We start from the raw sequence: 49,727 nt of genomic DNA, 5'->3' as shown, positions 1-49,727 counted from the left end.
GGCCGCCGTCGTTCCCGACGACGGCGGCCGTCACCGCAACTGCACTGCGCGCCTGACCGGGAACACAAACTGCGCGCCTGACCGGGAACACAAAAAGACCCCGCCCAAAGGACGGGGTCTTTTTGTGTTCTACAGCCGGAGCTGCAAAAGGAAAACTACTTGACGGTGACGGTGGCGCCGGCAGCTTCGAGAGCTTCCTTGGCCTTGTCAGCGGCTTCCTTGTTGGCGCCTTCGAGGACGGCCTTCGGAGCGCTGTCAACCAGGTCCTTGGCTTCCTTCAGACCCAGGGAAGTCAGGGCACGGACTTCCTTGATCACTGCGATCTTCTTGTCGCCGGCAGCTTCGAGGATGACGTCGAATTCGGTCTTCTCTTCAGCAGCGTCAGCAGCGCCGCCGGCGGCGGGGCCTGCAACTGCAACAGCAGCAGCGGTGACGTCGAAGGTCTCTTCGAAGAGCTTCACGAAGTCGGAGAGCTCGATGATGGACAGTTCCTTGAAAGCTTCAATGAGCTCTTCGTTGGTGAGCTTCGCCATGGTGTGGCGTCCTTCCTATAGTTGGTGCACGCAGGCACCGGAGATTGGATGAGAAGAGGTTCTACTCTTCGGTGGCTGCTTCTGCGGCCGGAGCTTCTTCTGCGGCGGCCGGAGCCTCTTCCGCAGCGGGGGCAGCGGGAGCGCCGCTTTCCTCTTCGAGCTTCATGCGCAGTGCATCTGCCGTGCGGGCCAGCATGGACATCGGTGCCTTGAGGACACCGGCGACGCGTGCAAGCTGGAACTCACGGGATTCAAGAGCAGCCAGGGCTGCAACACCGGATGCATCCAGGGCGTTGCCCTCGAAAACACCGGTCTTGATGACGAGCTGCGGGTTGGTCTTGGCAAAATCCGTCAGGCTCTTTGCAGCTGCAACTGCGTCACCCTTGATGAAGGCAATTGCAGTAGGTCCGGAAAGCTGGCCATCGAACGCGTCGATGCCGGCTTCCTTGGCTGCAATGCCAGTCAGGGTGTTCTTGACGACCGAGTACTTGGTGTCCTGGCCGAGCGAACGACGCAGCTCCTTGAGCTGTGCAACGGTGAGCCCGCGGTATTCGGTTAGGACAGCAGCGGTCGACTCCTTGAAATCAGTGGTGATTTCCTCGACTGCTGACACCTTTGTTGGCGTTGCCATAACCCTCCTTCCGGGGAAATAGTGCCGGTGGATCGGGTCCCGAACATAAAAAACGCCCCGGGCAGATGCACGGGGCTTCACTCAACGGACGCTAGTCCGGAGTGCAGTTCGTTCACCTGCGCAGGCCGCCCTTTAGGCAAGGGACTTTCGGATGTTTCTCCAACCGGGTTCCACGCGTGGAGGGCTGAAGGTTCAGCCTTACGGTGGGATTGAATGCACATCGACCGACGGTCTTTGGTAGTTCCAGAGTACGGGAGAAACAGGTGAAGGCCAAATCGCCCGCACAGGCCGCCGCCTATCCGGCGGAAAGATCCGCCTGCCACTCCCCCGAGTACCCCACAGCGGCAAAGCCCAGCTGCTCATTGATGGCGAGCATGTAGCGGTTTTCCTCGGCGTTCCAGGTGTAGACCCGGCGGGCTTCGGGAATGATGCTCCGCAGCTTCGCCAGATTGGCTGCCTTGAGCAGCATGCCCAGCCGGTTGCCCCGGTGGGCATCCAGTACCAGGGTGTCATCCTGGAAAACCACGGCCGGGTTGTTGCGGAAGACCTCAAGGACCGTATGGCCAACAAGTTCGCCGGTGGCCCGGTGCCGTACTGCCGTGACCAGCACCTCCGCATCCATCCCCCGGGCCTTAGCCTCCGCCTCCCGGACACGCGCCGCATCCCAGGCCTCCTCCGCAAGCTCCAAGCCGCCCAGCGGAGCGTCCGTGCTCATCTTCTGCCGTAGAAGCGCATAGGCATCCACCAGGTCATCCGGGCAGGCGCCGCGCCAGAACACCAGTTCGTAGCCGGGCCCCGACGCCGCCGCCTCTTCCAGCAGCGCCGTCCCGCCGTCGTCGTTCCCTGTCAGGTCCAGGACGCTGACGCGGTCCACCAGTTCGAGCCGGAAGCCGAGCCCCTCAGCGAAGGCCGCTGCGGCGTCATGCGGGATGAAGGACGCCGTGTTTTCAGAACCGGCGGGTCCGCTGCCCAGATGGTCGGTTTCGGCCATCAGCTTGCTCCGGCCGGCATCGGCAGCCAGATTCGCCGCTGCACGGAACAACTCGGTTCCCACGCCCTGCCGGCGGGCTCCGGGGGCCACCACAACATTGACGGTTCCCGTATGAAGATTATCTGTCAGTGGAAGGTTCAACTGGGCAAGGCCCACAATAGCCGCGTCCGGGCCCGCGCCCATCCGGGCTGCCAGCAGCTCACGCCGCCGGGTCGCCGTGCTGCCCCTGCCGGCCAACTGCGCCTGGGCGGGGGCATGGAAGTCATCATTTCCCCAAAACTCCTGCTGCTGGGCATTGAGCAGTTCCGCTACGGCCAGGAAGTCCGCGGCATCGGGTCCGGCAAGTGCAGCCGGAACCCGGACGGGCGTGATGGAAACATGCGTCATGGATCACATCCTGCCGGACACCGCCCCGGACGCCAAACGGTGCAGCGTCCGAGCCCTGCCCAGCCGGCTACGGCGGGACGGCGGCGCCCGGCATCCGTCCCACCGGGAATGCAAAAAAGCGGCCACAGCGTAAGCTGCGGCCGCTTCCTGCCCAGGGAATCCCCGGAAGTGCTCAGAGACTATGCGTCTGCGAGAACCTTGGTGACGTTGGGGTCAACGCTGATGCTCGGTCCGAAGGTGGTGGACACGGTGGCCTTGGAGATGTAGCGGCCCTTGGCTGCCGACGGCTTCAGGCGAAGAACCTCTTCCAGGGCGGCTGCGTAGTTCTCAGCCAGCTTCTGGGCGTCGAAGGACACCTTGCCAATGATGAAGTGCAGGTTGGAGTGCTTGTCGACGCGGAAGTCGATCTTGCCGCCCTTGATGTCCGAAACAGCCTTGGCGACGTTCGGGGTAACCGTACCGGTCTTCGGGTTCGGCATCAGGTTACGCGGGCCAAGCACGCGGCCCAGGCGGCCGACCTTGCCCATCATGTCCGGGGTAGCCACTGCGGCGTCGAAGTCGGTCCAGCCTGCTGCAACCTTTTCGATCATGTCGTCGGAACCAACGAAGTCGGCGCCGGCAGCGATTGCTGCTTCTGCCTTCTCGCCGGTTGCGAAAACGAGGACGCGGGCCGTCTTGCCGGTGCCGTTGGGCAGGTTGACCGTGCCGCGGACCATCTGGTCAGCCTTGCGGGGGTCAACGCCCAGGCGGAAAGCCACCTCAACGGTTGCGTCGAACTTGGAAGGATTGGTTTCCTTCGCCAGCTCTACAGCCTCGACCGGTGCGTACAGCTTGTCCGCATCGATCTTGGCTGCAGCTGCTTCATATGCTTTGCTGCGCTTTGCCATCTGCTTTTTCTCCTTGTGCAGTTGTGGTCTGTCGGACCGCGCCCGGCCCTGCCACGCGCCGTTCCCCCTCAGGGGTTCCGGCATTTATGTGAAATTGAAGTGCAGGGGGCTTTAGCCCTCTACGGTGATACCCATCGAACGGGCGGTGCCGGCGATGATCTTGGCAGCTGCCTGGACATCGTTGGCGTTGAGGTCTTCCATCTTCATGGTGGCGATCTCTTCGACCTGTGCCTGGGTCAGGTTGGCAACCTTGGCGGTGTGCGGGGTTGCGGAACCCTTGGCAACACCGGCAGCCTTCTTGATCAGCTGTGCGGCCGGAGGAGTCTTCGTGATGAAGGTGAAGGAACGGTCTTCGTAAACGGTGATTTCAACCGGGATAACGTTGCCGCGCTGGGATTCCGTTGCAGCGTTGTACGCCTTGCAGAATTCCATGATGTTGACACCGTGCTGGCCAAGTGCCGGACCGATCGGAGGAGCCGGGTTGGCGGCACCTGCGTTGATCTGCAGCTTGATGAGGCCGGTGACCTTTTTCTTGGGGGCCATGAAAGGGTCCTTCTCTAAATTATGTTCCCGAAGAACAGGAGCGTCCATCCGGGTTGGTGGCCGCCATGGCTTGGTGGCCGGACGCTGCCTGCAGGTTAAAGCGGACCTGCGGACAGCGAAGTCTAAAAGCTACTGGAGCTTGGTGACCTGGCCGAAGCCGAGGGTCACCGGAGTCTCGCGCTCGAAGATGGTCACGAGGACCACCAGCTGCTGGGACTCGGGCTTGATCTCGGAGATCGTGGCCTGCAGGGTCTCGAAGGGGCCTTCGTTGACCGTGACGGGCTCGCCGATTTCGAAATCCACCGCGATGTTCGAGGACTGCTGCGCTGCAGGCTTACCGGCCTCGGCCTTCGGGGAGACGACGGTGTGCTCGAGCATCGAGAACACTTCGTTCAGGCTCAGCGGCGTCGGGTTGTGGGCGTTGCCCACGAAGCCGGTGACACCGGGGGTGTGGCGAACGACGCCCCACGATTCGTCGGTCAGGTTCATCCGGACCAGGACGTAACCGGGGATGCGTACCCGGTTGACGATCTTCCGGGTGGTGTTCTTGATCTCGACGACTTCTTCCATCGGGACCTGGATCTCGAAGATGTCCTCTTCCATATCCAGCGTCTGGATACGGGTCTCAAGGTTGGACTTCACCCGGTTTTCGTAGCCGGCGTAGGAGTGGATGACGTACCAGTCACCCTCCTGGCGGCGCAGCTTGGCCTTGAAGGCAACAACCGGGTCTTCCTCGGGTTCTTCTTCGGCCTCGGGAGTACCGGAAACGTCGGAATCAGCGTCGGCAGCCTCAACGGCGGCGTCTGCTTCGTCTGCCGATGCATCAACAGCAGCGGGCGCCTCGTCGACGTCGGCTGCGGTCATTTCATCCTCGGTATCCAGATCAGCGGCATTGTCATTGACCTGTGATTCGAGTTCTTGCTCGGACACGTAGATTCCTGCTTTCTTCTTCAGAGCACTATCGGTTGTGGCACTAGCTCATGGTCTCCGGTCCCGGGACCCGGGGCGGAACAGCGGCCCTGGGCTAGCTTTCGCCGCCGCCCTCACCGAAGATCCACAGTGCGCCGGCGCCGAAGACGAAATCGAGGGTAATCACGATCAGCATCATCACGACCACAAAGGCGAGGACCACGAGCGTGTACCTGAGCAGTTCCTTGCGGGTGGGGGTAACCACCTTTTTCAGTTCGGCAATCACCTGGCGCAGGAAGAGCGCGATCGCCGCGAAGAAGCCGCGCTTCTTGGGCCCGCTGGAGGGGTGTCCCTTGGAGCTGCTGGCAGCTGTCTCGGTCACCTTCGCCTCACTCATCTGTGTCGGTTCACAGTCGCAGCACACGCTGGGACTGCTGCTTCCATGAAAAGACTGCTGAGCTGCCGGATGACAGTTCTGCGCAGGGCAGACAGGACTCGAACCTGCAACCTGCGGTTTTGGAGACCGCTGCGCTACCAATTGCGCCACTACCCTATGGAGGAAATACACCCTACCGCGACTATTGTATCCGCACCTAACCGGAGAATTATTCCGGTCAAAGGGCACAAGTCAGCGTGGTGACTTCAACACGAAGAACCAGTCTACGCAAACTTTCCGCTTCCGTCGAACCGGGGCCGGTTCCCGCGCCGCAATGGGGATTGCCGGGACGGGATTCCGGGACAAATGACACACGACTGCGCCGGCGGCAGGGAACCGCATAAACTGGGGAACGCCGCCGTCGGCCGCGAGCATGCGGGCACGGGGCAACGTTAGCTGCCGCCACACATCAGACGGGAATCCCATGTCTTCCACCGGCCGTATTTCACAGCGCATCGCATCCATCGCAGAGTCCGCGACTCTCGCCGTTGATGCCAAGGCCAAAGCGCTCAAGGCTGCCGGCCGCCCGGTGATCGGTTTCGGAGCCGGAGAACCCGATTTCCCCACCCCGGACTACATTGTCGACGCCGCCGTGGAGGCTGCCCGCCAGCCGCGCTTCCACCGCTACTCCCCTGCCGGCGGGCTGCCGGAGCTGAAGAAGGCCATAGCGGAGAAAACCCTGCGGGACTCCGGCTACGCCGTGGATCCGGCCCAGGTCCTGGTGACCAATGGCGGCAAGCAGGCGGTGTACGAGGCTTTTGCCACGCTGCTGAACCCCGGCGACGAAGTCCTTGTCCCCACGCCCTACTGGACCACGTACCCGGAAGCCATCCGGCTGGCCGGGGGTGTGCCGGTGGAGGTCTTCGCCGGTCCCGAGCAGGGCTACCTGGTCACCGCGGAGCAGCTCGAAGCGTCCCGGACCGACTCCACCAAGGTCCTGCTGTTTGTCTCCCCCTCCAACCCCACGGGCGCCGTATACCAGCCGGAGCAGGTGGCTGAGATCGGCCGCTGGGCTGCCGCCAACGGCCTGTGGGTCATCACCGACGAAATCTACGAACACCTCACGTACGACGGCGTGCCCTTCACCTCCATCGCCACGGCCGCCCCTGAGCTGGGCGACAAGGTAGTGGTGCTCAACGGCGTCGCCAAGACCTATGCCATGACCGGCTGGCGGGTGGGCTGGATGATCGCGGCTCCGGACGTGATCAAGGCTGCGACCAATCTCCAGTCCCACCTCTCCTCGAACGTCTCCAACGTGTCCCAGATGGCCGCCCTGGCCGCCGTCTCCGGTCCGCTGACCGCCGTGGATGAAATGAAGCAGGCCTTCGACCGCCGCCGCCGGGCGATGGTTGAGGCGCTGAACTCCATTGACGGCGTCGAGTGCCCCATGCCGGAAGGCGCGTTTTACGCCTACGCGGACGTCCGCGGCCTGCTCGGCCGTGAGTTCCCGGGCAAGGAAGGCCCGGTCCGGCCGCAGACCTCCGCCCAGCTGGCAGCCCTGATCCTGGACACCGTTGAGGTGGCAGTGGTCCCGGGTGAAGCCTTCGGCCCGTCAGGCTATCTGCGCCTGTCCTACGCCCTGGGCGACGAGGATCTGGCCACGGGTATGCAGCGCCTGAAGGACTTCCTCGGCCAGGCTGTCCGCTAGGCAGGCCACGCCTGCTCCGGTTCTGCACGCCGTCTGCTCCGGCGGCGGGCAGAACCGGGGTCACATGTCCGGACGCCCGAGACTTAGAGCAGGCCGGCGCTTAGAGCAGGCGGCGGTCCGCAGCCCAGCGCGTGAGTTCGTGCCGTGAGGAAAGCTGCAGTTTGCGCAGCACCGAGGACACGTGGGTTTCCACCGTCTTGACCGAGATAAAGAGCTCCCTGGCCACTTCCTTGTAGCTGTAGCCGCGGGCAATCAGCCGCATGACCTCCAGTTCACGGGCGGAGAGCCGGTCCAGTTCGTCGTCCACCGATGCCACGCTGGCCGTGCCGAAGGCATCGAGCACAAACCCCGCAAGCCGGGGCGAAAAGACCGCATCACCGCCGGCCACCCGGACCACGGCGTCGGAAATCTCGGCACCGGAGATGGTTTTCGTGACATAGCCCCGGGCGCCGGCCCGGATCACCGTCACCACATCTTCGGCTGCGTCGGACACGCTCAGGGCGAGGAACCTGGTTTTCCCCAGCAGTGCTGCGCAGCCGGCCAGTACCTCGGCGCCGCCTCCGCCGTTGCCTCCCGGCAGGTGAACGTCCAGCAGGACGACGGCGGGCTGCTCGCGGGTAATCGCCTCGATGGCGGTTTCCACGCTGTCCGCCTCAGCCACCACGTGGAGCCGGGCATCAAGATCTGCCCGCAGCCCCGAACGGAATATCGCATGGTCGTCCACCACGACGACGCTGATCGGCTGGTGGGAAAGGTCGGTCATGTGTGGCTTGCTCCGTCACTGGATACGCGGATGATCGAAGGGGCTGCCCCGTCCGGCGGGGCGTTGCGGGATGCGGAGGAACCGTTGGCTGCCGGGGCGGTTTTCCTAGCTGCCTGTCCCGCCGAAGCCGGTCTCGCCGCGCTCCGGGCCGCAGGACCGGATGCGGCCGGCGCCTGGTTCTCGGCGCCGCCGTGCAACGGAAGCACCAACCGGACCTCGGTGCCATCTGCGGTACTGCGGATTCCGGCGCTGCCGCCGGCGCGTTCCATCCTGCCGATGATGGACCCGCGGACACCAATCCGGTCTTCGGGGACATCGGCCAGGTCAAAACCGGGACCGCGGTCACGGATAAAGACCTCGAGCTGGTCCGGCCGGCACTCAACATACACCGAAACGGTCCCCCCGGCGTGCTGGGCAGCGTTCAGCATGGCCGCCCTCGCGGCAGAGGACAGCGCCTCACTTCGCTCGTCGAGTTCCGCATCGGAGACCGCTACCAGTTCGATGGGATGGCCGTACGCGTCCTCGATTTCCGCGGCAATCCGGCGCAGGCACTCCACCAGATGGTCTTCCGCCCGTGCCCGGTCCGTGTAGAGCCACTGGCGCAGTTCCCTCTCCTGCGCACGTGCCAGGCGGATGACGTCCTGTTCGGAGCCGGCACGCTTCTGGATCAGGGCGAGGGTCTGCAGGACCGAGTCATGCAGGTGGGCAGCAATTTCGGCCCGCTCCGTTTGCCGGATGCGTCCGGCCCGCTCCGCTTCCAGGTCCCGCCAGTGCTTTACGGCCCACGGTGTGAACACCAGGGCTACACCGGCCAGGACCGCCGCGGAGGCAAGCAGCCCGGCTACCAGCACGTCCCAGCTCACGGAACCGGAAACCACCACCAGCACACCGGCTACCACCAGCAGCAGTCCCGCGGACAGCCGGATGATCCCGGAAGCACGGTCCGCTCCGGCGCTGTTAACCAGGCCGGCCCGGCGGCTCTCATCCAGTTGCGTCCAGGCCAGCACGGCCCCGCCGGCAATGGCTGCCACCGGGACAAAGAGGCCCCAGTTCAGGTCTGCGCCCAGGCGCTGGGCAATAAACACGGCGGCAACCAGCAGGAGCACAATTCCGGCGGCCACCTCGCGCTGGCCCGCCTTGCCCAGTCCGTGGAAAGCGCTGGAGGCCGGCGCGGCAGCCTCACGGGCCTGCCGTTCATAGTTATCCGCAATGCTGAGCGGACCGGCCTGGACCTGCTCCTTCTTTTCCTGCTCTTCCTGGGTGGGAACCATAATCCAGAGCCAGCCGTAAAGCAGGAGCCCGGTCCCGCCGGCAAGGATCATGGCGCCCATGGCTGCACGCGTCAGCTTGACCGGCCAGCCCAGGTGCGCAGCCAACCCGCTGCACACACCGGCCACAATCCGGTCCCGGGGACGCACCAACGGTTCTCTCATGATGCTATCCAAGCACGATCGGAGCGGTGTTCACCGGCTCCTGAGCCAAGATCCGGGTTCCTGACCGGACTCTTCAGGGGTATCTCAGGGTAGTCCCTGATGCGGCGGGGCTCCGACGACGGAAGACTGGATACATGAATCCTTCACCATCATCCGATCCCGGGGCCGAGCGCCCGGACCCTGCCCCGCAGGCACATCCTGCGGCCGGGAGCACCGCTTCCGGCACTCCGGTGTCCCGCGGAGGACACAACGGGTTCTTCGACTGGATCCGTTCACTTGGAATCATCCGCGGCCACGAGCGCTGGTTTGGCGGCGTGGCCTCGGGAATTGCTGCCCGGACCGGACTGGACCCGGTGCTGATCCGCGGATTGTTTATTGTCCTGGGGATCTTCGGTGTCGGGTTCCTCATCTACGGGGTGGGCTGGGCGCTGCTGCCCGAACCGGACGGCCGCATCCATGCCGAGGATGCAATCCGCGGCAACTGGTCCGCCGGCATGACAGGGGCCCTGGTTTTTGCCGTTCTTGGCACAGGCGGTCCCAGCATTTCCTTCCTCGGCATGGACAGCTGGTTCGGAGCCACAGTGTGGACACTGTTCTGGATCGCCGCCGGAATTGGCGCCCTATACTGGGCGTCCACCCCGAAGGGCAAAGCACAGCTGCAGCACTTTATGTCCGGCGCTGCCGGCCGCGGCGGGTCAGGGACCGGGTCCGGGACCGGGTCCGGGTCAGGGACCGGGTCCGCCGATGCACCCGCTGCATCCCCGGCCGGTACTCCCGTGACGCTGGCCAAGACCGGCATGCCTCCCGCCGGGACCAATGCCGGGGCGGCCACGCCGTCCGGTGAAACAGTCCCGCCGTCGGCTGCAGCAACCGGCCCGGCCGCGACGCCGGGGACCTCCGCGGCGCCGTCGGCGTCGGCGACATCCAGGTCATCCGTGCCGTCCAAGCAAAAGGACGGCTCCGGTCCTGCCAAGGTTCCCGGTGCACCCGGCGCCTATCTGGCCGCCCTGTTCGGTGCGGCACTGCTGACCGGCGGGAGCGTGCTGGCGCTGGACTACGTCAATGTCCTGGATCTGGCGGCTCCGCTGTCCGTGGCGTTGGCAGCCACGGCGGCAGTTCTCGGTATCGGCGTCGTGATCCTTGGCTTGGTGGGCCGGCACTCGGGCGGGGTTGGATCTGCCGCCGCGGCTGCCCTCGTTATCGCCTTCCTGGCCCAGCCCGGCATGACCCACTCCAACCTGGCCGTTATGAGCAACGGCGATTGGTCGCCCCGGGATGCAGCCCAGGCATCCGGCGGCTATACCGCCATTGCCGGCAACGGCACGGTGGATCTGCGCGACACGCAGGTGTCGGGAGACTACGAGGTTCCGGTAAGCCTTGCGGCAGGGAACATCAGTGTCCTGGTGCCTGAGGATTCACCGGTCACCGTTCGGTTTTCCACGGTCGCCGGAAACGTGAAAACACATGACGGCACGGACAGCCGGGACTACAGCGGACTGTGGCAGGCCTCCACCGAACACACCCTCAACAACGATGCCGCCGGCGAACGGATCACCATCGATATCCGCAGCGTTGCCGGCAACGTACTTGTCACCACTGAAGAAAGCGATCTGTAGCCATGGAGCAGGACAGTGAAAGGGACTACCTCGGCCGGCAGTACGCCACCGGCGGTTCGGATGCGTCGGCGAACCAGTATCAGTCCCCCAGCCTTCCCGACGACGGCGGTACTGCCGGGGACCCGGCCCCAACCCCTCCGGGCGCGGATACCCGGGCTCCGGCACCCGAAACGGACACCCCAGCGGAAACGGACACAGCAGCGGGGACTGCACCCCGCCAGCTGCAGGTCGGTACCGTGGTCTGGGGCCTGGTACTGGTGACCCTCGCGGTTCTTCTGCTGCTGGCCACCACCGTGAACCTTTCGGTGGATCCGGTGCTGGTTATCCTCGGGGTTGCCCTCGGAGCAGGCTTCGCCCTGTTGGCGGGCGGTTTCCTGGCAGCAATGGCGAAAAACCGCGGCCGCTAGTTACCCCTCCCCACCCCCGCCGCCCCCACCCCGCAGCATGGAACCCGCCCGGTTCCGTTTCCCTATTCCGGCACTGGTTTCCCTATTTCGCCACTATCAGATAAGGCTTGATCCATGGAAAAGTTCTTCTCGGTCCTCCGTTCCTCCCCCGTCAAACGGAGCAAAGGCTGGCTCGGCGGCGTCTGCGCCGGCATCGCAGCGACCTACGGCTGGGATGTCTCGCTGGTCCGGATTGCTGTTCTCCTGAGCTTCCTGCTGCCTTTTGTGGGCATCGGCACCTACGTGGTGGCCTGGCTGCTGCTGCCGAAACAGGACGGAAGCATCCTCCTGCAGCGTCTGGTGAGCCCCTGAACTTAGCGCAGCTCACATCGCTGGCTAGAATCATAGACAGCACCCAACAGCCGCAACCAGATCCAGGGGTATTCACATGAAGATCGGTATTCTCACCAGCGGAGGCGACTGCCCCGGCCTTAATGCGGTGATCCGCGGTGCTGTCCTCAAAGGCATCAAGGAATACGAGGACATTGAGTTTGTCGGATTCCGTGACGGCTGGCGTGGAGTGGTTGATGGCGACATCATGGATCTGCCCCGCTCCAGGGTCCGCGGAATCTCCAAGCAGGGCGGCACCATTCTCGGGACCTCCCGGACCAACCCGTTCGAAGGCCCCAACGGCGGTCCGGAGAATATCAAGGCAACGCTGAAGCGGCTCGGCATCGACGCCGTGATAGCGATCGGCGGCGAGGGCACCCTGGCTGCGGCACAGCGGCTGACCGACGCCGGGCTGCAGATTGTTGGCGTGCCGAAGACGGTGGACAACGATCTCGATGCCACCGACTACACCTTCGGTTTCGATACCGCAGTCGAAATTGCCACCGAGGCCTGCGACCGTCTGCGCACCACCGGCGAATCCCACCACCGCTGCATGGTGGCTGAGGTGATGGGCCGGCACGTGGGCTGGATTGCCCTGCACTCCGGCATGGCTGCCGGGGCCCACGCCATCCTGATTCCCGAACACCCGGTCAGCCTGGACCAGATTGCCCAGTGGGTGAACGAGGCCCATGACCGCGGACGTGCGCCGTTGGTAGTGGTGGCGGAAGGCTTTGTCACCACTGATATGGAATCCCCCCACTCCGAGCGCGGGCTGGACAGTTTCGGCCGGCCCCGTCTGGGCGGTATCGGTGAACTCCTTGCTCCCGAGATTGAGGCGCGGACAGGCATTGAGACCCGGGCCACTGTTCTGGGCCATATCCAGCGCGGCGGTGTTCCCACCGCCTATGACCGGGTTCTTGCCACGCGGCTGGGCATGGCTGCCGTTGACTCGGTGGTGGACGGACTCTGGGGAACCATGGTGTCGCTGCACGGTACGGATATTGTGCATGTCGGTTTTGAGAAGGCGCTGGGCAACCTGAAGACCGTTCCTGAAAGCCGTTACGACGAAGCAGCCATTCTTTTCGGCTAGCCATACGGCCGTTTCGCACCGCAACCAGGCCTTCACAGGCTCTTTCCGGTGCGGACCGGCGTTTGCCTTGGGCTCCCTACCCGGGTGTAGGTTGAAAAAATGAATCTGGACCCGGGAACCATCGCGATCATCCAGCTGGCCTTCTCACGGCATCTGGGCCTTGCCGATGACGCCCTCGCGGCGACCGACGCCGACGAGCGTATCTATAGCGTGCGCGAGCAGTCGGAAACCGTCTGTTTCCTGCGGCTTTTCGGCACGGAGGTTTTCAGCGGCCCCGAATGGGCAGCCGCACGGGCACGGACCAAATCAGCCGTGGAACTGACCCGCCATTCCGGCCTGATGCAGATGTCCATGGAATTCGGCGGCCGGGCACTTGGCGCCGAACAGCTCTTTTTTGCCGACGCCTTCCCTGCACTGGCCCCGCTCGAGGACCTCGCGGTGGCCAATGACCCGGACCTTGCCGTGGCACTGGAGCGGCTGTGCCCGCCGGACGACGTCGCGGAGGCCGGACTCGCCGGCAAGGAAGACGTATTTGTCCTTGTTGACGATTCGGAGGACGATCCCCGGCCCGTCGCCGGGGCCGGCTACAGCATCACCGACGGCATTCTGGCCGACATGAGCGTGCTGACCGCACCCGGCCACCGGCTGCGCGGCCTGGGCAGCTACATCAGCTCCGTAGCCCTTGAGGATGCCATGGCCGGCGGACTCATTCCCCAGTGGCGTGCGCCTCTGGACAATGTCGGCGCGGCCAGGACCGCCATGGGCTCCGGTTTCATCCCGGCCGGCGTCCGTACCTCGGTGTCCCTCTCCGCCTGACGCCGGGCCGGGAACGGGTTCTGCGGCCCGCTTCTTCAGCGGCGGATCAGCCCAGCAGGTCCAGCATTTCCTGGCGTTTGAAGAAGCCCGCAGTTTCGCGGGCCGTGGGGGAACCCGAGTCCGGATCTGCTCCGGCATCGAGCAGGATGCGGAAAATCTCCTGATAGCCCTTGAACACTGCTCCGGCCAGTGGGGTCTGGCCGCGGTCATTGCGGGTATTCACATCTGCACCGCGCTCCACCAACAGTCCGGTAAGTTCCGCATGCCCGTGGTAGGACGCGAGCATAATCAGGGTGTCACCGGAGCCGTTGGTCAGGTTGACCGGCACACCGGCATCCAGATAGCCGCGGATCCCGGCGGTATCTCCGGCCCGCGCGGCATCGAACACCAGCCCGGCGAGCTCAATGATGTCGTTGTCGATCTCTGGACGGGATTCCGGGGTGCTCATTACATCTCCTCTAAAAGGCAGGTTTGTCTATACGTCGTGCCGCTGTGCCGGACACGGCAGCGGCTAGGGGCGGGGCGCCTTCAGGAAACCGGTGGCGCGTCCAACCACGGCTCCGGCGTCGGGGGCCACGATGGGTTCCTGCGCGGCGGCGTACAGTTCGCCGTCGTCGTTCACCACCAGCGTGGCCGCCGGATCAACGGAACGCTTGATCACAGCAAGGCCCACCGGACCCATTTCATAGTGTCCGCCCACCGAGGTGAGTGTTCCCACCGTCCGCTCCCCCAGCATCACGGGGCTGCCGGCCGCCGGCAGCGTGTGCTGGGAGCCGTCCAGCTGCAGGAATACCAGCCTCCGCGGCGGATGGCCGAGGTTATGCACCCGGGCCACGGTTTCCTGGCCCTTGTAGCAGCCCTTGGCCAGGTGCACAGCAGTGCGGATCAGATCCAGCTCGTGCGGAATGGTCTTCTCATCGGTTTCCGCGCCGAGCCGGGGCCGCCAGGCAGCGATGCGCAGCGCCTCGGCCGCCATGGAGCCCGCCAGCGTCCGTCCGGAAGCGGCAATGGCTGCTTCGAATTCACCGCGCGGGATGAGGTATTCGAACCACGGACGCTCAAGGCCCGGGTGGGTTTCCTCCGGCACTGCCGTATAGGCGAATCCGCCGGGGGCGATGTGCGGCCACGGGTCGGTCCAGCACAGGTGCTGCTCCCACTGGGGAACCTCGGTGGTGGTGCCGGCCACTGCCCATTGGTCGGAGACATCGGTGACCTCGACCCGGAGCATGAATTTCATCCGCTGCAGCCACTCCGTCAGGCCCGGCGCTTCGGCGGCCTCCACCAGCAGCCAGGCGGTGGTGCCGTCATCGATGATCCGGGCATCGTAGTCAATCCGGCCCTGCACAGTGAGCAGCAGAAGCTCGGAGCTGACGCCGGGCTGCAGGTTGCCCACCTGCTGGGAGGAGAGGGTGTTCAGCCAGCTGAGCCGGTCCTCGCCGCTGACCGTCACCACGCCGCGGTAGGAAAGATCAACGACGGCGGTGCCGCGGGCCAGGGCGCGCTGTTCGCGCAGCGGGTCGCCGTAGTGGGCCGCTGTTCCGGCGTCGAGTCCGCCGGCTTCAACGGCGCCGTGGCGGGAAAGCAGGGGGCTGGAGTACGTCATAAAGGGTGCAACGTCCTTTCCATGCCGGCCTATTCCGGGAAAGGTCTAGGCCGTCTTCTTCAGGATGGCCGAAGCGTGGGCCTTGAGTGTTTCACCGGAGGAGGCCACGTCCCAGCGCCAGTAGAGATCGCCGTTGACCAGCCCGTAGATCCGGGTGGCAGCGGTGTATTCCTTGGAGTTGACGCCGCGCATCACCAGATCAGTGGCCAGCTGGATCTGCGGGCCCTTGATGGAGCCGTAATAGAGTTCGGAGATACCGCCGGGGTGCACGATGGTGGCGGTGATGTCGAAGCCGCCGGCATCGTTGCGCAGCTCTTCGACCTCGTCAGCACTGCGCAGGGCCGGCACAATGTCCGCGGGAACCAGCCCGGGCCCGCCGTCGGCGTCGTTCAGGGGCCGGTCCAGGGCCCAGAATCCGGTCTCCACGGCGAGCGGGCGCAGCACTGTGCCCTGTTCATCGGTGAGCCAGCTTTCGGCCGTGTACTGCAGGTACGGCAGGCCGTTCTGGGTGAAGGTGACCTTCTGGGTGAAGTGCTCCGAGTCGGCTTCGCCTTCACCCAGCCGGCCGGAACCTTCCCAGGTGCCGATCAGCCAGGACAGGGGAACCAGTTCGGGGGTCAGATCTGTGGGGATCTCCATGGGCATGGCGCAACCTGTCCTTCGGTATTGCGGGCGGGGGCCGGTACTACGCAGTTCCTACGCGTGACAGGGAGTTACTTCTGGCCCTTGTACAGGCGGGAGACAACCAGTGCAGCGAAGGCAGCCATACCAAGGCCGGTGACACCCAGCAGGGCGATGAAGAAGATTTCGAGTGCAAGCATGGCTACATCCTAACGCGCGGGAGGAACAGTTTCCTTCCTGCCATTCGATCACGGCAGGCATCCCCGGGCAAAAACCGGACCCGGGTTGACGGGGTATGTCAGGAGAGCAGGAGGCTGCCCAGAAAATACACTACTGATCCCAGCACGAGCACCGGCGCCAGGCCCAGGGCCAGCTGCCCGGCCGCGTTGGTCTGCCCGTCGCGTGACAGGACCAGGCGGCGGAAGGCCATCACCACGGCGGCGACCACCAGGCCGGAGAACGCAGCTACCGGCCACGCCACGCCGGAAACCACCAGTGCTGCCAGCGCCGCAGTCAGCGCTCCGGCCACCACGCCCAGGGGTGCAGCCATCCGGTCCGGGACGGGTATCAGGGACACGGCCACTGCGGCCAGTGCGGCGCTGCCGGTGACGGTGAGCAGGGCAGGATTACCTGCGGTTCCAGCCAGCCGGTCCGCTGCGACCCAGCCGGAGGCCAGGGCGGTTACCAGGACACCGGACATGATGCCGACGATTGATTCCAGACGGTGCGCCTGTCCGGTGCCGCGGAGGAGCTGGATAAGGAAAACAGCCCCCACCCCCACGGCCACGGCTGCCGGCAGCCAGGTGAGCATGGCGGCGGCGGGCGCGAAGTATGCCCCGGCCACGGCGCCGGCCCCGACCAGGGCCAGCACAGCGCCCTGGGTCTTGCGCGCCGGTACGCCGATCAGATGCGGCCAGCAGATTCCCGTGAGGGCCGCGGCCAGCCCGCAGAAGACCGCCACCACCGGCACGGACAGGTAGGAAGCACCCACGATACCGATAATGGCGAGCGCCGCCGGCACCGCTAAGCTCCATAGTTTCACCCTAGTTATCCTGCCTTATTACGGAGCACAGGTGAAAAGCGACAGGCCCGCGAACACCCGATGGGTATACTTTCGATCACTTCCTGCCACGCGGATCGGCGAAGATTGTGCCCAATGATGTGCGCCCAACATTCGGAGGACCTATGTCGCACATTTTGCTCCTGACCAACAGTTCCGGTTCGTCAGTGAACGTCCTGCCTGCCCTGGAACTCCTGAACCATAAGGTGCACGTTGTTCCCGCCGAGCCCACGGCCCTGCTGGACACCGACCCCTGCGACGTCATCCTGGTGGATGCCCGCCGGGACCTGGTGGGGGCCCGTTCGCTGACCCAGCTGCTCAAGGCTACCGGCCTGGGCACACCGCTCATCCTGATTCTGACCGAGGGCGGGATGGCCGCCGTCGCGCCGAACTGGCTCTCCGACGACGTCATCCTGGACACCGCCGGCCCGGCCGAGCTTGAAGCCCGGCTCCGCCTCGCCTCGGCCCGCACCCGTTCGGAGGCAGAGGAAGCCTCCTCCGAAATCCACGCCTCCGGCGTCGTTATTGACGAGGCAAGCTACACCGCCCGGGTCAGCGGGACCGCCCTGAACCTGACGTACAAGGAATTTGAACTCCTTAAGTACCTGGCACAGCATCCCGGCCGCGTGTTTACCCGCGACCAGCTGCTCCACGAGGTGTGGGGGTACGACTACTACGGGGGTACCCGGACGGTGGATGTCCACGTGCGGAGGCTGCGGGCCAAGCTCGGCCCGGACCACGAAACCCTCATCGGCACGGTCCGCAACGTCGGGTACCGCTTCACCCGCTCCCGTGCGGAAACCGCTGCCTCTGCCAGCCAGGATGCGTGATCCTGCGGGCTCCGGCCCGCGCCCGCAGGCTGCTCCCGCGCTAGGCTTTCGACATGAGTGAAGAACAGCAGACAGCCTGGCCGGTACTTGAAACCCGCGGCACCCCCGAACCCGGGGCGCTGGCAGACATCCTGGAGCTGGCGTCCGCAGCACAGGACTCGGATGGCAATCCGCCCCTGTCCGAGCAGACTCTCGTTGACCTGCGCTCCGCGGATGCCGATCCCGGCGCACTGGCCGTATTCACCACCTACGCCGACGACGGCGGTTCGGACACCGGCAGCGGCCGCTGGCTGGCCGGCGTCGCCGTCCTTGTTTCCGATACACCGGGCGGCCCGGGCGTGCTGGAAATGGTGGTGCACCCGAACTACCGCAACCAGGGGGTGGGCACGGCACTGGCAACAGCCGTGCAGGGCGCGGCCGATGCCCGGCCCGCTGCCTGGTCACACGGAAACCATGAGGCAGCTGTGGAACTCGCTGCCCGGTTCGGATACCGGCCGGTGCGCGATCTGTGGAAGATGCGCCTGAGCCGCTCGGCGCTGCAGGAATCGCTGCCGGAGCCCGTGCTTCCCGAGGGCGTCACACTGCGTGCCTTTGTGCCCGGCCAGGACGAGCAGGCGTGGCTTGCGGTCAACGCCGCCGCCTTCGCGCATCACCCTGAGCAGGGCGGCATGAGCCTGTCGGACCTGCAGGCCCGCATGCAGGAGGACTGGTTCGATCCGGCCGGTTTCCTTCTGGCCGTGGACGGCGACGGCGGAATCCTGGGTTTCCACTGGACGAAGGTGCACCCGGGCACCGCCGGACACCCGGCCATCGGCGAGGTGTACGTGGTGGGGGTGAGTCCCCGCGCCCAGGGCATGGGATTGGGCAAGGCACTGACCATCGCCGGAATCGAGCACCTGCACCGGGCCGGACTTGATGCCGTGATGCTGTATGTGGACGCGGACAACACAGCCGCCGTGGCCCTGTACCAGCGGCTTGGATTTGTGCGTTGGGACCAGGACGTGATGTACGCCCCCGCCTAGCGCGCCCGCAGCTTGTAATGTTGTTGAAGCAGGGCCCGGCAGGGTTATCCGCGCCGTCGGCCCTGCCCCGCCGCCAGTACCTCAGGGAGACACTATGGATTTCGATACCGCCGCCGAGCCCCGTTCGACCTTTGGGTCTGCCGAGGCCATGTCGGCGCCGCGGGCTACCCAGGACCGCATCGACATCCCGGACTTTGGCCCTGCCCTGCTGCCCAGCGGGGACATCTCGCCGGAGCGGTTCCTGGACCGGGAAATCAGCTGGCTGCATTTCAACGCCCGCGTCCTGGAACTGGCGGAGGATCCGGAGCTGTACCTGCTGGAGCGGGTGAACTTCCTGTCCATCTTCGCCTCGAACCTGGACGAGTTCTTTATGGTCCGCGTTGCCGGCCTCAAGCGCCGCATCGCCACCGGACTCGCGGTCCCCTCCGCGGCCGGGATGAGCCCCATCGAACAGCTGGAGGAAATCGTCGCAGCCGGGTACCGGCTGCAGCAGCGCCACGCCGACGTTTTTGCCCGGCAGATCCGCCCCGCCCTGGCCGAGGAACAGATTTACCTGCTCAGCTGGGATGAACTGGATGAGGCCGCCAAGGCGAACCTGCACAAACAGTTCGCCGCCAAGGTCTTCCCCATTCTGACTCCCCTGGCCGTGGACCCGGCCCACCCCTTCCCCTACATTTCCGGCCTCTCCCTGAACCTGGCAGTGGTGGTCCGCAACCCGGTCAGCGGCAAGGAGTTCTTTGCCAGGGTCAAGGTCCCGGACCAGCTGCCGCGGCTCATCTCGGTCGACGGCCCGCGCGCGGGCAACGTGGCAGGGCGCACCGCCCGCTTCATTACGCTCGAAGACATCATCGCCCAGCACCTGGACCAGCTGTTCCCCGGCATGGACGTCATTGAGCACTACACCTTCCGCGTCACCCGCAACGAAGACCTCGAGGTGGAAGAGGACGACGCCGAGAACCTCCTGCAGGCGTTGGAGAAGGAACTGCTGCGCCGCCGGTTCGGTCCGCCCGTGCGCCTCGAAGTCACCCCGGACATCAACCCGAACATCCGCGAACTGCTCGAGCGCGAGCTGGGCGTGGAATCGGACGAGGTGTACGTCCTGCCGGCGCCCCTGGATCTGCGCGGCCTCTCCGGCATCAGCCGGATTGACCGGACGGACCTGCACTACCCCAAGCAGGTCCCGCACACCAACCGGCACCTGAAGGAGTCCGAGACCTCCAAGCCGGCCAACGTGTTCGCCGCGATGCGCCGCCGGGACATCCTGCTGCACCACCCGTACGATTCCTTCTCCACCTCGGTGCAGGCCTTCCTGGAGCAGGCTGCGGCCGATCCGCGTGTGCAGGCCATCAAACAGACCCTGTACCGCACCTCCGGCGACTCCCCCATTGTGGACGCCCTGATTGATGCCGCCGAGGCCGGCAAACAGGTCCTGGCACTGGTGGAAATCAAGGCGCGCTTCGACGAACAGGCGAACATCTCCTGGGCACGCAAGCTGGAGCAGGCCGGGGTGCACGTGGTGTACGGCATCGTGGGCCTCAAAACGCACTGCAAGCTCTCCCTGGTGGTCCGGCAGGAGGTGGACGGCCTGCGGCGCTACTGCCACATCGGTACCGGCAACTACCACCCCCGTACGGCCCGCTACTACGAGGACCTGGGACTGCTCACCGCCAACGAACAGGTGGGCGAGGACCTCACCAAACTGTTCAACCAGCTCTCCGGATACGCTCCGAAGTCCACCTTCAAGCGCCTGCTCGTTGCTCCGCGCTCGGTCCGCTCGGGCCTGATCGACCGGATTGAACGGGAAATCGCGAACAAAAAGGCCGGCCTCAACGCCCGGGTCATCATCAAGGTCAACTCCATGGTGGACGAAGCGATCATCGACTCGCTCTACCGGGCATCGCAGGCCGGAGTGCAGGTGGACGTGATTGTCCGTGGCATCTGCTCGGTACGGCCCGGCGTGCCGGGTCTGAGCGAAAACATCACAGTGCGCTCGATCCTGGGCCGTTTCCTTGAACACTCCCGGGTGTTCGCCTTCGCCAACGGCGGCGACCCGGTGGTGTTCATCGGTTCCGCTGACATGATGCACCGCAACCTTGACCGCAGGGTTGAGGCACTGGTCCAGCTGGCGTCCAAGGAGGATGTTGCGGATCTGGTGGCACTGATGGACCGGTACATGGATCCCGGCACCGCCAGCTGGCATCTGGACCCGGAGGGCATCTGGACCCGCTACCACAAGGACGCGGAAGGCAACCCGCTGCAGGATGTGCAGTCCTGGCTGCTCGCGTCGCGGTCCCGCCAGCGCTCGGTGGCCCGCCGCTGATGGAAGCAACCGAACCCGGGACCGTGTCCGCGGCGCAGGAGGACATCCCACTCAAGGTGGTGGCAGCGGGCGCCCTGTGCTGGCGTGTGCGGGACGGAAAGCTGCAGGTCCTGATGATCCACCGTCCCCGCTATGACGACTGGTCCTGGCCCAAGGGCAAGCTTGACGCCGGTGAAACCACCCCGGAATGCGCCGTGCGGGAAGTCCGCGAAGAGGTAGGCATCAACATCACCCTGGGCATTCCGCTGCCGGCGACCGTGTACCCGGTGGCCTCCGGGATGAAGATCGTGCATTACTGGGCCTCACGGGTTGACTCAGACAAGCCCACCCCGGACGGCAGGGAGGTGGACGGGGTCCGCTGGTGCAGCCCGGAGGAAGCCGGGGAGTCGCTGACCAACCCCACGGACCGGCTGCCGCTGCAGGAACTGGTGCTCGCCTACGACGAGCAGCGCCTGCACAGCTGGCCGCTGATCATCGTCCGGCATGCCAAGGCCAAACCGCGTTCCTCCTGGACCCGTGCTGAGGGAGAACGTCCGCTGGTGGCCAGCGGGCTGCGGCAGGCACTGGCCGTCTCCCGCCTGCTGGTGGCCTGGCGGCCCAAACGCGTGGTGTCCAGCCCGTGGCTCCGCTGTGTGCAGACCGTGCGGCCCTATGTAAAAGCGCAGGGGACCAAGTTCAAGACCGTTGACGCGCTGACCGAACACAACGCACGGCGCAAGCCGGGCAAGGCCCGGAGCGCCATTGAAGCGCTGTTCGACAAGGCCAAGCCGGTGGCGGTGTGCACGCACCGCCCCGTGCTGCCGCTGGTCTTTGACACCCTGGCCGCGCACATGCCCGCGGACATGGCCTCCGGGCTTCCGGACAAGGACCCCTACCTTGCCCCCGGCGAGGCCGTGATCTGCCAGGTCAGCCACGCCGATGAAGGCCGGATTCTTTCCCTGGAAAAGTACCGGGCGTTCGACGACTGAGAGGCCGGGGCCGGGCGCCCGCGGATGCCCCGTTGTTACGCTGTCCCCTGGTGAAGGGGGAAAGCTTATGACGGGTACAACAGAGGACGGCAGGACTGCGTCAACGGTCCGATCAGGCCCTGCCTATACCTGGTATCTGGCCTATACCTGGTATCTGGCATCCGTCGCAGTGACGATTGCCACCGCCGGTATCGGCGCCTGGCTCTACCCGGGGCTGCCTCAGTCCCTGCCGGTGCACTGGAACGGTGCCGGGCAGGCGGACAGTTTCGCAGAGAAGTCCCTGCTGTCCGTTTTTGCGGTGCCGCTGATAGCCCTCGGATTGATCCTGTTCCTGCTGGGCACTGCCGCGCTCGCCCCGCGGCTGGCACAGTGGTCCGGGCAGGTGCGCGATGATGCGGCAGCGCATGCCGCCAATCTGCGGGCAACCCGGTTCTTTTTGGGCGGCACCACCTTCGCGCTCAGCCTGCTGCTCGCCTGGCTGGCGCTGCGGGGCTGGCTCCTTCCGCCGGACGGCTCCACGGCCGAATTCCTCCTTCCCACCGTGGCGTTTTTGCTCGCCATGGCGGGCCTGGGTCTCGCAGCACTGCGCCGGTACCGCCGGGACGTTGCCGCGGCAGGCCGGCCGGTTGACGGAACGGTTGACGGAACGGCGGCCGGGGCAGCCGCCGCCGGAGAACCCGCGGACGGGGATCCCGTGTACGACAGCAGCAATTACCGCGCCGGCATCTACACCAACCGCGCTGATCCCCGGGTCCTGGTCCCGAAGCGGATAGGCGTGGGCGTGACACTGAATGCCGGCCGTCCCGCCGGGCTGGCTTTCTATCTGGCGATCGCCCTGATCAGCGTGGCAGGCCTTGTGGCCGGCATCGCTTTCCCCCTGTTTGCGGGCTGACCTGTTCTAGACTGGCCGAGTGAGCATTCCTACCCCGTATGAAGACCTGCTGCGTGATGTCATGGCCAACGGCACGCAGAAGTCCGACCGCACCGGTACCGGCACGCGCAGCGTGTTCGGCCGCCAAATGCGCTTTGATCTCAGCGAGTCCTTTCCGCTGATCACCACCAAGCGTGTGCACTTCAAGTCAGTGGCCCTGGAGCTGCTCTGGTTCCTGCGCGGTGACTCCAACGTCCGCTGGCTGCAGGAACGCGGCGTCAGTATCTGGGACGAATGGGCGGACGACGACGGCGAACTGGGACCGGTCTATGGTGTCCAGTGGCGCTCCTGGCCGACCCCCGACGGCGGGCACATTGACCAGATCGAGAAGCTGGTGGAGGGGATCCGGAAGAACCCTGATTCCCGCCGGCACATCGTCACTGCCTGGAACCCGGCAGAGGTGGAGAACATGGCCCTGCCGCCGTGCCACGCGATGTTCCAGTTCTACGTTGCTGACGGCCGGCTCTCCTGCCAGCTCTACCAGCGCTCCGCAGACACTTTCCTGGGCGTGCCCTTCAACATCGCTTCCTATGCCCTGCTGACCCTCATGGTCGCCCAGCAGACGGGTCTTGAACCCGGCGAGTTCATTTGGAGCGGCGGCGATGTGCACATCTATGACAACCACGTCGACCAGGTCCGGGAACAGCTGAGCCGGGAACCCTTCCCCTACCCCAAGCTGCACATCCGCCGGACCCCGGAGAGCATCTTCGATTACGCCCTGGAGGACTTCGAGGTCCTCGATTACCGGCACCACCCCGGTATCAAAGCACCCATTGCCGTCTGAAAGGACGTTTATGACTGAGTTCCCCGGCACCGCAACGCCAGAGACCGCTGCAGCCCCGGCCGGTTCCACGCTCTACTACCCCGTCGGCGGCGGCACCGATGCCCGGGGCGCGGACCTGCACCAGGTCCTCCGGGCCCGCGGCAGTGCTCCCGGCAACGGACCGGTTATTGGCCTGGTGTGGGCGCAGACAGCCGACGGTGTGATCGGGCGGGACGGCGGGATGCCCTGGCACCTGCCTGAAGATATGGCGCACTTCAAGAAGACCACTGCCGGCCACCCCGTCATCATGGGCCGGCGCACGTGGGAATCCTTCCCGGCCGCGTACCGTCCGCTGCCCGGGCGGACCAACATCATCGTCTCCTCCCACTCCGGCCTGGCGGATACCGCCGAAAACACCGTCGTGGTCCGCTCGCTGCAGGAGGGGCTCGAGGTTGCCCGGACCAGCCCCGGCAGTGAGGAAATCTGGATCATCGGAGGCGCCCAGCTGTATGAGGCAGCGGTCCCGGTGGCGCATACGGCGGTGGTAACCGTGATTGACACCGCTGCCGAAGGCGACACCTATGCCCCGCATCTCGGCGCAGACTGGACCTTCGCAGGTGTCAGCCCGGCTGCCGGCTGGTACACGGCTGCAAACGGCACCAACTACCGGATTGCGTTGTGGACCCGCGACCCGGCCAGGAGTGACGTAACCGACCACGACGCCGGGGCACCGCTGACCTAAACTGGAACGCATGACTTCTTCCTCCGTTCCCACTGCAGGCTTCGTCGGCTGGCGCGGCATGGTTGGCTCCGTCCTGATGCAGCGCATGCAGGACGAGGGCGACTTTGACCTGATCAACCCGGTGTTCTTCTCCACCTCCAACGCCGGAGGTGCCGCCCCGTCCTTCGCTGCCGGCGCGGGACCGCTGCAGGACGCCTACGACGTCGATGCACTGGCAAAGCTGCCCATCATCGTCACGGCGCAGGGCGGGGATTACACCGCCGAGGTGTTCCCGAAGCTGCGTGCAGCCGGCTGGGACGGGATCTGGATCGATGCCGCCTCGACACTGCGGATGGAAGACGACGCCATCATCGTGCTGGATCCGGTCAACCGCGACGTGATTGACGCAGGGCTGGCCCGGGGCGTGAAGAACTTCGTGGGCGGCAACTGCACGGTTTCCTGCATGCTGATGGGCCTGGGCGGACTGTTCCGCAACGGCCTGGTGGAGTGGGGCACGTCCATGACCTATCAGGCGGCCTCCGGCGGTGGTGCCCGTCACATGCGGGAGCTGCTGAACCAGTTCGGTGCGCTCAACGGTGCCGTGGCCTCGGAACTGGCGGACCCGGCGTCGGCCATCCTGGAGATTGACCGTGCCGTCCTGGCCCAGCAAAAGAACCCGGAGATGGATTCGTCCCGCTTCGGCGTGCCGCTGGCCGGCTCCGTCATTCCCTGGATTGATGCGGACCTGGGCAACGGTATGTCCAAGGAGGAATGGAAGGGCGGGGCTGAGACCAACAAGATCCTCGGCCGCGATTCCTCCGGACGTATTCCGTTCGACGGGCTGTGCGTGCGCATCGGTGCCATGCGGTCCCACTCCCAGGCCCTGACGCTGAAGCTGACGGAGGACCTGTCCGTGGAGGAGATCGAAAAGATCATCGACGCTGACAACGAGTGGGCCACGGTAGTGCCCAACACGAAGGAAGCCACCATGGCCGGGCTGACGCCGGTGGCCGTGACGGGAACGCTGCAGATCCCGGTGGGACGCATCCGCAAGCTGGAAATGGGTCCGGAGTACATCAGCGCCTTCACCATTGGTGATCAGCTGCTGTGGGGCGCTGCCGAACCGCTGCGCCGGATGCTGCGCATCGCCACCGGAAACCTGTAGGCGCCCGACCGCCGCCTGCGCCCTGCCACCGCAGCGCGCAGGCGTGCCGTGCCTAGAGTGAGCAGTTCACCAGAACCGGTTCAGGATGCAGCCGGATACCAAAGGACTTCTCCACGCCGTCGGCCACGGCCCGGGCAACGGCCAGCAGGTCCCCCGCGGAGGCTGTGCCCCGGTTGGTGACGGCCAGTGTGTGCTTGGTGGACAGTGAGGCGCGTCCTCCGGTGCCGTCTTCCGGTGCCAGGCCAAAGCCTTTCCGGAAACCGGCGTGGCTGATCAGCCAGGCCGCGCTGAGCTTCACCCGGCCGGGTTCCTCCACCGGGTACCGCGGCGCGTCCACAGGCAGCCGGTCAGCCGTTTCCGCGTCGACAATCGGGTTGGTGAAGAAGGACCCGGTGCTGTAGGTATCCGGGTCGGAGGCATCCAGCACCATACCCTTGCCCGCCCGCAGCCGCAGCACCTCCCGTCGCACGTCCACGGCGTCGGCGGATTCACCTATTCCGACGCCCAGTGCCCGGGCCAGCTCGGCGTACCGCACCGGAGCGCTGGTGTGGCCTTCGGTCAGGACAAACTCCACACTGAGCACCACATAGCGCGGCGAGCCGTTGACGGTGCTGCGCTTGAGCAGCGAGTCCCGGTACCCGAACTCCAGTGCGGCGTTGCTGAACTCCACCACGGTGCGTTCGGTCCGGTCCCAGGCACGCACCAATCGGATGGACTGGGACACATCGGCGCCGTAGGCACCCACGTTCTGCACCGGCGTCGCGCCGGCGAGCCCGGGAATTCCGGAAAGAGCCTCGAGACCGGAGTAGCCCTCAGCCAGGGTGTACGCCACCAGTTCGTCCCACGGCTGTCCGGCTTCGGCCCGCAGGACGGCCTGGCCGCCGCCGGTGCGGGTGATCTGCAGGCCGCGGGTGGCAATACGGATCACGGCGCCGTCGAAGCCCTCATCAGCGATCAGCAGGTTGGAGCCGCCGCCGATGATCAGCAGGGGCTCGCGGGCCTCGTCCGCAGCGCGGATGGCGATGATCAGTTCGTCTTCGGTCTCCGCTTCGAGGTAGCGGCTGGCGGGTCCGCCCACACGGGCGGTCGTCAGGGACGCCAGCGGCATCCGGGTCAGTGCAGTCACCAGATCCGCACCACTGCCTGGGCCTTGACCAGCACTTTCTGGCCGTTGAAGGTCACCGTCAGGTCTACCCGGGCGGTGGAATTGTCCAGGTCAACGGCACCAATGACGCCGGTGACGTTCACTACGGCACCGGGGGCACCGTCCGTGTCCTCCACCGTAACGGGCCGCGTGAAGCGGGTCTGGTAATCAATCACGGCTCCCGGATCGCCGATCCAGTCACTGACCATCTGCACGGCGGCACCCATGGTGAACATGCCGTGGGCGATCACGCCGGGCAGCTCCACCTGGCGGGCAAACCGCTCATTCCAGTGAATGGGGTTGAAGTCACCGGACGCACCGGCGTAGCGGACAAGATCGGCGCGGGAAATCTCCAGCACTGCCGATCCGATTTCGGTGCCGGTGGAAAGCTCACTCAAGGCAATCGACATGTGGGTTACTTGCCCTCTCCGCGGACGAGGATGGATGAAAGGGTCGTGGCGACGCGTTCCCCGTCAGGTGTGGAAATCTCGGCACGGGTGCTGATCAGGGCGCCGTCGCCCATCGCCCGGACCGAATCGACGTGCAACTCTGCCACCAGTTCGTCTCCGGCCACGATGGGACGGTGGTGGGTGAACCGCTGGTCGGCATGCACCACGCGGGAGAAGTCGATGCCCGCGTCGGGATCGGCCACCAGCCGGGCGTCTGCCCGCTGGGCCACAATGACGGCGAAGGTAGGCGGTGCCACGACGTCGGTGTACCCCAGTTCACGGGCACGGGCGACGTCGAAGTGCGCGGGATTGGTGGCTTTGACGGCAGCGGCGAACTCACGGATCTTCTCGCGGCCCACCTGGTATACCTCCCCTGCCGGGTAGGTGCGGCCCTGCAGGTCCGGGTTGATGCTCATTTGGTTCCCTTGATTCGGCGGCGGGCGTCCCTGGCCCGCACCACCATACCGCTCAGGTGCGTGCTCAGTCCCACAACTATCAACGGCAGGGCGATGTACATCATCACCTGGTTGTCCATGACGGCGCCCAGCAGCACCAGGAGCACCCCGGCACCGCTGATCGCCAGCGCGCTTACTACCAGTTTCCGATACAGGGGCGAGCCGGTTTCCCAGGGGGTATTTAGCATGTCTTCAGAATACAGGGACGGGCGCCGCGGGCCGGAACGGGGCACCGGCTCCTGAGGCAGCCCCGCCCGGCGTCCGGCAGTGCGGCCCTGACGCAGGCCGCCCTGTTTTGCTTCCTGCCGGCTAAAACAGTGCCGTCTGCAACGCGGGCATGCGGGTGCGGTAGGCGCCCGTCTCCAGACGCCGGCCCTTCAGCCGGGACAGGTCCGCTGCGAAGAACCCGCTTTCGCCGTCCACCCGGACCAGCGCCGTGGACCCCAGGACCGCTTCAATGATCATGCCGTGCTCCCCGACGCCGGGATCGGTGGGATAGGGCTCGCAGGGCGTCTCCAGCACGGTGGCGAACTGTGCAGGCGGCACCCACTGCTCCTCCACGGCGGAGAACCCGTCCATTCCGGTGCTGTCGAGCGCCGCGCGCGCTGATTCGGAGGCCTCTGCATTGACGGCTTCCAGCGCGGCGACCGCCAGCGGCCGGGTCAGGGCTGCGGTTTTGGCGCCTGCACGGACGGCTTGGGGAAGCCCGGCCAGCGAGGTGACAGTGTCTTCGAGCACCCGCACGGTCAGTCCGTTAGCGGCGCGGGCCACATAGGACGCACGGACGGCGCCCTGCTCAATGAGGCGCAGCTGCTTGCGCGGGTTCGCGGCTGTACCAACCTTCGTGGCCCCGTCAGCGAAAGTGGCCACATAAAGCCAGTGCGGCTGGTCGAGATAGCGGCGCAGTGGTTCAGGCAAGGTGGGCGAGCGGTGGCTGTTGTGGATGCCGCGGACCTCGTCGCGCGCAAAGCAGGGACCGCACTGGTAACCGCGCCCGGCCGCTGCCTGTGCCGGGCACGGAGTATGGACCTGGACGCCGTCGCCGGTGACCTGCCAGAACCCGAGACAAAAACGCCCTGGGCTGTCCGGTCCGTTCAGGATCCGAAACCGCAGTTCGGTGCCCGGGTCCAGCCGCAGTGCGCGGGCTTCCCCGGCGGGGGTGTGCAGCGTCAGCCTGGCCCCGGAGGTGTCCCAGGCAGTGCCGGAGCAGAGGAACCTCCCTGCCGCGGAATCCTCCGCTGCCGGTTCTGCGTCAGTCACGGGAAGAAGCCTCCGAAACGCCAAGGGGTGGGGTAACGATTTTCACGTTACCCCACCCTTGGCGGCGAACCGGCAGGCCGTTAGGCGTGCTGGCCCTCGTGCTCACCTTCGGCAATTTCCTCAACGAGCTTGTCGTTGAAGGCCGGGAGGTCGTCCGGGTTACGGCTGGTGACCAGACCCTGGTCCACCACCACTTCCTCGTCGCTCCAGTTGGCGCCTGCGTTCTTCAGGTCCGTGGCGAGCGTGTGGTAGGAGGTCATGTCGCGACCCTTGACCACATCCGCCTCGATCAGCAGCCAGGGACCGTGGCAGATGGAGGCCACCGGCTTGTGCGCTTCGAAGAAGGCTCGCGCAAACTTCTGGGCATCCTTGTCAACGCGCAGGAAGTCTGCGTTCACGACGCCGCCGGGAAGCACCAGTGCATCGAATTCCTCGGCCTTGGCATCGGCAACGTTGAGGTCAACCGTAAAGGTTTCGCCCTTGTCCACGCCGTCGAAGCCCTGGACCGTGTCCTGCTTGGGCGAGACGAGGACCGGCTGCCCGCCGGCGTCCTTCACGGCTTCCCACGGGCTGGTCAGCTCAATCTGCTCCACCCCGTCGGTGAGGAGGAAGGCGACCTTCTTGCCGGAAATATCGTGCTGTGCCATGGTGTGTCTCCGTTCATTCAGCCGCGCACCGTAGTGATCCGGTGGCAGCGGCGGTGCTTTACGGTTTCGGAAGCCCTGCGGCTTCCGCTGTCCCCACCCTATGAAAGGTTGCTGATAATCAGCAACCTTATTTAGCTCTGGGAGAACTCTGCTGCTGCCGAATCTGTCCGAAACGGCTGTTTACAACCCCTCGGCAACAGCAGCAGCTGCCGCCAGCCAGGCACGCTGGGCCGCCGGTTTCAGGGAATCGTAGCGGATCTGCCCCTTGCGCAGGGCCGGGTCATACGGGATGGTGACGGCGGCGCGGGCCAGCTCGCCAAACCCGTCAGCCACGCGCCGGGCCTGGCTGTCCGTCCCGTTCCGGTCCGACTGACTGACAATGACGACGGCGTTCCGCGCGAGTTCCGCATAGCGGCCGCCACGGGCTGCCAGGGCTTCAAGCAACAGTGCACCGGCCTCGGCGTGCTCCTCGACGGTGGTGGTTGCGATGACCAGTTGGTGCGTGTGGTCGATCATTCGCAGCCACCGCTCGGCGCTTTCATCATTGCCGGAATCCACAATGTTCAGGCGGAAGTACTTGGAAGCGACTTCGTGCAAGGCATCGAAGTCCTCGGCAGTGATCTTTTGCTCCGAGGCCAGGACGTCCGGCTTGGACCGCAGGACGTCGAACTTGTCCTCCACCTGATGATGGACAAAGCGTGCCAGGAGGGCGGACTGGGCCGACGGCGAGAGCAGATCGGCGGTTTGCGGCAGCAGGTCCATGACCGTTGCTTCATGCGGGCCCTGCTCGGTACGCCAGCCCAGGGTGCCCCTGGTTTCATTGTTGTCCCAGGCCAGCACCGGGCCGCCGCCGTTGCGGGCGAATACGGCAGCGAGCATAACCGTGCTGGGTGTTTTATTGGCCCCGCCCTTGCCGTTGACCACGGAGACGGTCCGGGGGCCGGGCCAGTGCTGGCTGACCGCCCGCATGTCCCGGCGTTCTGCGAGCTCGTCAGCCGAGGGGGCCACCCGCATGCCCAGGCCGGCCAGCAGACCGCGGAAACCCTTGGTCGCCGGGATGGCAGCGGGCTGCAGGTCCAGGAAGGACGCCCGGCGTCCCTCCCGGTGGCTGCGTTCAGTGCGCGCCTCCGCACGGCTGACCGGCTGGTGCGTTGTCTCCGCCGTTTCATCCGTCCAATCACCGGAGGCTGGCGGCTCTGCTTCACCCGCGGGGTAGGCGTCCCGCAGCGGATCGGGGCTACGCCCTGCTTCGGGCAGACGCGCCGGTTCCGGCATGCCCGCCGGCAGGGGAGGCAGCACGGGCACCGATTCGACCGGGCTGACGCCTGCGCCCGCAAATCCCCCGGCATCCTTGCCGCCACCAACGCCGTACGCCCCCACGCCGGCCAGGTTTCCACCCTCGAAATCGTCCACGCCGTCCCCCGCCGCCGCGTCTCGGCCTTCGAATGCTTCGCCGTCCCCGCCCTGGGGCGGTTGGTTCCACCACTCCGCACTGCTGTCCGTGACCGTCCGGGCACGCAGGCCGCGCCGGGTGGGCAGGTCATTCCCGTCGGCGGGATGGGGATAATTCTCAGTCATGGATGGTCTTCGTCTTTCGTTCCGTGGGGGTGGCGATTGATCTGGACGGGCCCGGCCCTGTGATCCATTGTTTCCAATGTTTCGGATGTTTCCAATGTATTGAGATGTGAGCACGGTGGTGGTGCTACAGGGCACGGGCCACCCGCACCGCAGGAAGCAGGCGTAATCCGGGCAAACAAAAAGGGCAGGCATGGAAGTTACAACTTCCATGCCTGCCCTGATGTGTAGCGGTGGGGAGGCTCGATCTCCCGACCTCACGATTATGAGTCGTGCGCTCTAACCAACTGAGCTACACCGCCATAAATGAGTGAAGCCCGCGTCATCTAAAATGGCCTCTGCAAAACAAACAGCCTTAGCAACGCGGGCCCTCCCATTGAGAGCCCCGACCGGGAATCGATCCCGGGACCTCCATCTTACCAAGATGGCGCTCTACCACTGAGCTATCGGGGCAACGACATAAAACTCTACCAGCACTTTTCTGGAAGAAGAAATCGAAAACGACCAACGTGACAAGAGCCACTTCGGAGGCTGCTGCACCACCATTTCAAGCCTCTTGGAGGTAAACTGCAGGTCCGTTTTCTAAGTATGCTTATGCTACGAGAAAGCGAGGGCACGTGAACACAGTGCCGAACCACGGTTCAAAGGGCCTCTTCCTGGGCGGAAGATACCGACTCCTGAACCAGATCGGGGCCGGTGCCATGGGCACCGTCCACCGCGCCCGGGACGAATTCCTTGGCCGCGACGTAGCGGTAAAGATCATCCGCCCCAAGGCAACCAGCGAATTGGATCTGCGGCGCAGCGATGCCGAGGCCAAAATCCTGGCGCGCCTGAACCACCACAGCCTTGTAACCCTGCTGGATGCAGGCTCCGACACCGCGGACCCCCGCCACCCGCTGATCTATCTGGTCATGGAACTCGTCCAGGGCCTGGATCTGCGGGACCGGCTTCGGCAGGGTCCCCTTCCGCGCCGCCAAGCAGCACTGATCGGCTATGACCTGGCACTGGGCCTGGGCTACATCCACGGCAACAACGTGGTGCACCGGGATGTAAAGCCAGCGAACGTCATGCTGTTCGATTACGGCAGCGACGATGCCCGGATCCGTGCCAAGCTCACCGACTTCGGAGTTGCCCTGGTGGCAAACGAGCCGCAGCCCCAACACGGAACCTTCTCCGGCACAGCCGGGTTCATGAGCCCCGAGCAGGCCCGCGGCGAGGAAGCTGTCCCTGCCAGTGACGTGTATTCGCTGGGCCTCGTCCTGCTCCAGTGTCTGACTGGAAAGCAGGCCTTCCCCGGACCGGCCCTGGAAAGTGCCCTGGCACGGCTTCTGCGCGACCCGGAGATCCCCGCCGATCTCGGGGGCGACTGGGAGGGCCTGCTGCGTGCCATGACCGCGCAGGACGCCACACAGCGGCCCAGCGCCCACGACGTCTCCCAGGTCCTGTATGACATGATCATCGCCGCGCGGGGACGGCACCGTGTTGCCCCGGAGCTGCTGCCGGCCAACGAGGCGCAGCGGATGGACGCGGTCCGCCGCTACGAGCTGCTGGATACTCCCCCGGATGGCGCCTTCGACCGGGTCACCGCGTTGGCCGCCAGGATATTCAACGTTCCGGTGGCGATTGTCAGTGTGGTGGACACGGACCGGATCTGGTTCAAGTCCCACCACGGCACGGAGGTCACCGAAATCGGCAGGGACCCGGGGCTGTGTGCCTCCGCGATCCTCCAGGACGGTGTTTATGTGGTCGGCGATGCCCGGCAGGATCCCCGGACCCTGTCCAACCCCCTGGTTGCCGGCGAGTTCGGCCTGCAGTTTTACGCTGGCGTACCGCTGGAAACCAGTGACGGGTACAACCTGGGCACGTTCTGCATCCTGGACACCGAACCCCGCCGGTTCTCCCCCGAGGAGGCCGGTACGCTCGCGGACCTGGCGGCCATTGTCATGAATGATCTGGAACTGCGACTCGAGAGCCGCCGGGCGGTCCACCCCGTGGAGCCCGCAGCCGGCTAGCCGTACAACGGGTAGCCATGCAGCGGGCACCGGCCGTACCCCGCACGGAAGCAGATACGCAGGAAGGGCGCCTCCCGAAGCGGGAGGCGCCCTTCCTTGTTTGTCCGGACTACTGCCCGGACCGGCGCCGGAGTCCCGGCGCCGGGTGTTTCCTAGTCGCGGAAACGGGGCTTGCGGGCACCGGTACCGGCGCTGTCGCGGAATCCGCCTTCACGCTTCTTGTACGGGCGGTCGCTGCCGCGGTCACCGAAGGACCGCTCGCCGTCGCGCTTCTTGAAGTCCTTCTTGAACCCGCGGTCGGCACGGTCGTTGAAGCTTCCACCTTCGCGTTCACGCGAGGGCTTGCGTCCCTTGTCCAGTTCCAAGTGGATCAGCTCGCCGCCGATCCGGGTGCGGGACAGGGCACGCAGCTGGTCCTTGGACAGGTCCGCGGGCAGTTCCACCAGGGTGTGGTCGGCACGGATATCAATGCCGCCGATCTGGGCCGAGGACAGGCCGCCCTCATTGGCGATGGCACCCACGATCGAGCCGGGCAGCACACGCTGGCGGCGTCCGACGGCGATCCGGTAAGTGGCGTTGCCTTCGGTCAGCGGGCGCGTCGGGCCGCGTGAGCCGAAGCCGTCGCCCCGGCCTTCGGACCGTTCGCGCTGGCGGGCCGGAGCCTGCGGGATTTCCTGCAGCAGCAGCGGACGCCCGCCCTGGGCCATAACGGCCAGGGCTGCGGCAACCTTTTCCGCGGGAACATCGTGCTCGGCGATGTACTTGGTGACCAGGTCGCTGAAGATGGAAACGTCCTCGGAGGCGAGGGTTTCGGTGATCTTCTCGGAGAACTTGGCCAGGCGCTTCTCGTTGACCACGTCAACGCTGGGCAGCTGCATGTGCTCTACCGGCTGGCGGGTGGCCTTTTCAATGGCGCGCAGCAGGTACTTCTCGCGCGGGGTCATGAACAGGATCGCGTCGCCGGTGCGGCCGGCGCGGCCGGTACGGCCGATGCGGTGCACGTAGGACTCGGTGTCATGCGGGATGTCGTAGTTGACGACGTGGCTGATGCGCTCCACGTCGAGGCCGCGGGCGGCAACATCCGTGGCAACCAGGATGTCGATCTTGCCGTCACGCAGTGCCTCGACCGTACGTTCGCGCTGCTGCTGCGGGATGTCGCCGTTGATGGCGGCGGCGCTGTAGCCGCGGTCCTTCAGCTTGTCGGCCAGGTCCTCGGTGGCAGCCTTGGTCCGGACGAATGCAATGACACCGTCAAAGTCTTCGGTCTCCAGGATGCGGGTCATGGCATCGAGCTTGTGCGGGCCCATGACCTGCACGTAGCGCTGACGCGTGTTGGCACCGGTGGTGGTCTTGGACTTGACCGTGATTTCCGCAGCGTTGTTCAGGTACTTCTTGGCAATCTTGCGGATGGCCGGGGGCATGGTGGCGGAGAAGAGGGCAACCTGCTTCTCGGCCGGAGTGGAGGACAGGATCTGCTCCACGTCTTCGGCGAAGCCCATGCGCAGCATCTCGTCGGCCTCGTCCAGCACCAGGTACTCGAGGTTGGACAGGTCAAGGGAACCCTTGGCAATGTGGTCGATCACGCGGCCGGGGGTACCCACTACAACCTGGGCGCCGCGGCGCAGGCCGGCGAGCTGGGGGCCGTAGGCGGAACCGCCGTAAACAGGCAGCACGGTGATGCCGTCCATGTGCGTGGCGTAGGAAGTGAAGGCTTCCGCGGACTGCAGGGCAAGCTCACGGGTCGGTGCGAGCACCAGGACCTGGGTGTCCTTGGTCGCCGGCCGGCCGGCCAGCAGGGACAGTGCGGGAACCGCGAAGGCGGCGGTCTTGCCGGTACCGGTCTGTGCCAGGCCCACGACGTCGCGGCCTTCGAGCAGCAGGGGAAGGGTAGCTGCCTGGATGGGGGACGGCTTGACGTAGCCGACATCCTTCAGGGCTGCCAGGACGCGCTCGTCCAGTCCGAAGTCGCTGAACAGAACGGTGTTCTCTTCGGCTTCGGGGGCGACAGCGGTGCTCTCGGCGTTTTGGGTGTTTTCCAGCGTGGCTTCAGACAAGAGGTAATCCTCATTCAATCGGGGACCGGGCAACCATGCGGCTGCGGGACGTAAGTCCGGCGCTGTTGCAATCCCAGGCAGGACTTTCCGTCACAGCTGTGGGCCGATTTCACTGGATTGTGCCTACGACCGGTGTGACGATTTCTTTGCCGGCGCTCCCCAAAAGATGAATCTGCCCGCATAGGATGCAGGCCCCAACACAACGTACCGTACGGTTTCAGCGATTATTCGATGACCCGTAGGAAAATAAGGGAATACCGGAGTGGGGGATGCGTTCCACTGTACGGCATCGGGGCGACAGGTGGCCATTCGGGGGCGGTGAGCTTGGGCACAGCGGCCGGTTCACGGGCCTCAGACGGCTGCCGCCCTCGCGGACAGGGTGCGCAGGACTTTGCGGATTTCCGGGGAAAGGGTGATCTCCCCTGCTTTGGCGGACGCCTGCAGTGCAGCGGCCTGGTCCTGGTCCGGTCCGTGGAAAACGTCCAGGATGCGGACCCCGTGGGCGGGCCGGCTCAGGACCTCCACCGGATCACCGGCGGAGATGCTGCCGCGGCGGCGGACCCGAAGGTAGGCTCCCACCCGGCCTTCCTCTGCGAAACGGCGCGTCCAGTTGGGCACACCCATACGGCGTTGGAAATTGCGGCAGGGGGTGCGCGGGCAGGTCACTTCCACCTCAACGTCAGTCCCGATCCGCCAGCGTTCCCCGATCAGCGCCTCGGTGGCATCAATGCCGGCCAGGCGCAGGTTCTCCCCGAAGAGACCGGGCGGAATGTCCCGGCCCAGTTCCCTCGCCCAGAAGTCGGCATCGGCCTGGGAATAGGCATAAACCGCTTTGGACTCCCCGCCGTGATGCCTGCGGCTGGCTTGCAGATCCCCGGTCAGCCCCAGCGGATGCACCTGCACGGCTCCGGCCACCGGACGCTTGTCGATGGCGGTGACGCCGGTGGCGTCCTTGGTAGGCAGCAGTCCGTGCACAAGGCACACTGCCAGCAGCGAACCGGTTCTCATGCCAGCAGTCTAGGACTGCGGTTCGGTTGTCCGCATCAGCCCCGACGGGGTGTTGCGCCACCAGTTCCGCGGCCGGCTCCGCCAGCAGGCAGCGAGCCACCAGGCCAGCAGCCCCATCCCCCAAAAGACACCAATGCTGGATGCCATCAGCCACGGTTCAGGGATCTGTGAGTCCAGGTTCGGTGAATTGAACAGTTCACCGATGCTCTTGGGCGAATAAATGAAAATGACCAGCGAGGACACCAGCAGGACCTGGCCGGTGATCTTCAGATTCCGCTGTCCGCTGCCCAGATCCAGCAGGTTCCGGGCCAGGACGGGAATGAAGAGTGCCACCCACACCCAGTGGTGGGACCAGGAAACGGGCGAGATCAGCAGCATCAGCAGCGCAGTGACGGCAAGGGCGGTGAAGGTCTGCCCGCGGTTTCCGGCAATGCGGATGACCACGGCGGCGGCCGCCACACACAGCAGCGACAGGATGAGCCAGGGGATATCAACCGGAAAGTCGGGGCCGCCGAAATGAAGAATGGCACCCTTGATGGAGAGGTTGTCCACGTACCCCGCGCCGCCGATGCGGGAGGTATCCGGCAGCAGATCCGTCCAGTAGGTCCGCGACTCGCGGGGAAGGATAAGGAACCCCAGGCCAAAGGTCGCCAGGAAGCCGTAGGCCATGTTGCGCAGCCCGCGCCAGTCCCCCCGTACCAGGAAATACAGTCCGAACACCAGCGGCGTCAGCTTCAGGCCGGCCGCAACCCCGGTCAGCAGTCCGGTTGGCCAGCCTTCCCGCTTGTTCACAAAGTCCGCCATGATCAGGCCAAAGAGCAGGATATTGATCTGCCCGAAAGCCAGCGTCTCGCGCCAGGGGCCCAGCACAATGATGAATCCGGTTCCGGCGATGGCCAGGGCGCGAAGCCAGGGCTGGCGCAGCACGTCCCGGACACTCTCACGGCGGAAGACATACCGAACAGCCCAGACCGATGTGGCAGCGGCAATGGCCAGGGAGATGCCCGTGAAAATGTTGATGCCCAGGCTCTGGCCGAAAGGGGCAAGCACGGCAAAAACCAGCGCGGCAAAGGGCGGATAGGTAAAAAGCAGGCTGCTGTCGGCGTCGTACTGGACCGACTTGGTGTACAGCTCCCCGGTGGCGTCCAGAATGCTCTGCCCGCCGGAAAGGTACACGCGGAAATCCAGCCCGTGGCGCGGCGATAAATCAAAAGCTGTCCATACGAGCAGCCCGGCAACCGCAAGCGCTCCCAGGGTCGCAGCGGTCCGCACGATGGCGGATCGGTGGATCTGGCCCATTGTTCTCCCTGTTAGCACCGCAGGCCGCGCATGTGGCGCCACACAGCGTGTATTTGTGCGATCTTGATGTGGCCTTAGTCTACCGGCCGGCTGTCCCGGACCGCTCCCCGCGTGGGCAGGCGATAGGCTGGCCGAAGACGAACAATGCAGCGAAAGGTACGCCATGTCCCCCGCGCTTTTGGCCCTCACCAATGCCCATGTGGTTCCCGTCACCCATCCGCCCTTCGAGGGCACGCTGCTGATCGAGGACGGGCGCATCAGGGACCTTGGTCCGGACGTGGCGGTGCCGGCAGATGCGGAAGTGATCGACGCCGGCGGGAAGTGGCTGCTGCCGGGCCTCGTGGATGCCCACACCCACCTTGGCGTCCATGAAGAAGGGGAAGGCTGGGCCGGAAACGATTCCAATGAGATGACGGACCCGGTGATGGCAGGTGTGCGAGCGCTGGACGCCGTGAATCCCTTCGACACGGGATTCGACGACGCCCTTGCCGGCGGGGTGACCACAGCCAATATCAATCCCGGCTCCGGCAACCCGATCGGCGGGCAGGCCGTGGCCCTGCATACGCACGGCCGCTATCTGGAGGAAATGATTCTGCGGGCACCCAGCGGACTGAAATCCGCTCTGGGCGAGAACCCCAAACGCATCTACAGCGAAAAGAAGCAGACACCGTCCACCCGGCTGGGTACTGCCCTGGTGATCCGGCAGGCGTTTATGGATGCGCAGAATTATGTTGCCAAGGCGGACCCCGACACCCGGGACCCGCATTTGGAAGCGCTGGCCATGGTGCTCCGACGCGAAATCCCGTGGCGGCAGCACGCCCACCGTGCCGATGACATCGCTACGGCGCTGCGGCTCGCGGACGAGTTCGGTTATGACCTGGTGCTGGACCACGGAACCGAGGCGCATCTGCTCGCTGACATCCTGGCCGCGCGCGGCATTCCGGTGCTGATCGGTCCGCTGTTCACCACCCGCTCCAAGGTGGAGCTGCGCGGCCGCAGCATGGCCAATCCCGGCAGGCTGGCAGCTGCCGGGGTGGAGATTTCCATCATTACCGACCATCCGGTGGTACCGATCAACTTCCTGATCTATCAGGCTGCCCTGGCAGTGAAGGAAGGCCTGGACCGGGATGATGCGTTGCGGGCGGTCACCATTAATCCGGCCCGGGTACTCGGCCTCGCGGACCGACTCGGTTCACTGGAACAGGGCAAGGATGCCGATCTGGTGCTGTGGAGCGGAGATCCCCTCGACGTCATGCAGCGCGCCTTGAAGGTATGGATCGGCGGCCGGGAGGTCTACCGCTATGACGAGGACGCCCGCGAGCAGATGGTGGCGCCCCGCTGATGCGTACAGGCAACACCTCTCCGGCCTCCGGGACCCCCGTGCGCACTCCCCCGCCCCCGATCCTGCGGATCGCTGCCGCTACGTGGCTGGTTGCCGCCGCCCTGCTGGGCACTGCCGGCATCTCGTTTATCGTGTCCGCCCGCACCCAGCACCAGGACAGCACCGCACTGATCCTGCTCGGCGCGCTGGTCCTGGTCCTGTCCGCAGTCAGCGTGTACAGCGTTTTGCGGCTGCGGGCGGGTAAGCGGAGTGCACGGGAAACACTGACGTCCATCGCCCTGATCGCCGGGTTCCCGCTGCTGTTCCGCGGGCCGGCACTGATTGCCGTGGGAGTGATACTCCTGGCTTCCGCGGCACTGCTGTGGATGCCGGCGAGCAACCGCTTCTTTCAGCAGCGTGATCCCAGGAAGCGTCCGGCCGGGACGCGCATTCCCCGCCGGGCCCTTCCCCCCGGCGGGGGCAAGCGCTAGAGCTGCCCCAGCGCGGAGTCCAGGTCCGCGATGAGGTCTTCGATGTCCTCAATGCCCACGGAAAGGCGCAGCAGGTTCTCCGGAACGGCCAGGTCCGTCCCCTTGACCGAGGCATGCGTCATTTCCGAGGGGTAGTTCATCAGCGACTCCACGCCGCCCAGGGATTCAGCCAGCAGGAACAGCCGCGTGGACTCTGCCACCTTGCGCGCCGCGGCTTCGCCACCCTTGAAGGACACGGACACCATGCCGCCGAAATCCTTCATCTGTGCCTTGGCCAGTTCGTGTCCCGGGTGATCCTCCAGCCCCGGATACAGCACGTTCTCCACCGCCGGCTGGTCGCGCAGCCAGCGGGCCACGGCCATGGCGTTGGAAGAGTGCCGGTCCATCCGCACCGCAAGGGTCTTCAGCCCGCGTGTGGTCAGCCAGGCCTCCATCGGGGCGGACACCGCGCCGACGGCGAACTGGATGAAGCCGATCTTTTCCGCCATGGCATCGTCGTTCAGGATCACCGCGCCGCCCACGGCATCTGAGTGCCCGCCGATGTATTTGGTGGTGGAGTGCACCACAATGTCCGCGCCGAGCGACAGCGGCTGCTGCAGGTAGGGGGACGCGAAGGTGTTGTCGACGACGAGCAGCGCGCCGGCATCATGCGCCGCCCGGGCAGTGGCGGCGATGTCGGAGATTTTCATCATCGGGTTCGATGGTGTTTCCAGCCAGACCAGCTTGGTGTTCGATGCCGCGATGGCCGAGGCCACGGCCTGCGCATCCGACATGTCCACGGCGGCATTGGTGATCCCCCACGCGCCCAGCACCTTGTTGATCAGGCGGTAGGTGCCGCCATAGGCGTCATTGCCCAGCACAATGTGGTCCCCCGGTGCCAGCAGGCCCCGGATCAGGGCGTCCTCCGCAGCGAGCCCGGAGCTGAACGAGAAGGCATGCCTGCCGCCCTCCAGGGCAGCGAGCTGCTCCTGCAGGGAGTCACGGGTGGGGTTGGTGCCGCGGCCGTATTCATAGCCGTTGCGCAGTCCGCCGATTCCGTCCTGGGCATAGGTGGTGCTCTGGTAGAGCGGCGGAATCACTGCGCCGGTGGTGGGATCGGGTGCCTGCCCCGCATGGATGGCGCGGGTGCTGAAGCTCGTCATGGTTACTCCTTGGAGCCGGCGGCGCGGCCGGCGGTCGGTGCGTAGGCGCAGCCTTCCGGCACGCCGGAACGTAGCGGCTGTGCCCGGTTAAAGGCTTAGGTACGAAAGTAGGTCGTGCCGGGTGAGCATGCCAACGGCAGCGCCATCGGACGTAACCATCACGGCGTCGTCGTCCTGCAGTTTCGCCCGGGCTGCCTCCACGGAGTCACCGGCGCCTATGAGGGCGGGCCGGGGACCCATATGTTCGGTGATCCGGTCAGTGGGCTTGGCCTCGCCGCGGAAGAGCTTCTCCGTCAGCGAGCGCTCATCCACCGAGCCCAGGACTTCGCCGAGGACGACGGGCGGCTCCTGGGAAAGGACGGGCAGATAGGAGACGCCGTATTCATTAAGGATGGCAATGACATCCCGCACCGTTTCATTGGGGTGGGTGTGCACCAGGTCAGGCAGCGAACCATCCTTGGTGGCCAGGACGTCCCGGACGCAGGCCTGTCCGTCGCCGTCCTGCAGGAACCCGTAGGAGCGCATCCAGTCGTCATTGAAGATCTTGCCCATGTAGCCCCGGCCGCTGTCCGGCAGCAGGACCACCACGACGTCGTCCGGCCCCAGGCCGCGGGCCACCTCCAGCGCGGCCACCACAGCCATGCCGGAGGAACCGCCTACCAGGAGACCTTCCTCCCGTGCCAGGCGCCTGGTCATGGTGAAGGAGTCCGCGTCCTTCACGGCAACCACCTGATCGGGGACGGACGGATCATAGTTGTCCGGCCACATGTCCTCGCCGACGCCCTCCACAAAGTAGGGGCGTCCGGTGCCGCCGGAATAGACGGAGCCGTCCGGATCAGCGGCAATCACGCGCACCGGCCCGGAGGCACGGTCCGCAGAGATTTCCTTAAGGTAGCGCCCGGTGCCCGTGACTGTGCCACCGGTACCTGCACCGGCCACAAAGTGCGTGACCCGGCCTTCCGTATCCGCCCAGATCTCGGGCCCGGTGGATTCGTAGTGGCTTGCGGGCGCGGACGGGTTGGAGAACTGGTCCGGTTTATAGGCACCGTCAATCTCCCGTACCAGCCGGTCCGAAACACCGTAGTAGGAATCCGGGCTGTCCGGAGCAACCGCGGTGGGGGTGACCACTACTTCGGCGCCGTAGGCCCGCAGCACGTCACGCTTTTCCACGCCCACCTTGTCCGGGGTGACGAAGATGCATTTGTAGCCCTTCTGCTGGGCCACCAGGGCCAGGCCGACGCCGGTGTTGCCGCTGGTGGGCTCCACTACCGTGCCGCCGGGCTTCAGCTTGCCTTCGCGTTCCGCCGTATCAATCATCTTTACGGCAATGCGGTCCTTCACGGAGCCGCCCGGGTTCAGGTACTCGAGTTTCACCAGGACCGTGGCGCTGATTCCCTCGGTTACGTTGTGCAGCTTCACCAGGGGCGTGTTGCCGATCAGGTCCAGGACGGTGTTCGCATACTTCATGTGCCCCACGTTACTTCTTATCCCGAATCAGGACAGCCGGGGCGGAACGCAGCGTAGCAAATCCCACACCCGGTCCGGCCCTCCGGGAGGCCCGGACCGGGGGCCGCGCGTGCAACCATAGGTGCATGTCCTTCACCGCAGCTGTTCCCGTGGTGCCGGCTGCACTCCGGCCGCTGCCTTCGGGCCCGTCCGGCGCCGCGGCTGCTTATTGGGAGTCACCGGCACCGTACTGCCTGCAGACCTCGCTGCGCATCCTGGTCCGCGGCAAACAGGATCCCACCATCCGGCTCGGTGACGGCGTTGCGTGGCTGGCCTTCCTTACTCCCGAGGGCCCGGCAACTCTGAATCTGCGGGAAGAGCCCGTGCCCGCTCCCGGTGCCCGGATACAGGCCCGGGCATGGGGTCCCGGCGCACGCTGCGCGCTCGCGTCGGTGCCTGACCTGCTGGGTGAAAAGGATGACTGGTCCGGCTTCGACGACGAGGATTTCCGTGCCGGCCTGCCGCGCATGGTGCGCGAAACCCGCCGGCGGAACCTCTCGCTCCGCCTGCCCAGCACGGGCCGCATCATGGATTCCCTGATTCCCGTGGTCCTGGAGCAGAAGGTCACGGTGCTGGAGGCGTACTACGCGTGGCGCTATCTGGTGACCCGTTACGGAACGGACGCCCCGGGACCGGCGCCCGCCGGCATGAAGGCGGCACCGGCGCCGCAGACGTGGCGGCGGATCCCGAGCTGGGACTGGCACAAGGCCCGCGTTGACCATTCCCGTTCCACCACCATCCTCCGGGCCTGCTCACTGGCATCCGGTCTGGAGCGCCTGGCGGGTGTCCCGCTTGGGGAGAACCTGACCTCGAAACTCTGCTCGGTCCCCGGCATCGGAGCCTGGAGTGCTGCGGAAATCACCCAGCGCACGCACGGCGCACCGGACTCGGTATCCGTGGGCGATTATCATCTCGCCGCCTATGTGGGAGCCGCCCTGACCGGCCGCCGAACCGATGACGCAGGCATGCTGAAACTGCTTGAACCCTGGCGCGGGCACCGTCAGCGGGTAGTACGGATGATCATGCTCAGCGGGTACCGCAAGCCCGTTTACGGGCCGAAGCTGGCGCCGATGGACCACCGCCGCCGCTAAGTCCGGTTCGTGCACCCACCCCGGCCGGGACACTGCCGGGTGCGACAGGAGAGCCCGCTCGCTAGGGCATTGCCGGCCCGGTGCCGGCCAGCCTGCCGACGGCTTCCTCCCGCATGGCGACCTTCCGGATTTTCCCTGACACCGTCATTGGGAAACTGCCCCGGATCTGCACGTATTTGGGAATCTTGTAGTGCGCCAGCGCTCCGCTGCAGAACTCCGCAATAGAGGCGGTGTCCGGTGCCGGTGCGCCCGGAACGGGGATGATGCAGGCCATGAGTTCCTCGCCGTAGCGCTCATCCGGAATGCCGATGACCTGCACGTCCTGGATGTCCGGATGGGTATAGAGGAACTCCTCGATCTCGCGCGGATAGATGTTTTCTCCACCGCGGATCACCATGTCCTTGATCCGGCCCTCGATGCTGACATAGCCTTCCTCATCCATCCGGGCCAGATCGCCCGTGTGCATCCAGCCGTCGGCGTCAATGGCCTCAGCCGTGGCGTCGGGCTGGTTCCAGTACCCGGTCATCACGCTGTAGCCGCGGGTGCACAGTTCACCGATCGCTCCGAACGGAACCTGTTCCCCGGTCCCCGGGTCCACCACCTGGCTTTCCAGATGCGGCATGGTACGCCCCACTGTCCGGGTGCGGCGGGCCAGTGAATCCCCGCCCCGTGTCATCGTCGAAACCGGGGAGGTTTCAGTCATCCCGTAGCAAATGGCCACTTCGTTCATGTTCATTTCCGCAATGACGCGCTTCATGATCTCCTCCGGGCAGGGCGAGCCCGCCATCACGCCGGTGCGCAGCGTGGAGAGGTCATACCGGTCGAAGTCCGGCAGGCCCAGCTCGGCAATGAACATCGTCGGCACCCCGTACAGGGAGGTGCCTCCGTGCGCCTGGACCGCGGCAAGGGCAGCGCCGGCGTCGAACGTGCGGGAGGGAATCACGGTGGCCGCTCCGTGCGAGAGGGCTGCCAGATTCCCGATCACCATGCCGAAACAGTGATAGAAGGGCACCGGCAGGACCACCCGGTCCGCTTCCGTGTAGTCCAATAGTTCGCCGATGAAGTATCCGTTGTTCAGGATGTTTGCGTGCGTCAGGGTGGCACCTTTGGGGAATCCAGTGGTCCCGGAGGTGTACTGGATGTTGATGGGGTCCCCGGGCCGGAGCCCGGCCATCCGTTCGGCCACGGCGGCCTCCCCTGCCGCTCCGGCGGCCCTCCCCGCGCGCGCCAGGGCGTTGAAGCTCCCGGCCCCATCACCGGCCAGGTGCACAAGTGCGGTCAGGGACCCGCCGCTTTCAAGCGCGGTCTGCGCCATGGCCGCATAGTCGCTGCGCTTCTCGCTCGGGGCGGTGAGCAGCATACGCATCCCGCTCTGCCGCACCACAAAGTCCAGCTCGCTTTGCCGGTATGCCGGATTCACGTTCACCAGGATTGCCCCGGCCTTGGCGGTGGCGTATTGCGCCACGGTCCATTCGGCACAGTTCGGTGACCAGATGCCCACCCGGTCCCCCGCCCCGATCCCCCGCGCCAGCAGCCCCGCGGCTACTGCATTGACCTCCGCGTTGAATTCGGCATACGTCCACGTCCGGCCGGTGGGGACGTCGATCACGGCAGTGGCCTGCGGAAAGCGCTGCGCGGTGCGTTCCAGGTTGGCACCGATGGTCTCGTCCAACAGCGGGGTATCGGAAGCGGAAGCGGCATATGAGGGCAAGGCAGACTCCTTCGGCTGCGGAACGTAGTGCCGTCACGCTACCAAGAGTTCCGCTTCCTGCGAAGAGACGGCGTGGGGGCAGCCGCACGGCAGCAGGCGGGGTCCTAAGGTAGGGACATGACTGATGCCACCAACCCCATTGAACTCCGTGCCACCCTGGTCCCGAACCCCGGCGAGCGCACCCGGGTCCGGCTTGCCCTGGACATTGCCGTGGAACAGGTGCTCGCCGAGCCCGGCTGCCTGCGCTACGAAGTTGTCGAGGATTCAGAGCAGGAGATAGTCCTTGCCGAACGGTGGGCCTCCAAAGAGGACCTGGACCGCCATGCCCGCGGTCCTGCCTTCCAGGACCTGCAGGAATCGCTGAGCGCCCTGCTCGCCGAACCGTTGAAGGTGGAGCAGGTCCGCTGACTCAGTACGGCGTGATGGCCACGCGGTAGATCGAGTCGGGTTCTGCGCCGAAGCGCTTGAGCACCGCGACGACGGCCTCCTCGTGGTCGTCATCCACGGCTACCTGCACGCGCAGCCAGTCATCGAAGTCCATCCGCCGCTTTTCGCTGCGGAAGGCTTCGGTGCGGATTTTGCCGGTGTATACGGACGCCTCCGCCAGCTCCAGGGAACGCGCTCCTGCCATCAGCAGTGCGTCACGGAGCCCGTCGAGGCGTTCGGTATTAACCACGGCACTGACCAAATGGTTGGGCCGGGGATGCTTCCGCGCCTCGTCGGAGCTACCTCCGCTTGCTGCCCTGCCCGCCGCGGTGGGCCGTGAGGTGATGCCGTTGAGCGAGTAGGCCGAGGCGCCCTGCTGGACGTGGTCCAGGTCCTCCTGCTCCGGCCCCGGCTCGCGCAGCCCCATAGTGCGGGAGATGATGGCCGCGATGATCCAGCTCAGCACGAACGAGAACAGCACAACGCAGACAATGGCAACCACCTGGTGCCACAGCAGCGATCCGCCGCCGCCGGAGAATACGCCGTCAGCGCTGACCGGGTTCACCGTGCTGTCCGCGAAAAACCCCAGAAGGAACGAGCCGAGGACGCCGCCCACAAAGTGCACGGCAATCACGTCCAGGGCGTCGTCGTAACGGAAAACCTGCTTGAGCCGTACGGCCAGCACGCACACACACCCGGCGATCAGCCCGATCAGCAGGGCCGCCCCGGTGCCGACAAAACCGGCGCAGGGGGTGATTGTTGCCAGCCCGGCCACTGCCCCGGAAACAGCGCCCACGAGGGTGCTGTGACCGCTGGTGAGGCGTTCCACCAGCAGCCAGGTCAGCATGGCCGCGGCGCCGGCTATATGGGTGTTGATCAGTGCCTGGGCGGCAATCCCGTCCGCCTGCAGGCCGTCCCCCGCGTTGAAGCCGAACCAGCCGAACCACAGAATGCCGCCGCCCACCAGCATCAGCGGGAGGTTGTTCGGCGAGGTTTTCAGGTTGGGCCAGCCCCGGCGGCGGCCCACCACCAGCAGCACCGCAACCGTGGCGGCACCGGCTGAGGCGTGGACCACCATGCCGCCTGCCCAGTCCTGGGCACCAAGTTGGCCCAGCCAGCCCTTCGGATGCCACAGCCAGCGGGCCACCTGGGGATAGACCAAGATGGACCAGGCCGCCAGGAACACCACCCAGCCGGCGAATCGCAGCCGTCCCGCCGTGGCGCCGGTGATCAATGCAGGGGTGATGATGGCGAACATCATCTGGTACGCCACGAAGGCGAGCGCCGGAATGGTCACGCCGGTGGCCACGGTATGGAACTGCGGCGTATCGACGCCGATGAGGGCGAACGCGTCAAACTCGCCGAGCACGGAGTTGCCCTCGTTGCTGAAGGCAAGCGTGTACCCCACCAGGACCCAGGTAACCGAGATGACCCCTAGCGGAATGATGTTCTGCATCATCATGGTCAGTACGTTGCGCACAGGCACCATGCCGCCGTAGAAAAGTGCCAGTCCCGGTGTCATAAAAAGAACGAGTCCGGCACAGACCAGCACCCAGGCGGTATCCGCTCCGTTCATGAGGAGCCTCCCGCCATAATCCGGTTCTTTCCGCTGCTACGGCACATGCTGTCCCCGCTTCCGACTCGTTCATCAGCTGTGAGTATTCAGGTGGCCGGGGCCGCGGAATCCGGCTCCGATGGCCAGATGAGCGTACCGCCGGGCAGATGGGCATCAGAAGAGTGCAGGCGCAGACAACGGCCGGAAGGACCGATTTAGTGTGGTCCCGCCGGCCGTTGCAGGTCGGTCAGCGTCCGCCAGCGGCCGCCCCTCAGCGTCCGTCAGCGGCCGTCCGTCAGTGTCCGGAGAGCATGCCGTTCGGATCAATCACATACTTTCGGGCCACTCCCGAGTCGAACTCGCGGTAGGACTCCGGTGCCTGGTCCAGGCTGATGGGGGTTGCGTTCACTGCCTTGGCTATCTGGACGCGGTCATGCAGGATCGCCATCATCAGTTCCCGGTTGTATTTCATCACCGGACACTGCCCGGTGGTGAAGGACAGGGACTTTGCCCAGCCCGTCCCCAGGTCCAGGCTCAGTGATCCCTTGCGGGCCGCCTCGTCGATTCCGCCCGGATCCCCTGTCACATAGAGGCCCGGAATCCCCAGCGCGCCGCCGGCCGCCGTGACGTCCATCAGCGCATTCAGGACCGTGGCCGGCGCCTCGGTGCTGGAACCGGAACCGTGCCCGCGGGCTTCGAAGCCCACGGCGTCCACTGCGCAATCCACTTCCGGAACGCCAAGGATCGATTCGATCTGGTCCTTCGGGTCCCCCAGTGACACATCCACCGTTTCGCAGCCGAAGCTGCGGGCCTGCTCCAGCCGCTCCTGGTTCAGGTCACCAACGATCACGGCTGCGGCGCCCAGCAGCTGGGCCGAAGCCGCGGCCGCGAGCCCCACCGGGCCGGCGCCGGCAATGTAGACGGTGGAACCGACGCCCACTCCTGCCGTGACCGCTCCGTGGTAACCGGTGGGGAAAATGTCCGAGAGCATGGTCAGGTCCAGGATCTTTTCCATGGCCTGGTCCTTGTCCGGAAAACGCAGCAGATTCCAGTCCGCATAGGGAACCAGGGCGTACTCCGCCTGCCCGCCTACCCAGCCGCCCATATCCACGTATCCGTAGGCGCTGCCGGGCCGGTCCGGGTTCACGTTCAGGCAGATGCCGGTTTTGCGTTCCTTGCAGTTGCGGCACCGGCCGCAGGAAATGTTGAACGGGACCGAAACCAGGTCCCCCACGTTGATGAATTCCACATCCGGTCCGGTTTCCACCACTTCACCGGTGATTTCGTGCCCCAGGATCAGGTTCGGCGGCGCCGTCGTCCGGCCGCGCACCATGTGCTGGTCCGATCCGCAGATGTTGGTGGTGACCACCTTCAGGATCGCTGCGTGGGGAAGCTTCCGTCCGATGTTGGCGGGATTCACTCCCGGCCCGTCCCGTAGTTCGAAGGTGGGGTAGTCGATGTCCTGCACTTCCACTACACCGGGTTCGATGTAGGCAACTCCTCGATTGGAACTCATGGCGGCCTCGCTGTCTCTTGTCGTCGTTGACTGCATGCAGGCGTTCCTCCCCCGGGCAGATCGCCCTTGCGAGTGAGGTTACAACCGGCACGGCGGCGGCGGTAGACAGTAGCGGAAGGCAGCGGCCCTCTCAGCCCGCGGCTACCTGATTAAACGACGGAAGGCAGGCACCCTGTGCGGTGCCTGCCTTCCGGGGAAAACTGCGGGAGCTAGCTCTGGGTGGGCTGTCCGTTGGAGCCTGCGGCACCCTCGCGTTCCTGCGCTGCGATCTGCTCGTGCACGGCCTTCATGTCCAGGCCCTTCACTGCGTCCACCAGTTCACTGAACTGGCTGGCATTGAGGGCGCCGGGCTGGGAGAAGACAAGTACCTTTTCGCGGAACGCCATCAGCGTGGGGATGGAGGTGATGCCTGCGGCGGCTGCGAGCCCCTGCTCGGCCTCGGTGTCCACCTTGGCGAAGGTGATGTCCTCGTGCTGCTGCGAAACGGAGTCGTAGACCGGCGCGAACTGTTTGCAGGGTCCGCACCAATCCGCCCAGAAGTCCACGAAGACGATGTCGTTTTCCTCGATGGTTTCGGGGAAGGTTGCTTCGGTGATGTCGATAGTAGCCATCCTCCAACGCTAACGGGGCTGAAGGGCAATGTCTCTAGCTGTTCGCTGACCGGTGAAGCGGGCCCTGGGCCGGAGGCAGCTCCGTCAGACGGCGGATCACCGGCAATGCAGCCGCCAGCGCGGTCCGGTCCTCCGGACTCAGCTGCCGAAGCAGGTCTGCCATCAGGGCGGTCCGGTTACGGTCTCCTTCTGCCAGCGCCTTGGCGCCTTCGGGGGTCAGGGTGACCCGGACGCCGCGGGAATCAGCGGGATCGGGACTGCGCAGCAGCAGTCCGGCGGCTTCGAGCCGGATGATCTGCTCGGTGGCACTGGGCACCTTCACCCCGAGGTTCCGGGCTATTCCGGTAACCCGCATGCCGTCACCGGCGGCCATTCTCAGGACGCTGATCTGACTGGAGCTCAGGTCTGTATCCGCATCCATGTTGCGGGCAATGTACAGTGCCAGCCGGAGCGATTCGCGAAACCCCTCAGCGAGTTCATCCAGTGCGGGATCGGTCTTCATATTTAGGGACCCTAATGTCTTCGGGGTGGCGGGCGCAAGCACCCGGGATACGGAAAAACCCGCCCTCACCGGTTAGGCGAGGACGGGTTAGCCGGTGGCAGATGAGGGATTCGAACCCCCGTAGGCGTTGCCAGCTGATTTACAGTCAGCCCCCTTTGGCCGCTCGGGTAATCTGCCGAACGTCTTCAAGTGAAGACTTTGTCCGCAGTAACTGCGGGCAAGACAACTTTACCGAAGATTCTCCGAAGTTACGAATCGGGGATTCCACACCGCCTGCAGACCCGCAAAACTGCCTACAGCCCGCGCTCAATCCGGGCCTGCACCTGGGCATAAAAGCGGTCCGCCTGCAGTTGCGTCACGGATCCCCATTCCACCGCGTTCGCCAGATCCGTGCGAACACCTCCCAGCCGTTCGGCAGCGCTGTCGGCGCGTTCGACGTCGGGCTCCGGCAGGGCCGAGGGGCACGGCGCAGGGGCGGACACGGGGCTA

The 49,727-nt window shown here is 65.6% G+C and carries 50 protein-coding genes and 4 tRNA genes; 19 read left to right on the top strand and 35 right to left on the bottom strand.

Annotated features, from left to right (window positions below; genetic code table 11):
* Nucleotides 1–155: 155 nt before the first annotated feature.
* From rplL to AC5RVB_RS13270, 8 genes are all read right to left on the bottom strand, one after another.
* Nucleotides 156–533 (bottom strand): 50S ribosomal protein L7/L12, encoded by a 378-nt coding sequence (gene rplL / locus AC5RVB_RS13305; protein ID WP_227903893.1) that lies wholly within the window; start codon nucleotides 531–533, stop codon nucleotides 156–158.
* A gap of 61 nt (nucleotides 534–594) precedes the next feature.
* Nucleotides 595–1,164, bottom strand: coding sequence for a 50S ribosomal protein L10 (rplJ, locus tag AC5RVB_RS13300; protein WP_494142901.1), 570 nt, complete (start codon nucleotides 1,162–1,164; stop codon nucleotides 595–597).
* A 295-nt stretch (nucleotides 1,165–1,459) separates the two neighbouring features.
* Complete coding sequence (locus AC5RVB_RS13295; RefSeq protein ID WP_494142900.1) at nucleotides 1,460–2,542, bottom strand: GNAT family N-acetyltransferase; 1,083 nt, start codon at nucleotides 2,540–2,542, stop codon at nucleotides 1,460–1,462.
* A 179-nt stretch (nucleotides 2,543–2,721) separates the two neighbouring features.
* Nucleotides 2,722–3,429 (bottom strand): 50S ribosomal protein L1, encoded by a 708-nt coding sequence (gene rplA / locus AC5RVB_RS13290; RefSeq protein WP_227903898.1) that lies wholly within the window; start codon nucleotides 3,427–3,429, stop codon nucleotides 2,722–2,724.
* A 111-nt stretch (nucleotides 3,430–3,540) separates the two neighbouring features.
* Nucleotides 3,541–3,972: a 50S ribosomal protein L11 gene (rplK, locus tag AC5RVB_RS13285; protein WP_146361026.1), complete on the bottom strand. Its 432-nt coding sequence runs from the start codon at nucleotides 3,970–3,972 to the stop codon at nucleotides 3,541–3,543.
* Between the two features lie 129 nt (nucleotides 3,973–4,101).
* Nucleotides 4,102–4,902, bottom strand: coding sequence for a transcription termination/antitermination protein NusG (gene nusG / locus AC5RVB_RS13280; RefSeq protein ID WP_227903900.1), 801 nt, complete (start codon nucleotides 4,900–4,902; stop codon nucleotides 4,102–4,104).
* Between the two features lie 94 nt (nucleotides 4,903–4,996).
* The gene (secE, locus tag AC5RVB_RS13275; protein ID WP_227903902.1) at nucleotides 4,997–5,278 is read right to left on the bottom strand and encodes a preprotein translocase subunit SecE; all 282 of its coding nucleotides are present in this window, start codon (nucleotides 5,276–5,278) and stop codon (nucleotides 4,997–4,999) included.
* Nucleotides 5,279–5,361: 83 nt separating this feature from the next.
* Nucleotides 5,362–5,434, bottom strand: a tRNA-Trp gene (locus AC5RVB_RS13270).
* A gap of 307 nt (nucleotides 5,435–5,741) precedes the next feature.
* On the opposite strand from AC5RVB_RS13270, the gene AC5RVB_RS13265 reads away from it, so the two are divergent.
* Nucleotides 5,742–6,965, top strand: coding sequence for a pyridoxal phosphate-dependent aminotransferase (locus AC5RVB_RS13265; RefSeq protein WP_227903904.1), 1,224 nt, complete (start codon nucleotides 5,742–5,744; stop codon nucleotides 6,963–6,965).
* A gap of 100 nt (nucleotides 6,966–7,065) precedes the next feature.
* Here the strand turns inward: AC5RVB_RS13265 and AC5RVB_RS13260 are convergent, their stop codons facing one another.
* Entirely contained in the window at nucleotides 7,066–7,728 is a 663-nt protein-coding gene (locus AC5RVB_RS13260) for a LuxR C-terminal-related transcriptional regulator (protein WP_227903905.1), read from the bottom strand.
* Nucleotides 7,725–9,161 (bottom strand): ATP-binding protein, encoded by a 1,437-nt coding sequence (locus tag AC5RVB_RS13255; RefSeq protein WP_227903906.1) that lies wholly within the window; start codon nucleotides 9,159–9,161, stop codon nucleotides 7,725–7,727. Before AC5RVB_RS13255 ends, AC5RVB_RS13260 begins: the two co-directional genes overlap by 4 nt.
* Before the next feature lie 134 nt (nucleotides 9,162–9,295).
* Between AC5RVB_RS13255 and AC5RVB_RS13250 the strand changes: the two genes are divergently transcribed.
* The 5 genes from AC5RVB_RS13250 (at nucleotide 9,296) to AC5RVB_RS13230 (ending at nucleotide 13,459) form a co-directional block, all read left to right on the top strand.
* Nucleotides 9,296–10,777: a PspC domain-containing protein gene (locus tag AC5RVB_RS13250; RefSeq protein ID WP_494142899.1), complete on the top strand. Its 1,482-nt coding sequence runs from the start codon at nucleotides 9,296–9,298 to the stop codon at nucleotides 10,775–10,777.
* A 2-nt stretch (nucleotides 10,778–10,779) separates the two neighbouring features.
* Nucleotides 10,780–11,184: a hypothetical protein gene (locus AC5RVB_RS13245; RefSeq protein WP_494142898.1), complete on the top strand. Its 405-nt coding sequence runs from the start codon at nucleotides 10,780–10,782 to the stop codon at nucleotides 11,182–11,184.
* Nucleotides 11,185–11,298: 114 nt separating this feature from the next.
* Nucleotides 11,299–11,535 (top strand): PspC domain-containing protein, encoded by a 237-nt coding sequence (locus tag AC5RVB_RS13240; protein ID WP_227928757.1) that lies wholly within the window; start codon nucleotides 11,299–11,301, stop codon nucleotides 11,533–11,535.
* Between the two features lie 76 nt (nucleotides 11,536–11,611).
* Entirely contained in the window at nucleotides 11,612–12,643 is a 1,032-nt protein-coding gene (locus AC5RVB_RS13235; RefSeq protein WP_227903913.1) for a 6-phosphofructokinase, read from the top strand.
* Between the two features lie 99 nt (nucleotides 12,644–12,742).
* On the top strand, nucleotides 12,743–13,459 hold the full coding sequence (locus tag AC5RVB_RS13230) for a GNAT family N-acetyltransferase (protein ID WP_227903915.1): 717 nt from the start codon (nucleotides 12,743–12,745) through the stop codon (nucleotides 13,457–13,459).
* 46 nt (nucleotides 13,460–13,505) lie between these two features.
* Here AC5RVB_RS13230 and AC5RVB_RS13225 read toward each other — a convergent pair whose 3' ends face one another.
* From AC5RVB_RS13225 to AC5RVB_RS13210, 4 genes are all read right to left on the bottom strand, one after another.
* Nucleotides 13,506–13,907, bottom strand: a complete 402-nt coding sequence (locus AC5RVB_RS13225; RefSeq protein WP_227903916.1) for an ankyrin repeat domain-containing protein — start codon at nucleotides 13,905–13,907, stop codon at nucleotides 13,506–13,508.
* A gap of 63 nt (nucleotides 13,908–13,970) precedes the next feature.
* The gene (gene ygfZ, locus AC5RVB_RS13220) at nucleotides 13,971–15,062 is read right to left on the bottom strand and encodes a CAF17-like 4Fe-4S cluster assembly/insertion protein YgfZ (protein ID WP_494142897.1); all 1,092 of its coding nucleotides are present in this window, start codon (nucleotides 15,060–15,062) and stop codon (nucleotides 13,971–13,973) included.
* Between the two features lie 45 nt (nucleotides 15,063–15,107).
* Nucleotides 15,108–15,707 carry a nitrobindin family protein gene (locus tag AC5RVB_RS13215; protein ID WP_227903919.1) on the bottom strand — a complete coding sequence of 200 codons (600 nt, stop codon included), beginning with the start codon at nucleotides 15,705–15,707 and terminating at the stop codon, nucleotides 15,108–15,110.
* 274 nt (nucleotides 15,708–15,981) lie between these two features.
* Nucleotides 15,982–16,725, bottom strand: coding sequence for a hypothetical protein (locus AC5RVB_RS13210; protein WP_227903921.1), 744 nt, complete (start codon nucleotides 16,723–16,725; stop codon nucleotides 15,982–15,984).
* Between the two features lie 143 nt (nucleotides 16,726–16,868).
* Between AC5RVB_RS13210 and AC5RVB_RS13205 the strand changes: the two genes are divergently transcribed.
* From AC5RVB_RS13205 to asd, 8 genes are all read left to right on the top strand, one after another.
* The gene (locus AC5RVB_RS13205) at nucleotides 16,869–17,573 is read left to right on the top strand and encodes a winged helix-turn-helix transcriptional regulator (protein WP_227903923.1); all 705 of its coding nucleotides are present in this window, start codon (nucleotides 16,869–16,871) and stop codon (nucleotides 17,571–17,573) included.
* A gap of 53 nt (nucleotides 17,574–17,626) precedes the next feature.
* Nucleotides 17,627–18,595, top strand: coding sequence for a mycothiol synthase (mshD, locus tag AC5RVB_RS13200; protein WP_494142896.1), 969 nt, complete (start codon nucleotides 17,627–17,629; stop codon nucleotides 18,593–18,595).
* A 94-nt stretch (nucleotides 18,596–18,689) separates the two neighbouring features.
* A complete protein-coding gene (locus AC5RVB_RS13195) occupies nucleotides 18,690–20,915 on the top strand; it encodes an RNA degradosome polyphosphate kinase (RefSeq protein WP_227903926.1) in 2,226 nt (741 codons plus the stop codon).
* Nucleotides 20,915–21,883 carry an NUDIX hydrolase gene (locus AC5RVB_RS13190; protein ID WP_290244309.1) on the top strand — a complete coding sequence of 323 codons (969 nt, stop codon included), beginning with the start codon at nucleotides 20,915–20,917 and terminating at the stop codon, nucleotides 21,881–21,883. Before AC5RVB_RS13195 ends, AC5RVB_RS13190 begins: the two co-directional genes overlap by 1 nt.
* 67 nt (nucleotides 21,884–21,950) lie before the next feature.
* Nucleotides 21,951–22,775: a DUF1648 domain-containing protein gene (locus AC5RVB_RS13185; RefSeq protein ID WP_494142895.1), complete on the top strand. Its 825-nt coding sequence runs from the start codon at nucleotides 21,951–21,953 to the stop codon at nucleotides 22,773–22,775.
* Between the two features lie 19 nt (nucleotides 22,776–22,794).
* Entirely contained in the window at nucleotides 22,795–23,598 is an 804-nt protein-coding gene (locus AC5RVB_RS13180) for a thymidylate synthase (RefSeq protein WP_227928746.1), read from the top strand.
* A 10-nt stretch (nucleotides 23,599–23,608) separates the two neighbouring features.
* Nucleotides 23,609–24,319 carry a dihydrofolate reductase gene (locus tag AC5RVB_RS13175; RefSeq protein WP_290244306.1) on the top strand — a complete coding sequence of 237 codons (711 nt, stop codon included), beginning with the start codon at nucleotides 23,609–23,611 and terminating at the stop codon, nucleotides 24,317–24,319.
* 10 nt (nucleotides 24,320–24,329) lie between these two features.
* Nucleotides 24,330–25,463 (top strand): aspartate-semialdehyde dehydrogenase, encoded by a 1,134-nt coding sequence (gene asd, locus AC5RVB_RS13170; protein WP_227928744.1) that lies wholly within the window; start codon nucleotides 24,330–24,332, stop codon nucleotides 25,461–25,463.
* 52 nt (nucleotides 25,464–25,515) lie between these two features.
* Here the strand turns inward: asd and AC5RVB_RS13165 are convergent, their stop codons facing one another.
* From AC5RVB_RS13165 to AC5RVB_RS13125, 9 genes are all read right to left on the bottom strand, one after another.
* Complete coding sequence (locus tag AC5RVB_RS13165; RefSeq protein WP_494142902.1) at nucleotides 25,516–26,580, bottom strand: UDP-N-acetylmuramate dehydrogenase; 1,065 nt, start codon at nucleotides 26,578–26,580, stop codon at nucleotides 25,516–25,518.
* A gap of 5 nt (nucleotides 26,581–26,585) precedes the next feature.
* Nucleotides 26,586–27,017, bottom strand: coding sequence for a MaoC family dehydratase (locus AC5RVB_RS13160; RefSeq protein ID WP_494142894.1), 432 nt, complete (start codon nucleotides 27,015–27,017; stop codon nucleotides 26,586–26,588).
* 5 nt (nucleotides 27,018–27,022) lie between these two features.
* On the bottom strand, nucleotides 27,023–27,472 hold the full coding sequence (locus AC5RVB_RS13155; protein ID WP_227903940.1) for an FAS1-like dehydratase domain-containing protein: 450 nt from the start codon (nucleotides 27,470–27,472) through the stop codon (nucleotides 27,023–27,025).
* Nucleotides 27,469–27,699, bottom strand: a complete 231-nt coding sequence (locus tag AC5RVB_RS13150; protein WP_227903942.1) for a hypothetical protein — start codon at nucleotides 27,697–27,699, stop codon at nucleotides 27,469–27,471. The genes AC5RVB_RS13155 and AC5RVB_RS13150 overlap by 4 nt, the downstream gene beginning before the upstream one ends.
* A gap of 121 nt (nucleotides 27,700–27,820) precedes the next feature.
* The gene (locus AC5RVB_RS13145) at nucleotides 27,821–28,771 is read right to left on the bottom strand and encodes a DUF2797 domain-containing protein (RefSeq protein ID WP_494142893.1); all 951 of its coding nucleotides are present in this window, start codon (nucleotides 28,769–28,771) and stop codon (nucleotides 27,821–27,823) included.
* A gap of 80 nt (nucleotides 28,772–28,851) precedes the next feature.
* Nucleotides 28,852–29,418, bottom strand: a complete 567-nt coding sequence (locus tag AC5RVB_RS13140; RefSeq protein ID WP_227903946.1) for a type 1 glutamine amidotransferase domain-containing protein — start codon at nucleotides 29,416–29,418, stop codon at nucleotides 28,852–28,854.
* 180 nt (nucleotides 29,419–29,598) lie between these two features.
* Complete coding sequence (locus AC5RVB_RS13135; protein WP_227903948.1) at nucleotides 29,599–30,996, bottom strand: MinD/ParA family ATP-binding protein; 1,398 nt, start codon at nucleotides 30,994–30,996, stop codon at nucleotides 29,599–29,601.
* A gap of 225 nt (nucleotides 30,997–31,221) precedes the next feature.
* Nucleotides 31,222–31,295, bottom strand: a tRNA-Met gene (locus tag AC5RVB_RS13130).
* A gap of 79 nt (nucleotides 31,296–31,374) precedes the next feature.
* Nucleotides 31,375–31,446: transfer RNA gene (locus AC5RVB_RS13125), tRNA-Thr, on the bottom strand.
* A 164-nt stretch (nucleotides 31,447–31,610) separates the two neighbouring features.
* On the opposite strand from AC5RVB_RS13125, the gene AC5RVB_RS13120 reads away from it, so the two are divergent.
* Nucleotides 31,611–33,005, top strand: a complete 1,395-nt coding sequence (locus AC5RVB_RS13120) for a GAF domain-containing serine/threonine-protein kinase (protein ID WP_494142892.1) — start codon at nucleotides 31,611–31,613, stop codon at nucleotides 33,003–33,005.
* A 152-nt stretch (nucleotides 33,006–33,157) separates the two neighbouring features.
* On the opposite strand, the gene AC5RVB_RS13115 is transcribed toward AC5RVB_RS13120, so the two are convergent.
* The 3 genes from AC5RVB_RS13115 to AC5RVB_RS13105 form a co-directional block, all read right to left on the bottom strand.
* The gene (locus AC5RVB_RS13115; RefSeq protein ID WP_269436326.1) at nucleotides 33,158–35,059 is read right to left on the bottom strand and encodes a DEAD/DEAH box helicase; all 1,902 of its coding nucleotides are present in this window, start codon (nucleotides 35,057–35,059) and stop codon (nucleotides 33,158–33,160) included.
* Between the two features lie 351 nt (nucleotides 35,060–35,410).
* Nucleotides 35,411–36,067, bottom strand: a complete 657-nt coding sequence (locus tag AC5RVB_RS13110) for an MOSC domain-containing protein (RefSeq protein ID WP_290244299.1) — start codon at nucleotides 36,065–36,067, stop codon at nucleotides 35,411–35,413.
* Between the two features lie 9 nt (nucleotides 36,068–36,076).
* The gene (locus AC5RVB_RS13105) at nucleotides 36,077–37,366 is read right to left on the bottom strand and encodes a glycosyltransferase 87 family protein (RefSeq protein WP_494142891.1); all 1,290 of its coding nucleotides are present in this window, start codon (nucleotides 37,364–37,366) and stop codon (nucleotides 36,077–36,079) included.
* A gap of 163 nt (nucleotides 37,367–37,529) precedes the next feature.
* On the opposite strand from AC5RVB_RS13105, the gene AC5RVB_RS13100 reads away from it, so the two are divergent.
* Nucleotides 37,530–38,708, top strand: coding sequence for an amidohydrolase (locus AC5RVB_RS13100; protein ID WP_227902355.1), 1,179 nt, complete (start codon nucleotides 37,530–37,532; stop codon nucleotides 38,706–38,708).
* Nucleotides 38,708–39,178, top strand: coding sequence for a hypothetical protein (locus AC5RVB_RS13095; RefSeq protein ID WP_494142890.1), 471 nt, complete (start codon nucleotides 38,708–38,710; stop codon nucleotides 39,176–39,178). The genes AC5RVB_RS13100 and AC5RVB_RS13095 overlap by 1 nt, the downstream gene beginning before the upstream one ends.
* Here AC5RVB_RS13095 and AC5RVB_RS13090 read toward each other — a convergent pair.
* A complete protein-coding gene (locus AC5RVB_RS13090) occupies nucleotides 39,175–40,320 on the bottom strand; it encodes a cystathionine gamma-synthase (RefSeq protein WP_227902357.1) in 1,146 nt (381 codons plus the stop codon). The two genes, AC5RVB_RS13095 and AC5RVB_RS13090, sit on opposite strands and share 4 nt — an antisense overlap.
* An 87-nt stretch (nucleotides 40,321–40,407) precedes the next feature.
* A complete protein-coding gene (locus tag AC5RVB_RS13085; protein ID WP_227902358.1) occupies nucleotides 40,408–41,787 on the bottom strand; it encodes a cystathionine beta-synthase in 1,380 nt (459 codons plus the stop codon).
* Between the two features lie 125 nt (nucleotides 41,788–41,912).
* Between AC5RVB_RS13085 and AC5RVB_RS13080 the strand changes: the two genes are divergently transcribed.
* Nucleotides 41,913–42,917: a DNA-3-methyladenine glycosylase family protein gene (locus tag AC5RVB_RS13080; protein WP_227902359.1), complete on the top strand. Its 1,005-nt coding sequence runs from the start codon at nucleotides 41,913–41,915 to the stop codon at nucleotides 42,915–42,917.
* Nucleotides 42,918–42,978: 61 nt separating this feature from the next.
* On the opposite strand, the gene AC5RVB_RS13075 is transcribed toward AC5RVB_RS13080, so the two are convergent.
* Nucleotides 42,979–44,628 carry an AMP-binding protein gene (locus AC5RVB_RS13075; RefSeq protein ID WP_227902360.1) on the bottom strand — a complete coding sequence of 550 codons (1,650 nt, stop codon included), beginning with the start codon at nucleotides 44,626–44,628 and terminating at the stop codon, nucleotides 42,979–42,981.
* 117 nt (nucleotides 44,629–44,745) lie between these two features.
* Here AC5RVB_RS13075 and AC5RVB_RS13070 point away from each other — a divergent pair, with 117 nt between their 5' ends.
* On the top strand, nucleotides 44,746–45,036 hold the full coding sequence (locus AC5RVB_RS13070; RefSeq protein WP_227902361.1) for a putative quinol monooxygenase: 291 nt from the start codon (nucleotides 44,746–44,748) through the stop codon (nucleotides 45,034–45,036).
* Between the two features lies 1 nt (nucleotide 45,037).
* On the opposite strand, the gene amt is transcribed toward AC5RVB_RS13070, so the two are convergent.
* The 6 genes from amt to AC5RVB_RS13040 all read right to left on the bottom strand — a co-directional run.
* Nucleotides 45,038–46,630, bottom strand: a complete 1,593-nt coding sequence (gene amt / locus AC5RVB_RS13065) for an ammonium transporter (protein WP_227928728.1) — start codon at nucleotides 46,628–46,630, stop codon at nucleotides 45,038–45,040.
* Nucleotides 46,631–46,904: 274 nt separating this feature from the next.
* Nucleotides 46,905–48,125, bottom strand: a complete 1,221-nt coding sequence (fdhA, locus tag AC5RVB_RS13060) for a formaldehyde dehydrogenase, glutathione-independent (protein WP_227902363.1) — start codon at nucleotides 48,123–48,125, stop codon at nucleotides 46,905–46,907.
* Between the two features lie 209 nt (nucleotides 48,126–48,334).
* Complete coding sequence (gene trxA, locus AC5RVB_RS13055; RefSeq protein ID WP_227902364.1) at nucleotides 48,335–48,736, bottom strand: thioredoxin; 402 nt, start codon at nucleotides 48,734–48,736, stop codon at nucleotides 48,335–48,337.
* A 34-nt stretch (nucleotides 48,737–48,770) separates the two neighbouring features.
* Nucleotides 48,771–49,238 (bottom strand): MarR family winged helix-turn-helix transcriptional regulator, encoded by a 468-nt coding sequence (locus AC5RVB_RS13050; RefSeq protein WP_227902365.1) that lies wholly within the window; start codon nucleotides 49,236–49,238, stop codon nucleotides 48,771–48,773.
* Nucleotides 49,239–49,333: 95 nt separating this feature from the next.
* A tRNA-Tyr gene (locus AC5RVB_RS13045) sits at nucleotides 49,334–49,415 on the bottom strand.
* Between the two features lie 116 nt (nucleotides 49,416–49,531).
* On the bottom strand, nucleotides 49,532–49,727 hold a 196-nt coding region (locus AC5RVB_RS13040; RefSeq protein ID WP_494142889.1), incomplete at its 5' end, for a hypothetical protein.

It is taken from the genome of Arthrobacter sp. Y3225209 (assembly GCF_059090685.1).
This window is presented reverse-complemented; position numbering and strand designations above follow the sequence as displayed.

Excerpts from the sequence above, each read along its gene's own strand:
- AC5RVB_RS13175 (WP_290244306.1), top strand. The coding sequence starts at position 23,609 with ATGACTGAGTTCCCCGGCACCGCAACGCCAGAGACCGCTGCAGCCCCG.
- AC5RVB_RS13250 (WP_494142899.1), top strand. The coding sequence starts at position 9,296 with ATGAATCCTTCACCATCATCCGATCCCGGGGCCGAGCGCCCGGACCCT.
- AC5RVB_RS13195 (WP_227903926.1), top strand. The coding sequence starts at position 18,690 with ATGGATTTCGATACCGCCGCCGAGCCCCGTTCGACCTTTGGGTCTGCC.
- rplJ (WP_494142901.1), bottom strand. The coding sequence starts at position 1,164 with ATGGCAACGCCAACAAAGGTGTCAGCAGTCGAGGAAATCACCACTGAT.
- AC5RVB_RS13080 (WP_227902359.1), top strand. The coding sequence starts at position 41,913 with ATGTCCTTCACCGCAGCTGTTCCCGTGGTGCCGGCTGCACTCCGGCCG.
- AC5RVB_RS13260 (WP_227903905.1), bottom strand. The coding sequence starts at position 7,728 with ATGACCGACCTTTCCCACCAGCCGATCAGCGTCGTCGTGGTGGACGAC.
- trxA (WP_227902364.1), bottom strand. The coding sequence starts at position 48,736 with ATGGCTACTATCGACATCACCGAAGCAACCTTCCCCGAAACCATCGAG.
- AC5RVB_RS13150 (WP_227903942.1), bottom strand. The coding sequence starts at position 27,699 with ATGCTAAATACCCCCTGGGAAACCGGCTCGCCCCTGTATCGGAAACTG.
- ygfZ (WP_494142897.1), bottom strand. The coding sequence starts at position 15,062 with ATGACGTACTCCAGCCCCCTGCTTTCCCGCCACGGCGCCGTTGAAGCC.
- AC5RVB_RS13265 (WP_227903904.1), top strand. The coding sequence starts at position 5,742 with ATGTCTTCCACCGGCCGTATTTCACAGCGCATCGCATCCATCGCAGAG.
- AC5RVB_RS13240 (WP_227928757.1), top strand. The coding sequence starts at position 11,299 with ATGGAAAAGTTCTTCTCGGTCCTCCGTTCCTCCCCCGTCAAACGGAGC.
- AC5RVB_RS13105 (WP_494142891.1), bottom strand. The coding sequence starts at position 37,366 with ATGGGCCAGATCCACCGATCCGCCATCGTGCGGACCGCTGCGACCCTG.
- AC5RVB_RS13050 (WP_227902365.1), bottom strand. The coding sequence starts at position 49,238 with ATGAAGACCGATCCCGCACTGGATGAACTCGCTGAGGGGTTTCGCGAA.
- rplL (WP_227903893.1), bottom strand. The coding sequence starts at position 533 with ATGGCGAAGCTCACCAACGAAGAGCTCATTGAAGCTTTCAAGGAACTG.
- AC5RVB_RS13155 (WP_227903940.1), bottom strand. The coding sequence starts at position 27,472 with ATGAGCATCAACCCGGACCTGCAGGGCCGCACCTACCCGGCAGGGGAG.
- AC5RVB_RS13235 (WP_227903913.1), top strand. The coding sequence starts at position 11,612 with ATGAAGATCGGTATTCTCACCAGCGGAGGCGACTGCCCCGGCCTTAAT.
- AC5RVB_RS13230 (WP_227903915.1), top strand. The coding sequence starts at position 12,743 with ATGAATCTGGACCCGGGAACCATCGCGATCATCCAGCTGGCCTTCTCA.
- mshD (WP_494142896.1), top strand. The coding sequence starts at position 17,627 with ATGAGTGAAGAACAGCAGACAGCCTGGCCGGTACTTGAAACCCGCGGC.
- AC5RVB_RS13295 (WP_494142900.1), bottom strand. The coding sequence starts at position 2,542 with ATGACGCATGTTTCCATCACGCCCGTCCGGGTTCCGGCTGCACTTGCC.
- amt (WP_227928728.1), bottom strand. The coding sequence starts at position 46,630 with ATGAACGGAGCGGATACCGCCTGGGTGCTGGTCTGTGCCGGACTCGTT.
- secE (WP_227903902.1), bottom strand. The coding sequence starts at position 5,278 with ATGAGTGAGGCGAAGGTGACCGAGACAGCTGCCAGCAGCTCCAAGGGA.
- fdhA (WP_227902363.1), bottom strand. The coding sequence starts at position 48,125 with ATGAGTTCCAATCGAGGAGTTGCCTACATCGAACCCGGTGTAGTGGAA.
- AC5RVB_RS13160 (WP_494142894.1), bottom strand. The coding sequence starts at position 27,017 with ATGTCGATTGCCTTGAGTGAGCTTTCCACCGGCACCGAAATCGGATCG.
- rplA (WP_227903898.1), bottom strand. The coding sequence starts at position 3,429 with ATGGCAAAGCGCAGCAAAGCATATGAAGCAGCTGCAGCCAAGATCGAT.
- AC5RVB_RS13135 (WP_227903948.1), bottom strand. The coding sequence starts at position 30,996 with ATGACTGAGAATTATCCCCATCCCGCCGACGGGAATGACCTGCCCACC.
- AC5RVB_RS13255 (WP_227903906.1), bottom strand. The coding sequence starts at position 9,161 with ATGAGAGAACCGTTGGTGCGTCCCCGGGACCGGATTGTGGCCGGTGTG.
- AC5RVB_RS13090 (WP_227902357.1), bottom strand. The coding sequence starts at position 40,320 with ATGACGAGCTTCAGCACCCGCGCCATCCATGCGGGGCAGGCACCCGAT.
- AC5RVB_RS13215 (WP_227903919.1), bottom strand. The coding sequence starts at position 15,707 with ATGCCCATGGAGATCCCCACAGATCTGACCCCCGAACTGGTTCCCCTG.
- AC5RVB_RS13245 (WP_494142898.1), top strand. The coding sequence starts at position 10,780 with ATGGAGCAGGACAGTGAAAGGGACTACCTCGGCCGGCAGTACGCCACC.
- asd (WP_227928744.1), top strand. The coding sequence starts at position 24,330 with ATGACTTCTTCCTCCGTTCCCACTGCAGGCTTCGTCGGCTGGCGCGGC.
- AC5RVB_RS13085 (WP_227902358.1), bottom strand. The coding sequence starts at position 41,787 with ATGAAGTATGCGAACACCGTCCTGGACCTGATCGGCAACACGCCCCTG.
- AC5RVB_RS13225 (WP_227903916.1), bottom strand. The coding sequence starts at position 13,907 with ATGAGCACCCCGGAATCCCGTCCAGAGATCGACAACGACATCATTGAG.
- AC5RVB_RS13190 (WP_290244309.1), top strand. The coding sequence starts at position 20,915 with ATGGAAGCAACCGAACCCGGGACCGTGTCCGCGGCGCAGGAGGACATC.
- AC5RVB_RS13185 (WP_494142895.1), top strand. The coding sequence starts at position 21,951 with ATGACGGGTACAACAGAGGACGGCAGGACTGCGTCAACGGTCCGATCA.
- AC5RVB_RS13140 (WP_227903946.1), bottom strand. The coding sequence starts at position 29,418 with ATGGCACAGCACGATATTTCCGGCAAGAAGGTCGCCTTCCTCCTCACC.
- AC5RVB_RS13100 (WP_227902355.1), top strand. The coding sequence starts at position 37,530 with ATGTCCCCCGCGCTTTTGGCCCTCACCAATGCCCATGTGGTTCCCGTC.
- AC5RVB_RS13095 (WP_494142890.1), top strand. The coding sequence starts at position 38,708 with ATGCGTACAGGCAACACCTCTCCGGCCTCCGGGACCCCCGTGCGCACT.
- AC5RVB_RS13070 (WP_227902361.1), top strand. The coding sequence starts at position 44,746 with ATGACTGATGCCACCAACCCCATTGAACTCCGTGCCACCCTGGTCCCG.
- rplK (WP_146361026.1), bottom strand. The coding sequence starts at position 3,972 with ATGGCCCCCAAGAAAAAGGTCACCGGCCTCATCAAGCTGCAGATCAAC.
- AC5RVB_RS13110 (WP_290244299.1), bottom strand. The coding sequence starts at position 36,067 with ATGAGAACCGGTTCGCTGCTGGCAGTGTGCCTTGTGCACGGACTGCTG.
- AC5RVB_RS13205 (WP_227903923.1), top strand. The coding sequence starts at position 16,869 with ATGTCGCACATTTTGCTCCTGACCAACAGTTCCGGTTCGTCAGTGAAC.